General features: G+C 59.8%; 51 protein-coding genes and 1 pseudogene (2 of these 52 only partly in view). 30 read left to right on the top strand and 22 right to left on the bottom strand.

The window, feature by feature from the left end; translation table 11 throughout:
• Positions 1–207 carry the beginning of an aldehyde dehydrogenase (NADP(+)) gene (locus BT119_RS14785; protein WP_003371818.1) on the bottom strand. 1,377 nt of this gene lie to the left of the window's left edge, so only the first 207 of its 1,584 coding nucleotides appear in the window; the start codon lies at positions 205–207; the stop codon falls past the left edge of the window.
• A 262-nt stretch (positions 208–469) separates the two neighbouring features.
• Entirely contained in the window at positions 470–1,360 is an 891-nt protein-coding gene (locus BT119_RS14780) for a LysR family transcriptional regulator (RefSeq protein WP_003435988.1), read from the bottom strand.
• Between the two features lie 103 nt (positions 1,361–1,463).
• Here BT119_RS14780 and BT119_RS14775 point away from each other — a divergent pair, with 103 nt between their 5' ends.
• Entirely contained in the window at positions 1,464–2,003 is a 540-nt protein-coding gene (locus BT119_RS14775; RefSeq protein WP_044308807.1) for a GNAT family N-acetyltransferase, read from the top strand.
• A 113-nt stretch (positions 2,004–2,116) separates the two neighbouring features.
• Positions 2,117–2,761, top strand: a complete 645-nt coding sequence (locus BT119_RS14770; protein WP_046719247.1) for a TetR/AcrR family transcriptional regulator — start codon at positions 2,117–2,119, stop codon at positions 2,759–2,761.
• 38 nt (positions 2,762–2,799) lie between these two features.
• Here the strand turns inward: BT119_RS14770 and BT119_RS14765 are convergent, their stop codons facing one another.
• Positions 2,800–5,541 (bottom strand): beta-glucosidase, encoded by a 2,742-nt coding sequence (locus tag BT119_RS14765; RefSeq protein ID WP_042931063.1) that lies wholly within the window; start codon positions 5,539–5,541, stop codon positions 2,800–2,802.
• A 496-nt stretch (positions 5,542–6,037) separates the two neighbouring features.
• On the opposite strand from BT119_RS14765, the gene BT119_RS14760 reads away from it, so the two are divergent.
• From BT119_RS14760 to BT119_RS14700, 13 genes are all read left to right on the top strand, one after another.
• The gene (locus BT119_RS14760) at positions 6,038–6,265 is read left to right on the top strand and encodes a hypothetical protein (protein ID WP_003435985.1); all 228 of its coding nucleotides are present in this window, start codon (positions 6,038–6,040) and stop codon (positions 6,263–6,265) included.
• An 83-nt stretch (positions 6,266–6,348) separates the two neighbouring features.
• Positions 6,349–8,073, top strand: coding sequence for a type II secretion system ATPase GspE (gene gspE, locus BT119_RS14755; protein ID WP_046719248.1), 1,725 nt, complete (start codon positions 6,349–6,351; stop codon positions 8,071–8,073).
• Entirely contained in the window at positions 8,070–9,272 is a 1,203-nt protein-coding gene (gspF, locus tag BT119_RS14750) for a type II secretion system inner membrane protein GspF (protein ID WP_003371834.1), read from the top strand. The genes gspE and gspF overlap by 4 nt, the downstream gene beginning before the upstream one ends.
• A gap of 25 nt (positions 9,273–9,297) precedes the next feature.
• Positions 9,298–9,729: a type II secretion system major pseudopilin GspG gene (gene gspG, locus BT119_RS14745; RefSeq protein ID WP_003317918.1), complete on the top strand. Its 432-nt coding sequence runs from the start codon at positions 9,298–9,300 to the stop codon at positions 9,727–9,729.
• A gap of 8 nt (positions 9,730–9,737) precedes the next feature.
• Positions 9,738–10,172: a prepilin-type N-terminal cleavage/methylation domain-containing protein gene (locus BT119_RS14740; protein ID WP_072366198.1), complete on the top strand. Its 435-nt coding sequence runs from the start codon at positions 9,738–9,740 to the stop codon at positions 10,170–10,172.
• A complete protein-coding gene (locus BT119_RS14735; protein WP_003343408.1) occupies positions 10,172–10,543 on the top strand; it encodes a type II secretion system protein in 372 nt (123 codons plus the stop codon). The genes BT119_RS14740 and BT119_RS14735 overlap by 1 nt, the downstream gene beginning before the upstream one ends.
• Positions 10,540–11,172, top strand: coding sequence for a prepilin-type N-terminal cleavage/methylation domain-containing protein (locus tag BT119_RS14730; RefSeq protein ID WP_072366195.1), 633 nt, complete (start codon positions 10,540–10,542; stop codon positions 11,170–11,172). The genes BT119_RS14735 and BT119_RS14730 overlap by 4 nt, the downstream gene beginning before the upstream one ends.
• Entirely contained in the window at positions 11,169–11,903 is a 735-nt protein-coding gene (locus BT119_RS14725) for a general secretion pathway protein GspK (protein ID WP_003435982.1), read from the top strand. The genes BT119_RS14730 and BT119_RS14725 overlap by 4 nt, the downstream gene beginning before the upstream one ends.
• Positions 11,900–12,994: a type II secretion system protein GspL gene (locus tag BT119_RS14720; protein WP_054081078.1), complete on the top strand. Its 1,095-nt coding sequence runs from the start codon at positions 11,900–11,902 to the stop codon at positions 12,992–12,994. The genes BT119_RS14725 and BT119_RS14720 overlap by 4 nt, the downstream gene beginning before the upstream one ends.
• Entirely contained in the window at positions 12,969–13,580 is a 612-nt protein-coding gene (gspM, locus tag BT119_RS14715; protein ID WP_003435978.1) for a type II secretion system protein GspM, read from the top strand. The genes BT119_RS14720 and gspM overlap by 26 nt, the downstream gene beginning before the upstream one ends.
• Positions 13,577–14,107 carry a general secretion pathway protein GspN gene (locus BT119_RS14710; protein ID WP_003371856.1) on the top strand — a complete coding sequence of 177 codons (531 nt, stop codon included), beginning with the start codon at positions 13,577–13,579 and terminating at the stop codon, positions 14,105–14,107. The genes gspM and BT119_RS14710 overlap by 4 nt, the downstream gene beginning before the upstream one ends.
• Positions 14,107–16,434, top strand: coding sequence for a type II secretion system secretin GspD (gspD, locus tag BT119_RS14705; protein ID WP_072366192.1), 2,328 nt, complete (start codon positions 14,107–14,109; stop codon positions 16,432–16,434). Before BT119_RS14710 ends, gspD begins: the two co-directional genes overlap by 1 nt.
• 73 nt (positions 16,435–16,507) lie before the next feature.
• Positions 16,508–17,227, top strand: coding sequence for an alpha/beta hydrolase (locus BT119_RS14700; RefSeq protein WP_072366246.1), 720 nt, complete (start codon positions 16,508–16,510; stop codon positions 17,225–17,227).
• 6 nt (positions 17,228–17,233) lie between these two features.
• On the opposite strand, the gene BT119_RS14695 is transcribed toward BT119_RS14700, so the two are convergent.
• Positions 17,234–18,433 carry an MFS transporter gene (locus BT119_RS14695; protein ID WP_072366190.1) on the bottom strand — a complete coding sequence of 400 codons (1,200 nt, stop codon included), beginning with the start codon at positions 18,431–18,433 and terminating at the stop codon, positions 17,234–17,236.
• Between the two features lie 262 nt (positions 18,434–18,695).
• Between BT119_RS14695 and BT119_RS14690 the strand changes: the two genes are divergently transcribed.
• From BT119_RS14690 to BT119_RS14680, 3 genes are read left to right on the top strand one after another with little or no spacing between them, the layout of a single operon-like run.
• Positions 18,696–19,427, top strand: a complete 732-nt coding sequence (locus tag BT119_RS14690) for a GntR family transcriptional regulator (protein ID WP_003435951.1) — start codon at positions 18,696–18,698, stop codon at positions 19,425–19,427.
• Between the two features lie 49 nt (positions 19,428–19,476).
• Positions 19,477–20,763, top strand: a complete 1,287-nt coding sequence (locus BT119_RS14685; RefSeq protein WP_003435949.1) for an MFS transporter — start codon at positions 19,477–19,479, stop codon at positions 20,761–20,763.
• A gap of 55 nt (positions 20,764–20,818) precedes the next feature.
• The gene (locus tag BT119_RS14680; RefSeq protein WP_003371878.1) at positions 20,819–21,664 is read left to right on the top strand and encodes an amidohydrolase family protein; all 846 of its coding nucleotides are present in this window, start codon (positions 20,819–20,821) and stop codon (positions 21,662–21,664) included.
• A gap of 4 nt (positions 21,665–21,668) precedes the next feature.
• On the opposite strand, the gene BT119_RS14675 is transcribed toward BT119_RS14680, so the two are convergent.
• The 8 genes from BT119_RS14675 to pncA form a co-directional block, all read right to left on the bottom strand.
• Positions 21,669–24,707: an efflux RND transporter permease subunit gene (locus BT119_RS14675; RefSeq protein WP_072366185.1), complete on the bottom strand. Its 3,039-nt coding sequence runs from the start codon at positions 24,705–24,707 to the stop codon at positions 21,669–21,671.
• Positions 24,704–25,795 (bottom strand): efflux RND transporter periplasmic adaptor subunit, encoded by a 1,092-nt coding sequence (locus BT119_RS14670; RefSeq protein ID WP_072366183.1) that lies wholly within the window; start codon positions 25,793–25,795, stop codon positions 24,704–24,706. Before BT119_RS14670 ends, BT119_RS14675 begins: the two co-directional genes overlap by 4 nt.
• Positions 25,792–27,015: an efflux RND transporter periplasmic adaptor subunit gene (locus BT119_RS14665; RefSeq protein ID WP_032609870.1), complete on the bottom strand. Its 1,224-nt coding sequence runs from the start codon at positions 27,013–27,015 to the stop codon at positions 25,792–25,794. Before BT119_RS14665 ends, BT119_RS14670 begins: the two co-directional genes overlap by 4 nt.
• A gap of 65 nt (positions 27,016–27,080) precedes the next feature.
• Positions 27,081–28,007 carry an alpha/beta fold hydrolase gene (locus tag BT119_RS14660; protein ID WP_052810440.1) on the bottom strand — a complete coding sequence of 309 codons (927 nt, stop codon included), beginning with the start codon at positions 28,005–28,007 and terminating at the stop codon, positions 27,081–27,083.
• A gap of 435 nt (positions 28,008–28,442) precedes the next feature.
• Positions 28,443–29,840 carry a sensor histidine kinase gene (locus BT119_RS14655; RefSeq protein WP_042931051.1) on the bottom strand — a complete coding sequence of 466 codons (1,398 nt, stop codon included), beginning with the start codon at positions 29,838–29,840 and terminating at the stop codon, positions 28,443–28,445.
• On the bottom strand, positions 29,818–30,501 hold the full coding sequence (locus tag BT119_RS14650) for a response regulator transcription factor (RefSeq protein WP_003371891.1): 684 nt from the start codon (positions 30,499–30,501) through the stop codon (positions 29,818–29,820). The genes BT119_RS14655 and BT119_RS14650 overlap by 23 nt, the downstream gene beginning before the upstream one ends.
• An 86-nt stretch (positions 30,502–30,587) precedes the next feature.
• Positions 30,588–31,523 carry a formate/nitrite transporter family protein gene (locus tag BT119_RS14645; protein ID WP_003371893.1) on the bottom strand — a complete coding sequence of 312 codons (936 nt, stop codon included), beginning with the start codon at positions 31,521–31,523 and terminating at the stop codon, positions 30,588–30,590.
• Positions 31,524–31,664: 141 nt separating this feature from the next.
• Positions 31,665–32,309, bottom strand: coding sequence for a bifunctional nicotinamidase/pyrazinamidase (gene pncA, locus BT119_RS14640; protein WP_072366181.1), 645 nt, complete (start codon positions 32,307–32,309; stop codon positions 31,665–31,667).
• 191 nt (positions 32,310–32,500) lie between these two features.
• On the opposite strand from pncA, the gene BT119_RS14635 reads away from it, so the two are divergent.
• Positions 32,501–34,627 (top strand): TonB-dependent siderophore receptor, encoded by a 2,127-nt coding sequence (locus BT119_RS14635; RefSeq protein ID WP_003435933.1) that lies wholly within the window; start codon positions 32,501–32,503, stop codon positions 34,625–34,627.
• A 110-nt stretch (positions 34,628–34,737) separates the two neighbouring features.
• On the opposite strand, the gene BT119_RS14630 is transcribed toward BT119_RS14635, so the two are convergent.
• The 5 genes from BT119_RS14630 to BT119_RS14610 form a co-directional block, all read right to left on the bottom strand.
• Positions 34,738–35,985: a cellulase family glycosylhydrolase gene (locus tag BT119_RS14630; protein WP_032609867.1), complete on the bottom strand. Its 1,248-nt coding sequence runs from the start codon at positions 35,983–35,985 to the stop codon at positions 34,738–34,740.
• A gap of 418 nt (positions 35,986–36,403) precedes the next feature.
• Positions 36,404–37,360: a D-2-hydroxyacid dehydrogenase family protein gene (locus BT119_RS14625; protein ID WP_003435930.1), complete on the bottom strand. Its 957-nt coding sequence runs from the start codon at positions 37,358–37,360 to the stop codon at positions 36,404–36,406.
• Positions 37,361–37,402: 42 nt separating this feature from the next.
• A complete protein-coding gene (locus tag BT119_RS14620; protein ID WP_003396441.1) occupies positions 37,403–38,056 on the bottom strand; it encodes a DUF1345 domain-containing protein in 654 nt (217 codons plus the stop codon).
• 152 nt (positions 38,057–38,208) lie between these two features.
• Positions 38,209–39,561, bottom strand: a complete 1,353-nt coding sequence (gene gudD / locus BT119_RS14615; RefSeq protein ID WP_003435928.1) for a glucarate dehydratase — start codon at positions 39,559–39,561, stop codon at positions 38,209–38,211.
• A 64-nt stretch (positions 39,562–39,625) separates the two neighbouring features.
• Positions 39,626–40,951, bottom strand: a complete 1,326-nt coding sequence (locus tag BT119_RS14610) for an MFS transporter (protein WP_072366179.1) — start codon at positions 40,949–40,951, stop codon at positions 39,626–39,628.
• A 461-nt stretch (positions 40,952–41,412) separates the two neighbouring features.
• On the opposite strand from BT119_RS14610, the gene BT119_RS14605 reads away from it, so the two are divergent.
• The gene (locus BT119_RS14605; RefSeq protein WP_003350184.1) at positions 41,413–42,126 is read left to right on the top strand and encodes a FadR/GntR family transcriptional regulator; all 714 of its coding nucleotides are present in this window, start codon (positions 41,413–41,415) and stop codon (positions 42,124–42,126) included.
• 332 nt (positions 42,127–42,458) lie between these two features.
• Here BT119_RS14605 and BT119_RS14600 read toward each other — a convergent pair whose 3' ends face one another.
• Entirely contained in the window at positions 42,459–43,550 is a 1,092-nt protein-coding gene (locus BT119_RS14600) for an alpha/beta hydrolase (protein ID WP_054081111.1), read from the bottom strand.
• A 230-nt stretch (positions 43,551–43,780) separates the two neighbouring features.
• On the opposite strand from BT119_RS14600, the gene BT119_RS14595 reads away from it, so the two are divergent.
• The 5 genes and pseudogenes from BT119_RS14595 to BT119_RS14580 all read left to right on the top strand — a co-directional run bounded on the left by BT119_RS14595 (position 43,781) and on the right by BT119_RS14580 (position 49,293).
• Positions 43,781–44,872, top strand: coding sequence for a sugar diacid recognition domain-containing protein (locus BT119_RS14595; RefSeq protein ID WP_003371915.1), 1,092 nt, complete (start codon positions 43,781–43,783; stop codon positions 44,870–44,872).
• A 112-nt stretch (positions 44,873–44,984) separates the two neighbouring features.
• Entirely contained in the window at positions 44,985–46,124 is a 1,140-nt protein-coding gene (locus tag BT119_RS14590; RefSeq protein WP_072366175.1) for a glycerate kinase, read from the top strand.
• Between the two features lie 173 nt (positions 46,125–46,297).
• Positions 46,298–47,068 (top strand): annotated as a pseudogene (locus BT119_RS27880) (HAMP domain-containing protein); the annotation flags it as partial.
• Positions 47,060–47,923, top strand: coding sequence for a methyl-accepting chemotaxis protein (locus BT119_RS27875; RefSeq protein WP_371857177.1), 864 nt, complete (start codon positions 47,060–47,062; stop codon positions 47,921–47,923). The pseudogene BT119_RS27880 and the gene BT119_RS27875, both read left to right, overlap by 9 nt.
• Before the next feature lie 125 nt (positions 47,924–48,048).
• The gene (locus BT119_RS14580) at positions 48,049–49,293 is read left to right on the top strand and encodes a D-mannose isomerase (RefSeq protein ID WP_003371923.1); all 1,245 of its coding nucleotides are present in this window, start codon (positions 48,049–48,051) and stop codon (positions 49,291–49,293) included.
• Between the two features lie 33 nt (positions 49,294–49,326).
• Here BT119_RS14580 and BT119_RS14575 read toward each other — a convergent pair whose 3' ends face one another.
• Positions 49,327–50,415 carry an AbrB family transcriptional regulator gene (locus tag BT119_RS14575; RefSeq protein WP_072366173.1) on the bottom strand — a complete coding sequence of 363 codons (1,089 nt, stop codon included), beginning with the start codon at positions 50,413–50,415 and terminating at the stop codon, positions 49,327–49,329.
• A gap of 106 nt (positions 50,416–50,521) precedes the next feature.
• Here BT119_RS14575 and BT119_RS14570 point away from each other — a divergent pair, with 106 nt between their 5' ends.
• On the top strand, positions 50,522–51,424 hold the full coding sequence (locus BT119_RS14570; protein ID WP_003371927.1) for a LysR family transcriptional regulator: 903 nt from the start codon (positions 50,522–50,524) through the stop codon (positions 51,422–51,424).
• 9 nt (positions 51,425–51,433) lie between these two features.
• On the opposite strand, the gene BT119_RS14565 is transcribed toward BT119_RS14570, so the two are convergent.
• Positions 51,434–51,952 (bottom strand): nucleoside 2-deoxyribosyltransferase, encoded by a 519-nt coding sequence (locus BT119_RS14565; RefSeq protein WP_003371929.1) that lies wholly within the window; start codon positions 51,950–51,952, stop codon positions 51,434–51,436.
• 168 nt (positions 51,953–52,120) lie between these two features.
• Here BT119_RS14565 and BT119_RS14560 point away from each other — a divergent pair, with 168 nt between their 5' ends.
• Complete coding sequence (locus BT119_RS14560; RefSeq protein WP_072366172.1) at positions 52,121–53,824, top strand: VRR-NUC domain-containing protein; 1,704 nt, start codon at positions 52,121–52,123, stop codon at positions 53,822–53,824.
• On the opposite strand, the gene BT119_RS14555 is transcribed toward BT119_RS14560, so the two are convergent.
• Positions 53,800–54,102, bottom strand: a complete 303-nt coding sequence (locus tag BT119_RS14555) for a hypothetical protein (protein ID WP_072366171.1) — start codon at positions 54,100–54,102, stop codon at positions 53,800–53,802. The two genes, BT119_RS14560 and BT119_RS14555, sit on opposite strands and share 25 nt — an antisense overlap.
• Before the next feature lie 110 nt (positions 54,103–54,212).
• Positions 54,213–54,500 (bottom strand): hypothetical protein, encoded by a 288-nt coding sequence (locus tag BT119_RS14550; protein ID WP_003371935.1) that lies wholly within the window; start codon positions 54,498–54,500, stop codon positions 54,213–54,215.
• Between the two features lie 518 nt (positions 54,501–55,018).
• On the opposite strand from BT119_RS14550, the gene pstS reads away from it, so the two are divergent.
• From pstS to pstA, 3 genes are all read left to right on the top strand, one after another.
• Positions 55,019–56,038, top strand: coding sequence for a phosphate ABC transporter substrate-binding protein PstS (gene pstS, locus BT119_RS14545; RefSeq protein ID WP_003371938.1), 1,020 nt, complete (start codon positions 55,019–55,021; stop codon positions 56,036–56,038).
• Between the two features lie 81 nt (positions 56,039–56,119).
• Positions 56,120–57,115, top strand: a complete 996-nt coding sequence (pstC, locus tag BT119_RS14540) for a phosphate ABC transporter permease subunit PstC (RefSeq protein WP_003371940.1) — start codon at positions 56,120–56,122, stop codon at positions 57,113–57,115.
• Positions 57,112–57,671, top strand: the 5' portion of a protein-coding gene (pstA, locus tag BT119_RS14535; RefSeq protein WP_003435912.1) for a phosphate ABC transporter permease PstA. 325 nt of this gene lie beyond the right edge of the window; the window shows 560 of its 885 coding nt (coding positions 1–560); its start codon is at positions 57,112–57,114; its stop codon lies beyond the right edge, outside the window. The genes pstC and pstA overlap by 4 nt, the downstream gene beginning before the upstream one ends.

The raw sequence follows: 57,671 nt of genomic DNA, 5'->3' as shown, positions 1-57,671 counted from the left end.
GTCGGCGCGACGGGCCGGGCTCAGTTGACGATATTCCGGGAATGCAGCCTTGGCAGCCAGTGCCGCGGCGTCGATTTCGCCGTCGGTGGCCTGATGAAAGCTGTAAGGCAGCTCTTCACCGGTGGTGGCATCCAGGCTTTTTTGCAGGCTCTGGCCCAAAGCGCTGCGGCCGCCAGCGATGAAGTTCTGGCCGAGAATGTTAGGCATCGGTATCTCCTGTTGTTTTGAGGTTGGAGGTCGGCAGGGAAGGTATCCGGACCGGCGCTCCTTATGGGTTGCCGAGTTGCTTTACAGATTGTCAGTGATGGGGCGTCTAAAAGCAGGCCAGCCATCATTTTTTCAGTTATCAGTGGGCAGTCATCGTACAACCTGATTCGCTGCCTGTGCAACTGTCGACCTTATTTGCCAGGCCGAGTGCCTTTACCTTTTACAGTGCATGAGCGCAGTCAGGTCCTATCGTGGCGCGCGTTCATGACCTTTTAAGGTCTTGCAATGCATCCAGCACCTGACGCAGGGCCTTGCTGACCGGTTTGTCCTGGCGCAAGGCAATTCCCAATGTGCGACTCAGCGCTGTGGCCAGGGGCAGCATTTGCAAGCCGCGGCGATGGTGCAGCGCAGCAACGGCCATCCGCGGCACGATGCTGTAGCCCAGGCCTGCAGCGACCATTTCCTTGATCGCTTCGATGCTGCCCAGTTCCATGACCGGTTTTACCCGGATCCCGGCGTGCAGGAACCATTCATCGATCAGCAGGCGCGTGCTGCTGCCTGCTTCGAATACGACCAGTGGCTGTGCGCTGAGGCGCTCCGGGGTCATGTGTGCCGGCATCGGTCGCTGGCTGCTGGCGAAAATCGCCACGAACTCATCTTCGAGCAGCGGTGTGATGTGCAGGCTGCGGCCGGAGGCGGGTAGGGTGACCAGTGCCAGGTCCAGAAGGTTTTCTTCGACCGCCTTGAGGATGCCGTCGGTGTTGCCGGTGCTGACGCGCACATCCAGTTCGGGGAAGCGCCGACGCAGCGCCTGCAACATGGGCGGCAGCAGATGGATGCAGGCTGTTGCGCCGGTGCCGATGGCGACTTTCCCGGCAATGCCGCTGGCATGGCTGGACAACTCCTGCAGGGCGTCTTCGACCACGGCATCGATGCGCGCGATATGCTCCAGCAGTACATTGCCAGCGGAGGTGGGTTTGAGGCGTTTGCCGACCCGTTCGATCAGTTGCAGCTTCAGTTGTTCTTCCAGCTGTCGCACGTGCAGGCTGACGGCTGGCTGGGTCAGGTGCAAACGCTCTGCCGCCGCGGAAAAACTGCCATGGGCGATGACCAGCGAAAACGTGTGCAGGTGATTGAGGTTCAGCCGACGCATGACAAAGTATTTCTTATACTGTGGATGACAAATCATAGCTTTTTTAATGCTGTGACGGGCTGCATCATTACGGCCTTCACAGACATTCGTACAGAGCCTGGACATGACTTCAACCTTTGACCTGCGTGACGCCCGCGACGATGACATGCCCGCCGTGCAGGCGATTTACGCTGACCATGTGCTGCACGGGATTTCCAGCTTCGAGCTGGAGCCGCCCGATCTGGCCGAATTGCTGCAGCGTCGTCGCATGGTCCTCGCCAAAGGCTTGCCGTATCTGGTCGCCGAGCGCGCCGGAGAAATTGTCGGCTATGGCTATGTCACGCCGTATCGACCTCGCCCAGGCTACCGCTTTACCGTGGAGGATTCGGTGTACGTGCGCGACGGACTCGGCGGTCAGGGGATCGGCCAGGCGCTGTTGAGCGCCCTGGTGCAGCACTGTGAAGCGGGCGGCTGGCGGCAGATGATTGCGGTTATCGGCAATAGCCAGAATATCGCTTCGTTGCGCCTGCATGAGCGTCTTGGCTTTCGCCGGGTCGGCGTGTTCGAATCGGTCGGTTTCAAGCATGGCCGCTGGGTAGACACGGTACTGATGCAGCGCATGCTGGGCGAGGGCTGGGCCAGTGTTCCAGTGGAGCGCACCTGACCCTGCCATGGCTCTGCTGTACAAAATTAAATTGTCGAACAATCTGGCTCAATAGCGTTGCCAGCGCTTGCCTGAATCGTTAGGGTACGCGGCTGTTCAAGAAGGAGCCTGATATGACTCGGCATGACCCCACGGAAAAGGGCACGGCAGTCACTCGACAGCGACGCGCGCCAAAGGGCGAGAAGCGCCGGGAAGAACTGCTCGATGCGGCCCTGCAAGTGTTTTCCCTTGAAGGCTACACCGGCGCTTCAGTGGCCAAGGTGGCAGCCATCGTCGGTATTTCCGTCGCCGGACTGCTGCACCATTTTCCGAGCAAGATCTCGCTGCTGATGGGCGTGCTGGAGCGACGCGATGAGGTCAACGGCCGAATTGCTGCTGAAGTCCGCACCGATAACACCCTGACCGGTCTGCTCGGCGGCTTGCGCGCGATCAACCGCTCCAACGCTACGGCGCCCGGCGTGGTACGTGCGTTTTCGATCCTCAATGCGGAAAGTCTGCTGGAAAACCAGCCTGCCTTTGAATGGTTCCAGACGCGCTACAAGCGCATTCACGCGCACTTGCTGGGACAGTTTTCGGCCTTGGTGGAACGCGGGGAGGTACGTGCGGATGTGGATCTGGACAAGATCATCCGGCAGATTCTGGCGATGATGGATGGTTTGCAGATTCAGTGGTTACGCTTTCCCGATCAGGTGGACCTGGTCGAGTGTTTCGATACCTACATTGCGCAGGTCGATGCAGCGGTAAGGGCTCGTCCCTGAGCCTTTATTTGTCCGTTTACCCTTCAGTCAGCTAACGCTTACTCGACGGTCTGCTTGAATACACCGCCGGTCTTGACCGGTGGTTTCTCGACCAGAACCGAGTTCAGAGCGGAGCGTGGCAGCGGGTTGCTGGTGGTGGTCGACAGTTCCTGACGGAACGAGTTGACCAGCTTGGCGTTCAGGCGGATGTCCTGCGACGACGAACCGAGCGAGATGTTGAAGGTGTCGGCATCGACCACCCACTGCTTGCTCTTCTCGTCAAAGTAGGCCAGCGAGCGGTCATTCAACTCGATGGTCACACGCTTGCTTTCACCCGGCTTGAGGAACACCTTCTTGTAGCCTTTGAGTTCCTTGATCGGACGCTCGACTTTCGGGTTCTGCTGGCCAACGTACAGCTGAGCGACTTCCGAACCACCGACCTTGCCGGTGTTGCTCAGGTCGAAGGACACCTTGATCGGCGTATTGCCGACCGCGACACCTGGCGTGACCTTGATGTTGCTGTAGCCGAACGTGGTGTACGACAGACCGTAGCCGAACGGGTAGAGCGGCTTGATGCCTTTCTTCTCGTATCCGCGATAACCCAGCAGCAGGTCATCCTTGTAATCCATTTCGGTCAGAGTGTTCTGATTGTCGAATTTCGGGAAGGAAGCGTAAGCCGGGTTGTCTTCGATGTTGCGTTCGATACTGATCGGCAGCTTGCCCGACGGGTTGACCTTGCCGAACAGGATCTCGGCCAGGGCCTGACCACCGTTCTGACCTGGGTAGAAAGCGTGCAGCGCTGCTGGAACCTGTTCGATCCAGTCGCTCATCTTCAGACCCGTACCGCCATACATGGTCACCACGGTATTGGGGTTGACCTTGGCGATGTTCTGGATCAGCTCGTTCTGGAACTCAGGCAGATCGAAGCTGTGGTCGAAACCTTCACCTTCGTATTCGTTGCTGTTACCCACGGCAACCACGACGGCGTCATAACCGGACAGGTCCTGAGGAGCGTTCAGCGAAGCGGAGCTCAACTGCACACCTACCAGGCCGCCCATGGTCGACAGGTAGCCGGCACGACGCGAGTACTCGAGCTTCACGTCGTAAGACTTGCCTGCTTCCAGATTGATCTTGGCGAACTCTGGAATGGTTGGCGGAATGCTGTTGCCCGGAAGCGGCTTGCCGTCACCGTTGTCGATGATTTTCTTGCCGTTGACCCACAGACGCACGGCGCCGTCGGCACGCACCTTGAACACCTGCTCGCCGCTCTGGGTCGGGGTGACCTTGCCGGTGTAGCGAATCGATGTCGACGATGTATCGCCGTTCAGTTCGCCAGCAGTCGAACCTTTGCTGGTGTACGGATCGGACGTCGACGTGTTGCTTTCGAACGGCAGGTTTTTGTCGTTGGCCCAGTCCAGGTCAACATGCTTCTCGGTACGGGTGACCGCTGCATCACCAGACCAGTTGGTGTTGCTGAAGTACTCGACCTTCATGCCCTGAACTTCATTGCCCGTTGCGTCGGTGGTGGTCCAGGCACTGGTGCTTGGGTCCAGCGACAGGCCTTCGATGAAGTCGACCTTGGCGTTAGGCGCGATTTGTTGCAGGCCGCTCAATTCGCTGACGTAATGGCTGGCCATAACGTTGGCGCTGCCGAAACCGGTCGGTGGCGAGTACTTGGCCAGGGTGCCGACTACGGCGATTTTCTTGACTTTCTGCTTGTCCAGCGGCAGCAGATTGTCCTGGTTTTTCAGCAGGACGATACCTTCACGCGCAGCGTTCAGAGCAACCTTGTTGCTGGTCGAGCTGTTCATGTTGTGCGTGGTCAGCGGCGTCTTGCTGTCGAACTTGTACAGGTAGATCTGCTTGAGGATGCGGCGGACCTTGTCGTCGATGGTCGCAGCGCTCAGGTCGCCGGCGTCCAGATGCGGCTTCAGCACGGAGCTGTTCATCTGGTAGCCCATCATGTCCAGATCGGTACCGGCGCGGGCAGCGTTGAAACCGTGAACGACAGCGTTGTAGTCGCTCTGTACGAAGCCTTTGAAGCCCCATTCCTTCTTCAGGATCTGGGCGATCAGGTGGTCGCTTTCGCAGGCGAAATCACCGTTCACCTTCTGGAAGGCACACATCATCATCGCCACATTGCCGTTTTTCGACGACGATTCGAACGCAGGCAGCGACATTTCGCGCAGAACGCGCTCTGGCATTGTCTGGTTCAGATTGAAGCGGTTGCTTTCCTGATCGTTGGCCGCGTAGTGCTTGGCGTTGGCCCATACACCACGAGACTGGATACCGTTGATGACGCCTGGTGCCAGGCTGGCGCCGAGGAACGGGTCTTCACCGGAGAGGTATTCGAACGCACGGCCGCCGTACGGCATGCGATACAAATTGACGCCGGGACCAGTGATGAACTGGTAGCCGCCGACGGCAGTGTCATAACCCAGCGCGCGGCCGAGGTCGATGGCACGACGCGGGTTGAAGGTGGCGGCCAGGTTAGGACCGGACGGGTAAACAACACCCTGATCGTTACCTTCGCTGGTGTAGCGCACGCCGACACCGCCGTCAGCGCCGTGGATCTGCGGAATGCCGTAGTTGGTCAGCGGCTTGACGTCCCAGCCGCCGGTGCCGCCGATGTAGGCCAGCTTTTCTTCCATGGTCATTTTGGCCAGGGTTTTCTGTGCGGCTTTTTCGGCGCGATCTTCACGCCCTTGTTGCACGGTAGGGTCAGCGGCGTGCACCTGGGATACTGCCAATGCCAGCAAGGCCAGCGCCGAGTGCGCGCCTATCATCTTTCGCTTGTTCATATTGCTCTCCAACTGCGTTTCAAATAACTGTCTGCCTGCGCACGTGCGCAGGATCATTGCGTTCTTATTTACCGCTTTCCGCCAACTTTTTCTTTCGGCAACAGTTTCCCGTCGTCGCGTTTATTCCCTGTTGTCAGGGCGCGAGTTAGGACTCCTTAGTTGCCGTATTAGTTTTGTTTGGCGTTTCTTTTTTTACTTGTGGTGCGCCACTAAAGTGACATCACGCAGTGGCGTTTTGAATCTACAAAACGGTACAATTAAGTCTAAAACAAGGCATAAATGTCAAATAAAAGCGTATTTTTCTTCGATTTCGTATTTTTTCTTTACAAATGAGGAACTCTTGTTAAACCTACTGGTCGATGGGTTTAAGATTTTTCAGGACGAAGAAAGACAGCTCGCAAGTTGCGACGTTTGCTGTGCGCTAGTTCTTGCCCGGTTTCTACAACTGCCCCGCTTTTTTTGCGGGGCTCTTTTTGTTTTTCGAGGAGTTAATACGATGAAGTTTTCCATGATGAGTGCCGGTGTGGTGTTGGGTCTTGCCCTGAGTGGTGCGGTCTTTGCTGACGACGCGACAGACGCAGACGCGACTTCCGGTGCCAGCGACGAGACCGTGATGACCCAGACCCAGGACGCCAAGGCAGCGCAGAAGGCGCAAAACCAGAAGACCGAAACGACAAAAGGTGGTCGCCCGCAGAACGCAACCACTCAAAAGCAGTCAAACTGATCGTTTGAAGCCTTTGAGCGCAGCACTCTCCAGTCGGAGAGTGCTGTAATATGTCCCTCCGAAGTAGCAAAATGCCCTCATTCATGCCGTCAGCTCCCGTCGATGTTTCCAGTCTGCTCATTCCGGATGCCCAGCAGGTCTGTGCCTGGCTGATAGAAAATGCTGGTCTGAAAACGGCCGATCTGGAGCGCGCGCAACGTTTGCAGCAGGAGTCGGAAGGCACTGAGTTGCTCGGGCTGCTGACGCGTCTGGGCCTGGTTTCCGAATTCGAACTGGCCCGCGCATGGGCGGCATTGCTGCAGGCGCCGTTGTTGCTCGCCGATGCCGTGCCGCCACTGTTGGATCCTCTGCCGCCGCTGACCGAACGCTTCATGCGCCACTATCAAGTCGTGCCAGTAGGCTGGAGCGATCAAGGCCTGCAAGTGCTCAGTGCCAACCCTGGCACGCTGTACCCGTTTCAGGCCATCGCCTATGCCTGCGAGGTGCCCGTGCGACTTTCCATCGGCCCGCGCAACGAGGTCGAGACCCTTATCGAACGCTACTACGGCCAGGGCCGCTCGGCGATGGGCACCTTGATCGAAAACCTGGATGAAGAGGGCGGCTCGCTGGAAGACATTGAGCACCTCAAGGACCTGGCTTCCGAAGCGCCGGTCATTCGTCTGGTCAATCTGATCTTGCAACGCGCGGTCGAACAGCGTGCGTCCGACATCCATATCGAGCCCTTCGAGAGCCAGTTGAAGGTGCGCTATCGCATCGACGGTGTCTTGCACGAAGCCGAAGCACCGCCGTCCAGTTCTTCGGCCGCGGTGATTTCCCGGGTGAAGATCATGGCGCGGCTGGACATCGCCGAGCGTCGTCTGCCGCAGGATGGCCGGATCATGCTGCGTATCCAGGGCAAGGAGCTGGACCTGCGGGTATCGACAGTGCCCACCAGCTTTGGCGAATCGGTGGTCATGCGTCTGCTGGACCGGCAGACCATCAACTTCGATTTCCCGAGCCTGGGTTTCGATGGCGAACGGCTGGACGAATTTCTCGACGTGCTGGAGCGTCCGCACGGCATTCTGCTGGTCACCGGGCCGACCGGTTCTGGCAAGACCACCACGCTGTACACCGCGCTGTCACGGCTCAATACGGCCGAGCGCAAGATCATCACCGTTGAGGATCCGGTCGAGTATCAGCTCGAAGGTATCAACCAGATTCAGGTCAAGCCATCCATCGGGCTGGATTTCGCCGGAGCGCTGCGCTCCATTGTGCGTCAGGACCCGGATGTCATCATGATCGGTGAGATGCGCGACCTGGAAACCTGCCGTATTGCCATCCAGTCCTCACTGACCGGTCACCTGGTGCTCTCGACCCTGCACACCAACAGCGCGGCGGCGAGTATTACCCGCCTGCTGGACATGGGCGTCGAAAGCTACCTGATCGCGTCGACGGTCAACGGGATTCTGGCTCAGCGCCTGGTCCGTCGCCTCGATCCTGCAACCCGGGAAGCCTTTGATGCGCCACCGGAGTTGATCGCTGAACACGGGCTGGAGCGCTTCACTGACGAGCGCCCCATCCGTCTGTATCGCCCGCGTGCCGATGCGCCCGGCGGTGGCTATCGCGGGCGCAGTGCAATCACTGAACTGCTGGTGATGAACGAAGAACTGCGCAGTCTTTTGATGCGCCATGCCGACGCTTCGACGCTCGAAGAGGCTGCCCGACGTGGCGGCTTGCGCACATTGCATGAAGAAGGTCTGCGTCAGGCCGTGGCCGGGGTGACTTCGCTGGAAGAAGTGCTGCGCGTCACCCGTGGTGAAGGCACATGAGTCTGTTCAAGTACCGAGCGCTGGATGCTCAGGGCGCGCCGCAGAATGGCACTCTGGAAGCCCGCGATCAGGATGCCGCCATTGCCGCGTTGCAGAAGCGTGGCCTGATGGTCTTGCAGGTCGATGCCGCCGGTATGGGCGGTTTGCGCCGTGCGCTGGGCAGCGGCTTGCTCAATGGCGCGGCGCTGGTCAGCTTCACCCAGCAGCTCGCAACGCTGCTCGGCGCGGGGCAGCCGTTGGAACGATCGCTTGGAATTTTGCTCAAACAGCCTGGACAACCGCAGACCAAGGCGTTGATCGAGCGCATTCGCGAACAGGTCAAGGCTGGCAAGCCGCTGTCCGTGGCGCTTGAGGAAGAGGGTAGCCAGTTTTCGCCCCTCTATATAAGCATGGTTCGCGCCGGTGAAGCCGGTGGCGCACTGGAAAGCACGCTGCGCCAGTTGAGCGATTACCTGGAGCGTAGCCAGTTGCTGCGTGGCGAAGTGATTAACGCGCTGATCTATCCGGCCTTTCTGGTGGTAGGCGTATTGGGTTCTCTGGCCCTGTTGCTGGCCTATGTCGTGCCGCAATTCGTACCGATCTTCAAGGATCTGGGCGTGCCGATTCCATTGATCACCGAGGTCATTCTCAACCTCGGACAGTTTTTGAGCGACTACGGGCTGGCTGTGCTGGCGGGCCTGATCGCATTGATCTGGGGCATGGCCATTCGCATGCGCGACCCGCAGCGTCGCGAGCGCCGTGACCGCCGATTGCTGGGCATTCGGGTGATCGGTCCTTTATTGCAACGCATCGAGGCAGCACGCCTGACTCGAACCCTCGGTACGCTTTTGACCAATGGCGTGGCGTTGTTGCAGGCGCTGGTGATCGCTCGCCAGGTCTGCACCAATCGTGCCCTGCAAGCGCAGGTCGAGCAGGCGGCCGAATCGGTCAAGGGTGGCGGCACGCTGGCCAGCGCGTTTGGCGCGCAGCCGTTGTTGCCGGATCTGGCGCTGCAAATGATCGAGGTCGGCGAACAGGCGGGCGAACTGGACACCATGCTGATGAAGGTCGCCGATGTGTTCGACGTCGAGGCCAAGCGCGGTATCGACCGCATGCTGGCCGCGCTCGTCCCGGCGCTGACGGTGGTGATGGCGGGCATGGTCGCGGTGATCATGCTGGCCATCATGCTGCCGCTGATGAGTCTGACCAGCAATATCTGAATTCATGAAAGAGGAAACCATTCCGATGACTTTTAGCCGTACACGTTTCAAACCCGCACGTCGACAGGGCGGTTTCACGTTGCTGGAAATGCTCGCCGTTATCGTATTGCTGGGCATCGTTGCGACCATCGTCGTACGTCAGGTGGGCGGCAACGTCGACAAGGGCAAATACGGCGCAGGCAAGGCTCAGTTGGCCAGCCTGGGCATGAAGATCGAAAGCTACGCGCTGGACGTTGGTTCGCCGCCCAAAACCTTGCAGCAATTGACTGAGAAACCGGGCAATGCGTCGAACTGGAACGGCCCTTATGCCAAGCCTTCGGACCTCAAGGACCCGTTCGGTCATGCATTCGGCTACCGCTTCCCGGGCCAGCACGGCAGCTTCGACCTGATCTTCTACGGCCAGGACGGTCAGCCGGGCGGCGAAGGCTACAGCGCCGACCTGGGCAACTGGGAGTAAAGCTCGGCATGAGAACGCCTGTCGCAAGCCGGGGTTTTACCCTCATGGAAATGCTGGTGGTGCTGGTGTTGATGAGCATCGCTGTCGGTCTGGTGGGTTTCGGTCTGCAACAGGGTTTGAGTACCGCCAGTGAACGGCGCGCGGTCGGTGACATGGTCGAAGCGCTGCGGGCAACCAGAGTGCGTGCAATTGTGACCGGTCAGCCGGCGCGCACCGAGTTCAACCTGCGCAAGGCGACCTTCAAGGCGCCGGGCAAGCGCGAGATGCACTGGCCGGAAAACCTGCGCGTGACCATGCAGACTGCGTCCGATCTTGGCTCCGCCGTGGAGTTCTATCCGGACGGCGGCTCCAGCGGTGGCAACGTGGTGGTCGCTGACGGCGACCGGCGCTGGCGTATTGATATTGGCTGGCTGACCGGCAGCGTCCAGGTCCGGACGCTTTAATGAAAACATCGCAGTCGGGGTTCACCCTGCTGGAAATGCTTGCTGCACTGACCGTCATGGCGGTGTGCAGCGGTGTTCTGCTGGTGGCGTTCGGGCAAAGCGCGCGCTCCTTGCAGCAGGTGTCGCGCAGTGACCGGCTGAGCCATGCGGCACGCACGATAATGGATCAGGAAAGCGCCGGTCCGCTGGAAAACGGTACGCGAAAGGGCGAACTCGCAGGCATCGACTGGACACTGGATATCCGTCAGTTGCCGGGCGCCAATGGTCAGGCGAGGATGTTTCGCCTCGACCTGATGCTCAGTGAACATCAGCGCAAGGCGCAGTTCAGCACGTTTAAATTACGCGGCGCTGTCAGCGGTGCGGGGTCATGATGCGTACCCAGCGTGGCTTCACGCTGCTGGAAGTGCTGCTGGTGATAAGCCTGCTCGGCGTGTTGCTGGTACTGGTTGCCGGGGCGTTGCTGGGCGCCAATCGTGCCGTGCTCAAGGCTGAGCGCTACACCGTTAACCTGGACGAGATCCGCGCCGCGCAAGCGTTTCTGCGTAGCTCGATCGCTCAGGCGCTGCCGTTGGACACGTCTGGTGAAGATGACGTCAACAGCGGTTTTTTTGAAGGCTCGGCGCAGCAGTTGCGGTTTGTCGCAACGCTGCCGGGCGAGCTAGGCGGCGGTATCCAGGTTCACAGTCTGGAGCTCAAGGGGCAGCAAGACCATCGGTCTTTGCAAGTGTCGTTCGCTCAGGTTCTGTCCAGTGCGAATGGCATTGCCCTCAAACCCTGGGGTGAGCCTCAGGTATTGCTGCAAAACGTCGAGTCGTTGACGTTCAGTTATCGCGGGCTGACGCCCAAGGGCAAGCCGACCGGCTGGATGGCCGAATGGCCCTGGCCGAATCGCTTGCCGGGCGCGGTGCGCATCGATATGCAGACCCATGGCGCGGTGAAATGGGTCTCTGAAGTGGTGGCCTTGCGTCTGGACCTGTCCGGCGGGGCGGGCGGCGAATGAATGTGACCGGCCAATCGCAGCGCGGTGTTGCGCTGCTGGTGGTGCTCTGGGTGCTGGCACTGCTGAGCCTGTTGCTCGGCGGGCTGGCCGGGTGGGTGCAATTGGAGAGCCGGCAGTCGCTCTGGTTACGGCAAAATACCCAGGCGCTGATGGCTGCCGAAGCTGGCATGAATATGGCTGTACAGGGCTTGCTCGATCCTGAACAGCGCAAACGCTGGATTGCCGACGGGCGTGTGGTCTCGTTACGGATGGATGACACGCAACTGTTGGTGAGCATCAGAAGCGAGCGGGGCAAGCTGGACCTCAACAGCGCACCGGTTGCTGATATATCGCGTCTGCTGCAGGCCTGTGGCGCGGCTAAGAATCAGGCCAGCGGTATCGCCCAGGTGCTGGAGTCGCAGCGCAATGGCGGTCAGTCACCGTTGCGGGTGGTAGAGGAAGTTCGCCAACTGCCGGGCATGAGCCAGGCGCTGTATGCCCGGTTGCTACCGGAAATAACATTATGGAGCGGTCTGGATCGGCCCGACCCGGCATTCGCTTCGGCGTTGCTGCGCCGGGCCTTGAACCTGCCGAACCAGAGCGCGGTCGGGGCCGATCCCGGTGAGGTACTGGCCATCGACACGCGCGCAGAACGACCGGGCGGTGTGACCGCCCTGTTACAGACCACTGTTTTATTGAGCCCATCGGAGGGAGGCGCACAGCCCTACAGGGTGTTGCGTTGGCAAGAATGAATTCATCAGTTTCTGCACGTCTGGCGCCTGTTTATGCGTTACGCGAACAGGTCGCCCGGCAGTGGCGTGGCAGTCCGGCGCAACACGCCTGGCAGTGGTGGGTGACGGAGCTTCGCGCCTGCCTGCCGCCGCGTGTGCGTCGATGGCTGGGCCGCGAGACCGTGGAGCAGACGCTTGTCTGGCCGTTGGTCGAGCCGCTGCCCGATGCATCGCCTCAGGTGCGGCGGGTGTTGCTGCTGCCGCCGTCGGCTGTGCTGTTGCAGACCTTGCAGCTTCCTGCGGCTGCGGCACGCAATCTGTCGACTGTGGTCGGCTACGAGCTTGACCGTTTCACGCCATTTGACGCTGGGCAGTTGTACTTCGTGGCCCGTCAGGACAGTCGCAGCGCCAGCTTTGTGCAGGTCACGCTGGTGGCAATACTGCGCGAGCGGCTGGACGCGATACTCCGTGAGTGCGCCGAGCGTGGGTTGCGTCCCGATGCTGTCGATGTGGGCACTGATGTGTGCGCTGACAACCTGACTACAGGGCAGCGCATGGGTGTCGATCTGCTGCCGATGCCGTTGCGCCCGCAACAGTCGCGCTCCGGCCATCGCTTGCAGCGCGGGCTGATCTGGCTATGTGCCGGCCTGCTGCTGAGCGCCATGTTGCTGTGGCTGAACGACCGCCAGAGCCTGCTCGATGACATGCAGGCCAGCGTCAAGGCGCAGAAGGCTCAGGTTGGCGAGGTCCAACAACTGCGCCAGCAATTGACCAACACTCTGGGCGCTGCCAACTACCTGTTGCGCCGCAAGGCTGCTCAACCGCCGCTTTCGGCGCTGCTCAGCGAGCTGACCGCCTGCCTGCCTTCGGACACCTGGATCGAGCACCTGGAAATCAGCGACAGTGCCGAGGTGGCCTTTTCAGGGCAGAGCGCCAAGGCCAGTGCGCTGATCGGCCGCGTCAAGGACTGCCGAAGTCTGGATAATGCGCAGTTTCAGGGGGTGATCCAGCCCGACACCAAAACCGGCAAGGATCAGTATTCCCTGCGCGCGCATTTGCACCAGAACCAGCAGCAGGAGAACGCCGATGCGCCGTCCACTGACAAGCCGTGAGCGGCGGGGCGCTGCCCTGATGATTCTGGCTCTGGTGTTGTGCCTGGCTTACTGGTTGCTGATAGACAGCTGGTTCGCCGGTCCACTGCGTGACATCAACGAACAGACCGACCAGCTGCGCGAACAGCAGCAGCGTTACGCTGGCCTTCTGCAGCAGGGTGGCTCGTTGCGCGAGCAACTGGAGCAGGCGCGTCGTGATCCGGCCAGCAGCACCAGCCTCCTGCCGGGCGAAGATCCCAGTGCCGTGGCCGCTGATCTGATGCAACGCATTGCCGACCTGATCAGCAGCCAGGCCAGCACCGGCGGTGGCTGCGAGTTGACCCAGCGCATGCCGATCACCCCGGAGCAGGACAGCGCCGAGCCGTATCGGCAGGTCAAGGTCAGCCTGACCCTGAACTGCGCCATCGAACCATTGACTGCGATCCTGCATGCGCTGGAGTATCAGCGCCCGTTTTTGTTTATTGATGAGATGAGTATGCGTCGCGACGCCAACGCTCCGGCCAGCGGTGCTGCCGGCAAACTGGTGGTGCACCTGCTGGTGCGTGGCTACCTGCAACCGGCCAGTGCCGGTGAGGGCGAGCAATGATCGGTTCACTGCGTCCGCTGGAGTGGGCACTGCTGGCTTTCGCCGCAGTCCTGGCAGCCTTGATCGCATTGGTTGTCAGCGGCGCCGCGCACTCACCGGACTGGCTGCCCGAGCAGGCACCGCGCGACCCGGTCGATCAGAGGGCGCAGGTCCACAGCGCGCCTTCGGCGACACTCGACAGCCTCGCCAATACCTGGAAAACCCCGCTGTTCAGTCCTGATCGCAGCCCTGACGTGGCCGTTCGCAAAGCCGATGCGCAGGCCACCAATCTGGCTGGCCTGACCCTGACCGGGGTAATCATGGACGGCTCGTTGCGCGTGGCATTGCTCAAGCAGGCCAGCGGCCCGGCATTGAAAGTCCGTCAGGGCGATCGCTTGCCCAACGGCTGGACGCTGGACCGTCTGGAGCCCACCCAGGCCACGTTCAAACTCGATGACCGCTCGCAAGTCCTGCGCCTGCCCGCGCTGCGTCTGCCGCCGCCGTCGAATACACCGCCGATTACCTTAACCAACGATTCCACCCTGTGATGGGTACCTTTTCTGGAGTTCCTGCCATCGCTACCTTGCGCACACCCTTGCTTTGCCTGGCCACCGCCGTCGCCCTTGGCGGCTGCGCGTCACAGTCAGACACACTCGATCCCGACAATGGCATGCTGCAGGAAGCGCTCCAGGGAACCGGTTCACAACGCCCGCCGGTAGACCCGCGCAGCGAAAGACCGCCCGTCGAGCCACCTTCCCAGCAGGCGACCAGCTCGCCGCAGCGGCAGATCATCAAAGGCAACCAGCGTTTCATCCGGCAGCCCGGCGCAGCTCCGGCAGCGCGTCAGGCCGAGACCGGTGACATCGTCTTCAACTTCACCAACCAGCCGATTCAGGCGGTGATCAACAGCATCATGGGCGATCTGCTGCACGAGAACTACAGCATTGCCCAAGGTGTTAAAGGCGATGTGAGCTTCTCGACGTCCAAGCCGGTCAACAAACAGCAGGCGCTGTCGATTCTCGAGACACTGCTGTCCTGGACCGACAACGCGATGATCAAGCAGGGCAACCGCTATGTGATTCTGCCGTCCAATCAGGCGGTGGCGGGCAAGCTGGTCCCGGAAATGCGCGTCGCGCAACCTTCGGCAGGCATGTCGGCGCGGCTGTTTCCGCTGCGCTACATCTCGGCGACGGAAATGCAGAAGCTGCTCAAGCCGTTCGCCCGGGAAAACGCCTTCCTGCTGGTCGATCCGGCGCGCAACGTACTCAGCCTGGCGGGTACGCCGGAAGAGCTGGCCAACTATCAGGACACCATCGACACCTTCGATGTGGACTGGCTCAAAGGCATGTCGGTCGGTGTTTTCGGCCTGCAACGCGCCTCGGTCGGCGAGCTGATGCCCGAGCTGCAGAAAATGTTCGGCCCGGAAAGCGGCATGCCGCTGGCGGGCATGGTGCGTTTCCTGCCGATCGAGCGGACCAACTCGGTGGTGGCGATTTCCTCGCAGCCTGAATACCTGCACGAGGTCGGCGAGTGGATTCACACCATCGATGAAGGTGGTGGCAACGAGCCGCAGATGTACGTGTATGACGTGCGCAACATGAAGGCCACTGATCTGGCCAGATACCTGCGGCAGATCTACGGTACGGGTGCCATCAAGGAAGACGCTGCGGCCAAGGTTGCACCGGGCCTGCGCACCACCACCTTGTCATCGCTCAACTCCAGTGGCGGCAGCGGTGTCGGCGGCATGAGCAGCTCCAACGGCCTGGGCAGCACTGGCAGCGGCCTGAGCAATGGCGGAGGTTTTGGCAACAGTCAGGGCATGAACAACAGCCAGACCAATAGCGACAGCGAATCGGAAGGCGACGATCAGAGCGGCGGCGATTCGGATTCGGCCAGTCAGGACGGCAGCGGGTCTGGCGGCAACAACAAGTCTCTGGACGCCAGCACGCGCATCACTGCGCAGAAGAGCAGCAACCAGTTGCTGGTGCGCACCCGTCCGGCGCAGTGGAAGGAGATCGAGTCGGCCATCAAACGCCTCGATAATCCGCCGCTGCAAGTGCAGATCGAAACGCGCATTCTGGAAGTTCAGCTCACGGGCGAGCTGGACATGGGTGTGCAGTGGTACCTGGGGCGTCTGGCGGGCAACTCGGGTACGACCGGCAACGTGACCAACACTTCAGGCAGTCAGGGGGCGATTGGTACTGGCGGGGCTGCGCTGGCCTCCACTGACGCGTTCTTCTATTCCTTCGTAAGCAACAACCTGCAAGTCGCCTTGCGGGCGCTGGAAACCAATGGCCGCACCCAGGTTCTGTCGGCACCTTCGCTGGTGGTGATGAACAACCAGCAGGCGCAGATTCAGGTCGGCGACAACATCCCGATCAGCCAGACCTCGATCAACACCAACACCTCCACCGACACCACATTGAGCAGCGTCGAATATGTGCAGACCGGTGTGATTCTCGATGTCGTGCCACGTATCAATCCGGGCGGCCTGGTGTACATGGACATTCAGCAGCAGGTCAGCAGTGCCGACACCAATGCCAACAACAACGATGCCAACGGCAATCCGCGTATTTCCACCCGTTCGGTGGCCACGCAAGTGGCCGCGCAGAGTGGTCAGACCGTGCTGCTGGGCGGTTTGATCAAGCAGGATAACGCCGAGTCGGTCAGCGCCGTACCTTATCTGGGACGCATCCCGGGTTTGAGATGGCTGTTCGGCAACACCAGCAAGTCCAAGGACCGTACCGAACTGATCGTGCTGATCACGCCGCGAGTCATCACCAGCAGCAGCCAGGCACGTCAGGTGACGGATGATTACCGTCAGCAGATGCAGTTGATCAAGCCGGAAGTTTCGCGGACCAGCATGCAGAACTGACGCTGTGCTGGCTTCCGCCACCACGCCCACTCACGACGCTGCCCGTTGGCAGCGTCAAACAGAGGTCATGAACATGCTGAAATTCTTCGCTGCCTTGCTGTTCGCCTTTACCGCAATGGCACAGGCGCAGGACACCTTGCACACCGATCTGCCACTGGATTACCTGGCGCAGACCAATGTCGACAAGCCCGACCAGCCGCTGGTGATTTTCATCCACGGTTACGGCAGCAATGCGGCCGACCTGTTCGGGCTCAAGGAAGAGCTTCCGGCCGACTACAACTACGTGTCGGTACAGGCGCCGATGGAGTTGCGCGCTGACAGCTACAAATGGTTCATCCAGAAGCCCGGCGTCGCGGATTACGACGGTGTGACTGAAGACTTGAAAAGCAGCGGTACCCGGTTGGCTGCGTTCATCGGCAAAGCCACTGAGAAGTTTCATACCCAGCCAGGCAAGGTCTTCCTGATCGGTTTCAGCCAGGGCGCCATGATGAGTTACGAAGTCGCGCTGCGACAGCCAAAACTGGTCGGCGGTTTTGCAGCATTGAGCGGGCGGCTGCTGCCGGTCGTGAAGTCCGAGGTCAAAGCCTCCGACGACCTCAAGGTTCTGAGCGTATTCATCGGCCACGGCACGCAGGATCGCCAGGTGGCCTATGCCAGCGCACCGCAAGCCGAAGCGACGTTGAAATCGCTCGGTCTGACGCCGCAGTTGCATGCCTATGACGGCATGGGGCACAGCATCAACGAGGCTGAAGTGATGGACCTGGCGGCTTGGTTGAAACAGTCAAACCGTTAAGGATCATTAGCCGTTAGCTTGCTTCGAGCGGTCCCTTAGAAACGCCAGCAGCGCAATCAGTGGCAGTGCCGTGCCGGCGATCAGCACCCAGGTCCAGCCACCGTGATCAAACAGCGGGCTGGCGACTGCCGAGCCAATGGCGCCACCGATGAAAATACTGGTCATGTACAGCGCGTTGAGCCGGCTGCGGCTGGCGGCATCCAGCGCGTAGACCGTGCGCTGACCCAGGACCATGCTGGTCTGCACGCAGAAATCCAGCACCACGCCGGTTATGGCCAGGCCAATCACGCTGTAAGCAGGGTGGACCAGGCCTGGAAGAAAGCTGAGTGCGCCGAACAGCAGTGCGCCCAGTGAGGCGATGCGGGTGTAGCCGGCGTCTGCCAGACGGCCGCTGATCGGTGCCGCAATGGCGCCGATCGCGCCGATCAGGGCAAAAATCGCGATCTGGCTTTGTGACAGCCCGTGATTGCGCGACAGCTCCAGCGGCACGGCGGTCCAGAACAGGCTGAAAGTCGCGAACATGCAGGCCTGATAAAAGGCACGCTGGCGCAGCACCGGCTGGGTACGAAGAAGAGTCCATAGCGAGAACAGCAATTGTCCGTAGGACGCACGATGATCCGGAACACGTTTTGGCATGGTGGTCGCCAGTACCACGCTGATGCCGATCATCACCACGGCCGCCGAGCCGAACACCGCTCGCCAGCCGAAATGGTCGGCCACCAGACTGGCAATCGGCCGCGCCAACAGAATCCCCAACAGCAGTCCGCCCATGATCCCGCCAACGACCCGCCCACGCGACTCCTCCGGAGCCAGATGCGCCGCCAGCGGAATGAGCATCTGCACCGACACCGAACTGAAGCCCACCAGCAGCGAAACCAGCAAAAACACATTCGGCTGCTCGGCGAAAGCGGCACCCAGCAGGCTGAGAATCGCGATGACAGTCGTTACCAGCATCAGCCTGCGGTTCTCCAGCAAATCACCCAGCGGCACCAGAAAAAACAGCCCCAGTGCGTAACCGATCTGCGTCAACGAAACGATCAGACTGGCCGCCGTGCTCGACAGCCCGATGTCCGGGGCAATCAGCTCGATGATCGGCTGGGCGTAGTAGATGTTGGCAACAATTGCGCCGCAGCAGAAGGCAAACAGCATGACCATGGCCGGTGTCATGGTCACAGCGTTATGCGCGGATTGGGACGAGTGGGGCATGAAAATCTCGCTTGAGCAGGGACTGTCAGACACTGGAAACGTGTCTGTCAGACGGTTTTTGATCGATGCAGCGCAGGCTAACGGTTTTGTCGGCGATTAAGTAGGTGCGGCGAGTTGATACAGGATATTTCCGGGAATGATGATCGACGAAGCACTGCGATGTGTCGGTATAGTCACGCACGCTCGCGAACTATTGACCTTCGCTTGCCACGGATGAATACTCTTTTCAAAAATTCATATAGATGACTGGATGAATAAAATAATGAACAAGCTTTCCAGCGACGAACGTCTACCACTTTACCAACGCCTGCGCGACAGCCTGGCGGAGCAGATTGCCAATAATCGCTGGCGTCCGGGTGAGGCGATTCCTACCGAAGCGGCGTTGTCTGCAGAGTATGGCCTGTCCACCGGTACGGTACGCAAGGCCATTGATCTGCTGGTCAGCGACAACATTCTGGAGCGCCAGCAGGGGCGTGGCACGTTCATTCGTCGTGCGCAGTTTCAGTCTTCGCTGTTTCGTTTTTTCCGTTTTCAAACCGAAGCGGGTGAACGCCGGGTGCCGGAAAGCCGGATTTTGTCCGTCGAGCCTGTGGACGCGCCTTCGTCGGTCGCTCAGGCGCTGGGGATGGGCGCAGGTGCGCCGGTGATTCGTATGGTCCGCTTGCGGTTGCTGGATGGCCAGCCGGTGCTGGCCGAGGAGATCTGGCTGCCACGTGCGCGGTTTCAGGCATTGCTGGAGCTTGACCTCGATACGCAGGGGCCATTGCTTTATCCGATCTACGAAGACGTCTGCGGTCAGGTGGTCGCCTGTGCGCAAGAAAGCCTGACGGCCGAGACGGTCAACGACGTATACGGCCGGTTGCTGCAGATTCCGGTCGGCAGTGCGGTGGTGGTCATCGAACGCCTGGCGCGCAACTACGCCGGTGAGCCTCTGGAGTGGCGCCGCTCGCGAGGGCACGCCAGTCATTTCCGCTACAGCGTGGAAATTCGCTGACAGCGCTGCAGTCTGCCCGAGCGGTTCAACGTCTTTAAGGATAAAAGCCATGTTCAACTGGTATCGCGACGTCACCCCCAAAGAACGCAAGACTTTCTGGGCCTGTTTTGGCGGCTGGTCGCTGGACGCGCTGGAAGTGCAGATGTTCGGTCTGGCCATTCCGGCCCTGATTGCTGCGTTTGCCCTGACCAAGGGCGATGCAGGGCTGATCAGCGCGGTAACACTGGTGACGTCAGCGTTGGGAGGTTGGGTGGGCGGGACGCTGTCCGACCGCTATGGCCGGGTGCGCACGCTGCAGTGGATGATCCTGTGGTTTTCGTTCTTTACCTTTTTGTCTGCGTTCGTGACCGGTTTCAACCAGTTGCTGATCGTCAAGGCACTGCAGGGCTTTGGCATCGGTGGTGAGTGGGCGGCAGGCGCGGTGCTGATGGCCGAGACCATCCAGTCCCGCTACCGCGGCAAGGTCATGGCCACCGTGCAAAGTGCGTGGGCCGTAGGCTGGGGCCTGGCGGTGGTGCTGTTCACCCTGATTTATTCGTTTGTACCGGAGGATATTGCCTGGCGGGTGATGTTCTTCGTCGGCCTGCTGCCGGCCCTGATGATCATCTGGGTGCGACGCAACGTCGAAGAACCGGACAGCTTCCAGCGCATGCAGAAAAGCGCAGCGCCGAAGGGCAATTTCTTCAAGTCGATGGCCGGGATTTTTCGCCCCGAGCTGCTGCGCGTTACCTTGCTCGGCGGTTTGTTGGGGCTTGGTGCGCATGGCGGTTATCACGCGGTCATGACCTGGTTGCCGACCTTTCTCAAAACCGAGCGCAACCTCTCTGTGCTCAGTTCCGGCGGCTATCTGGCGGTCATTATCGTTGCGTTCTGGTGCGGTTGCGTGTGCAGCGGTCTGTTGATCGACCGGATTGGTCGACGCAAGAACATCATACTATTCGCCTTGTGTTGCGTAGTCACCGTGCAGTGCTACCTGATGCTGCCGTTGAGCAACACGCAGATGCTGTTTCTCGGCTTTCCGCTGGGTTTCTTCGCCGCAGGCATTCCGGCCAGCCTCGGTTCGTTTTTCAACGAGCTGTACCCGGCAGAGGTGCGGGGTGCCGGGGTGGGCTTCTGCTACAACTTCGGGCGCGTGCTGTCGGCGGTGTTTCCGTTTCTGGTGGGGCATATGAGCCAGTCAATGTCGCTCGGCAGCGCCATCGGAATCGACGCTGGCATTGCTTACGGCGTGGCAATGATCGCCGCTTTCTGTCTGCCGGAAACTCGTGGGCGCAACCTTGAGGCCATGCCGCCGATTGCCGAGCCACTGGACAAGGACGCAGCGCAGCAGGCTTGAAAATCCTTTCATTCGCGGTGTTGCGGCGCCGCATTGACTTTTTGTAGACGATCCCATGACTGATTCCTGTACCACGCCCATACTGGGCATTGATGCCCACGCGCATGTCTTCAGCAAGGATTTGAGCCTGGCGTCAGGACGACGTTACAGCCCGGATTATGACGCAACGGTGCACGCCTATCTGGCCAACCTGAGCGAACACGGCCTGAGCCACGGCGTATTGGTCCAGCCCAGTTTTCTGGGCACTGACAACCGGTTTCTGCTCGACGCCCTGGCGCAGGCTCCTGACCGGTTGCGCGGCGTGGCGGTGGTCGACACGGACATCAGTCGCGGTGCGTTACAGCGTATGGCCGGGCTGGGCATTGTCGGCATCCGTCTGAACCTGATCGGCAAGCCGCTGCCAGACTTCGCCGCGCCGGAATGGAAGACGCTGTTCAAGCACATCTGGACGCTCGGCTGGCATGTCGAACTGCACCGCGAGGTCGCTGACCTGCCGGCGCTGATCCGGCAGTTGCTGCCGTTTGGCTGCAAGCTGGTGATTGATCATTTCGGGCGGCCCGATGCGCGTCTTGGCGTTGACGATCCGGCGTTCCAGGCCTTGCTGGAATTGGGCCTGAGCGGGCAGCTGTGGATGAAGATTTCGGCAATCTATCGTTTGGGCGGCAGTGTCGAGCAGAACGCGACGTTTGCTCGCGCTGCATGGCCTTTGCTGCTGCAAAGCTTTGGGCCGCGCCGACTGGTATGGGGCAGCGACTGGCCGCACACCCAGCATGAGCACGCGGTCAGCTACACCGGTGTGGTCGAGCAGTTCCGCGCGCTCGAATGCCCTGACCCGCTCAAGCGCATTATGTTGGTCGAGGCCCCGCAGGCACTGTTCGATTTCCTGCCGGTGGAAATCTGACCTGCTAAACGACATGTGGCCTGATCCGATAGCTGACCATATACAGCGCCGGGAGGAAAAACAGGGTCAGCAGGGTGGCGATGGCGATGCCGCCGATCATGGCGATGGCCATCGGCCCCCAGAACACTTCGCGGGCAATCGGGATCATGCCCAGGCTCGCGGCCGCTGCGGTCAGCATAATCGGTCGGCAGCGATGTTCGGTGGCCTTGACCACCGATGTCCAGGCGCTTTCCCCTGCGGCGATGAATTCATCGATCTGCGTGACCAGAATCACCGAGTTGCGGATGATGATGCCGATCAGCGCCAGCACGCCCAGAATTGCCACGAACCCCAGCGGATAGCCGGAAATCAACAAGGCTGCGACCACGCCGATCAGGCCCAGCGGCACTACGCTAACCACCAGCAGCAGTTTTTTCACGCTGTGCAACTGGATCATCAAAAAGCTGACCACCAACAGCAGCATCAACGGTACGACCTTCAGGATCGGACCCTGTGAGCGCGCGCTGGCCTCGACTGCGCCGCCGGTGGCGACCGAGTAACGCAACGGCAGGCCGGCGCTGAAGGCATCGACGTCGGGCTTCAATTGCCTGACCAGCGCTGCCGGCTGCAGCTTGCCGAGCACGTTGGCCTTCAGGGTGATGGTCGGCAGCCTGTCACGGCGCCAGACCAGCGGCTGTTCCTGCTCGTAACTGAGCGTGGCGAACGCCAGCAGCGGCACGCTCGCACCGCCAGGTATCGGGATCTGCAGGTTGGCGAGGGTCTGCACCGAGCTGCGTTCGTCGCTGTCTGCACGTCCGACCAGGTCGATCAGATAGGTGCTGTCACGCACCTGAGTGATGGTGGTGCCACTGACCAGACTGTTGAGGATTTGCGCCACGTCCTCCGAGGACAGGCCGAACTGGCGTACCTTGTCCTGCGCGATGTCGATCTTCAGCACCTTGCCCGGCTCGTTCCAGTCATAGATGACCTGACCGATATGCGGGTTGGCATCGAGAATCGCCGCCAGCGCCATGGCCTGGCTGCGCACCTGTTCGATGTCCGGTCCGCTGACCCGGTATTGCACCGGCCAGCCCACCGGTGGCCCCATGTTCAGTGGCTGAACGTAGCCACCCACACCGACGTAATCGTCACGAAAGCGCTGACGCAAGCGCTCGATCAGCCGGTCACGCGCTTCGCCACCCTGACTGACGATCACCAGTTGCCCGTAGAACGGATTGCTCAATTGTTGATCCAGCGGCAGGTAAAAACGCACCGCGCCCTTGCCCACGTAAGAGCTCCAGCGCAGCACATCGGCATCCCCTTTGAGCGCTGCTTCAAAGCGGTCCATGGTCTGGCGGGTACCTTCGATGGAGCCGTTTTGCGGCATGTAGATATCCACGAGGATTTCCGGTCGGTCGGAGTCCGGGAAGAACTGGTTCTGCAGCAACCTGCCTGCAAACAGCGACCCGATGAACATCAGCAACGTGATGCCGATCACCCACCCGCGGTGCTCGAGTGCCTTGACCAGCAGGCGGCTGAAACCACGCATCCAGCGCCCTGGCGCGGCATGTTGCGCCGAGGCTTTGAGGATGTGCACGCCAATCAGGGGCGCGAACAGTACCGCCACCAGCCAGGACAGCAGCAACGCCACGGCAATGACGGCAAACATGGTGAACACGTATTCGCCTGCCGAACTGGAGTTAAGGCCGATGGGCACGAAACCGGCGACCGTGACCAATGTGCCGGTCAGCATCGGGAACGCGGTCGAGGTGTAAGCGAAGGTAGCGGCCTGCGGTAATGAATCGCCGCTTTCAAGGCGGGTGACCATCATCTCGACGGTGATCATCGCGTCATCCACCAACAGCCCCAGAGCGATGATCAATGCGCCCAGCGAGATACGTTGCATGGTGATGCCGCTGTACTCCATGAACACGAAGACCAGCGCCAGCACCAGCGGGATCGAACAGGCCACTACCAGACCGGCACGAATGCCGAGGCTGATGAAGCTGACGACCAGCACAATCAGGATCGCTTCAAAGAGTGCATGGGTGAAGCCGCCGATGGCTTTTTCGACCACATCGGCCTGGCTGGAGACCAGGTGTACGCCGATGCCCAGCGGCAATTCAGTGGTCAGATCGTCGATGCGCTGCTGCAACTGGGTGCCGAATGCCTGGATGTTGCCACCTTGCTTCATGGCCACCGCAAGGCCAATGGCTGGCTGGCCATTGAAGCGGAACAGTGAGGAGGGCGGATCGGCATAACGGCGCTCGATAGTCGCCAGATCGCTGAGGCGAAAGAACCGGTCGCCGAAGCGCAGATTGACGGCCTCGAGGTCCTGTTCATTGCTGAACTGCCCGCTGGCCCGCACGGCAATGCGTTCAGGACCGGCCTCCATCACGCCAGCAGGCGTAACCGAGTTTTGCGCTTGCAGGCTTTGCAGCACCTGGCGTTGATCGATGCCCAGCGCCGCGAGCTTGCGGATCGAAAAATTCAGATAAATGACTTCGCGCTGGGCGCCGAGCAACTCGATCTTGCCCAGGTTGGGTACGCTGCGGATGTCGGCGCGCACTTGCTCGACGTAATCACGCAGTTGGCGGAAAGACAGGCCATCGGCGGTGAACGCGTAGATGCTGCCGAACACGTCGCCAAATTCGTCGTTGAACGCAGGGCCTTGAATGCCGCTGGGCAGCTCACTGCGCACGTCGCTGATCTTCTTGCGCACCTGATACCACGCCGCAGGGATGTCGGCGCTTCGGGTTTCACTCTTGAGGAAGACGAAAAGCGTCGATTCGCCAGCCAGCGTGTAGCTTTTCACGTAATCCAGCGCGTCGATTTCTTCGAGCTTCTTTTCCAGCCGATCAGTCACCTGCTGCAGGGTATCGGGCAGCGTCGCGCCCGGCCAGCGCGCCTGTATGACCATAGTCTTGATGGCGAATGAAGGGTCTTCCTCGCGCCCCAGATTCAGGAATGACCAGCTGCCCATCAGCAATGAAACGAACATCATGTACCAGACCAGCGTGCGATGCCTGAGCCCCCAGGCCGACAGATTGAAGCGCTCCTTCACAAACTGACCTCTCGCTGCAGGCGGATCTTTTGTCCGGACTGCATGCCGTTGACGCCGGCAGTCACTACCTTTTCGCCCTCGTGCAGCTCGCCGCTGACCTTTACCATCGAGCCCGATCGCGCCAATACCTGCACCGCTCGCGGGATCAGTGTCGATGTCGTTGGGTCGATCACCCACACCTGAGAGGAGCCGTTACGCCGCAGCACTGCGCTGCCGGGCAGCTCATGAAATGCCGGCGCGTCGCCACTGATCTCTATCGTGACGGTCGAGCCCAGGCGAAAGCTGTCCGAAGGGTTCTGCAAGGCCAGGCGGACGCGCTGAGTGCGGGTCTCGGCATTGATTTGCGGTGCAAGCTGGCGGACGTTCGCAGCCACTGAAAGCTGATCGTTCAGTTGCGAAACCACTCTGATGCGGTGGCGTTCATCCAGCGAACCGAGTGGCAAGTCGACGACCGCTTCACGGCTGTCGGGGCGCGCTAGGCTGACGACTGCCTGACCGGTCGCCATGACCTGGCCGACCTCCGCTTGCCATCCAGTAATCAGGCCATCGAACTCGGCTGACAAGCGGGTGTAGGACACATGATCACGGGCTTGCTGCACCGCCACGCGGGCCTGATTGCACAACGCTTCCTGAGTGCTCAGGTCGTTGTCCAACTGATCCATTCGCGCCCGCGAGCCGATACCGCGCTCATAGAGCTGCTGGTAGCGCGTCAACTCGTCGCGCGCCTGTTGCCAGGCGGACTGGGCCTTGCCGAGTTCCGCCTGGCGGGCGCGTAAACGGTGTTGCTGGTCGCCGGGTTCCAGTGTGGCGAGCAGATCGCCCTTGCGCACTTGATCGCCGATCTCCGCGTGCCGGGTTGCCAGTCGGCCAGCGACGCGAAACCCCAACGCCACTTCATACTGCGGCTGGATGACGCCAGCAAAGCGGCCATAAGAGGCGCTGCGCTGGTCGACTATTTCGGTGAACAGTACCGGGCGTTCGACAACCTCGCGAAGCGGTTTTTCGCGGCAGCCCGGCAGTGCCACAATCAGAATGCAGATCAGCCAGCAGCGGGATCTCGTTCGTGGTTCTGCGCACGAGGTGCTCATTGCGCAGCTCCCGACGAGGCCAGCGAGACGGGGTTTTCGGCCGGTGCTCGCTCTGCGACCTCTACCCGTTGCCCCGGGTAGAGAAACTGCAGCCCTCGGGAAACTATTCGATCACCTTCGGACAACCCCTCTGAAACGATGACCTGACCCTGCTCGTAACGCAGCACTTTCACAGGCGTCAGCCTGACCCTGGCCTCAGCGTCCACCCGCCAGACTGCCGGTTGTCCTTGTGTGCGGCTCAAGACGGACCAAGGCAGGGCGAACGCTATTTGCGACTGCGTCTGCAAGCGAGCGCTGACCACGGAGCCCAGCGCAAGCGGTGCAGCAGCTCCCTGCAGTGCAACGCGCACCCGCAACGTGCCGTTCGCGGCGGAGACGATGGGGGTGATTTCCCTGATGATGCCGGTCAGCTGAATCTCTGGCTGGCCGAGGGGGCTGACAATCACTGCAGCACCGGTCTGATCGGCGCGCAGCAGGGACTCGTACGCGGAAAATACCGCTTCGCGCTCGCCATCGTGAGCGACGCTGAAAATCGTAGTGGCGGCCTGAACCACCTGACCTTCTTCCGCATAGCGCGCCGTCACGACGCCATCGGCTGCGGCGAACAGCTCGGTGTACCCGACCTGTTCACGCGCGTTCGCCTGCTGCGCCTGCAGTGCGGCGAGATCCGCCCGCGCACTGTCGAGGCCAGAGCGGGCCTTCTGGTATTCACTGAGGTTGGTATAGCCCTTGGGCAGCAGCACTTGTTGACGCTGGTAGTTTTGTTCGGCGAGGTACAGTCGCGACTGTCGCACGGCCACTTCGGCACTGGCTGACGCCAGCTCGGTCTTTTGCTCGCGCGCGTCGAGCCTGGCAAGAACCTGTCCGACCCGCACTCGATCCCCGACATCCGCATATCGCTTGATCAGCTTGCCGGAGACGCGAAACGATTGCTCAGTCACCTTGCGGGCCTGGATATCGCCCGTCAGCGTCACACTGCTGGCGACGTTCAGTAGGGCAACCGGTTGCGCGACGACTCGCACCAGCGCCTTTTCTGCGGGTTTTCCTGCAGAGCAAGCGCTGAGCGAGAGTAGCGAGATGAACCCCAGCACCACGCCGCGCTGAGTGTACAGAAAGTGCAACGGCCGGATATTTCCGGAAACACGGCAGCACGAACGCAGGAGCGTTGCAAAGGGAAAAGTCATCAACGAATAGCACTGCCCGATCAAAGAAGCCAACATCATCCATGAGTCACAGCGTCAGGCCGGAAAAGCGCAAGGGCTTCCCGGGCTCAGGCGAGCGAGCTTCAGGCCATCGCGGTGACGCTGGGCCAAACCTCCTGGGTAGCTTCAGTGCCCAGAAATGTAAGTGCGGTTCTTTGCGAGTGGTGCCACGCCGCCTTGCTTTCCAGGTCCAGAAAGTGCCCGGTGTCCGGAACGACATTGAAACTGCTTTTGGCGATGTAGTTGGAAAACATCCGCGCATCGTCAACGGTGGTGTATTCATCTTTTTCACCGTTGATGAACAGCACCGGAATGTTGATCGAGGAAAAACGCTCGACGTAGTTACTGGCGCTTAGTTGGCGAATCTGGCTGATGTGAAAGTCGATCTGGCGATATTCGTGCTCGGCAAGGCTGATCAGGTGCTTGTAGTTATAAAGTTTGAACAGGCGCGGCAGGTACTTGCCCACGGTGTCGTTGAGCAGTGAGCCGATCTTGCGCTTTTCGCGTGCGGCGAGGTAGATCTGGGCGTTGTCGATATAGTCGAGCATGGCCTCGTTGAGCACCGGCGAGAACGAACTGATGATGGCCTTTTCCACGGAAGGAGGGCATTCGGAGAGGGCCAGCAGGGCCGATACACCGCCCCAGGAGACTGACAGCAGGTGGTTTACCTGATAGAGATCAATCAGTTGCAGGAGAATGTTTACTTCATCTTCCTTGCTGACAATCATGTCGTCCGGGTTGTGCGCTCGGGATTGCCCCGAAAATGGCAGGTCGAACAGCACCAGATTGTAGTGCGGTTGCAAGTATTTGACCGTCTGCCCGAAAGAGCCAGTAGTCGACAGTGCGCCGTTGACCAGCAGAATGGTCTTGGCGTCGCTGCCTTTCCAGTAAGTCTCGGCGTACACCTTGTACTTACCGATGGTTAGAATCTTCGATTGTGCGCCCATAACAGCCTCCCAGCTAAAATTTGATCCAGCAATTAGTACAGTGTTCTCTGCTTCGGCAGCCATGCCAAAGCCTCGCCTGGTAAGTGGCGAAATCCGGTGAGTTATTATTAGGGGTGCAGCGAAAACGTTACCGCAGGAACTGTGCTTGCCCTGACATAGATAACGCAGTGCCAGCATTGCGACAAGTCACTGACGTCATAAAAATGTCTAGCTGTTCACATTGCACCTTGGCGTTTGGCCATCATCTTTTGACCAATAGACGGATTTAATCGGGGAAAAACGCCATATCGAACCTGAAAAGCGTATTTATTGGGGTGAACTTGCTGGTGCTGAAACGGTCAAGCTTGATATGGATTTGTAACATTCAGTTACATTTTTGTGCTTGGCATAATGCGCCAGATTAATATCGAAATCGCTGAAACCCTCGAGCCAGACGCTTTAATCTCGTCAAAAAGCAGGCACGATCGTGCAATCAAGGGTTTGGGAAGTGCCTGAATCTCAGGCCAGCGTATTCACTGTGCGGCATTCCAGCAGCAAGCTTGCGCCGCCGTATTCGCTGGTGCCTATCTGCAGGGTAAAACCATGCAGATTGACGATGGCGGCCACTACCGAGAGACCGAGGCCAAAACCGCTTTGCTCGGTGCCGGCTTCGCTGCGATAGAAGCGCTGGAAGACAGCGGCGCGCTCGGCGACGGGGATGCCAGGCCCGGAATCCTGTACTTCGATGCACGGCGTGGTGCCGCCTGGGGCAGGGTAGGCGCTGACTTTGACGATTCCGCCGCCGGGGGTGAACTTGATTGCGTTGCCCAGCAGGTTGGTCAGTGCTTCGAACAGCAGGGCGCGGTCGCCTACCAGCGTGGGTAACGTTTCATGCAGGTCGAGTATCAGGGTGATCTGGTCTTCCTCAGCCAGCGGCAGGTAAAAATCATGCAGCTCCTGCAGCAGCGGGCGCAGTTCCAGTTCAACGAATGCCGAGCGCCGCTGACGGTCTTCCAGCTCGGAAATGCGCAGCAGCCCGCGGAAACGTGCCATCAGTGTGTCAGCTTCGCTGATGACCTGGGCAATCTGCGTGGCGTGGGTCGAATCGTGGGCCGACTGCTGTTGAATACGGTAAAGCTGCGCACGCAAGCGGGTCAGCGGTGTGCGCAGGTCATGGGCGATGTTGTCGCAGACGCCCTTGACCTCGTTCATGAGCTTTTCGATCCGGTCGAGCATGGCGTTGACGATTACCGCCAGCATGTCCAGTTCATCGCGCCTGTTGGAGACCGGCAGACGGCCGGCCATGTCGCCGGCGATGATCGATTCGGCGCTGGCCTGGATCGCACGGATGCGTCGCAACGGTCGACGGCGCAACAGATGCCAGCCGGCAACACCGGGAATGATGGTCAACGAGATGCCCCACAGCAAGGCATGCAGGATCAGCGTGCTCACCGCAAACAGCGAACCGTTCTCGCGAACCAGCACCAGCCAGCGGCCGTCCGACGTGCGATTGACGATCGCATCGCAACTGCCTTGCGGCATGCCTGGATCATCCGATTCGATGCAATCGTTCAGTACATGAATCTGGCCGTCGATAGGCAGGTTTTTCGGGACGCTGGTGATAGGCCCGGCAACCGGGCGGAAGTTCTCGTCGAACAGACCGTAGGCATCCACCGAGCGGGTATCGAAGGTCATGCTGGTGGCCAGAGCGTCCACCAGGCCCTGGCCTTCGAAGCGTGAAAACAGTTGCTGGCGATGGGTAAGCGACTGGCGGGCGAGGGTGTCCAGATAGGACGTCACCTCCCAATACAGGACGCCAAGCAGAATCACACTCCAGGCTACGAACAGCGAGCTGTACAGCGCCAGTAATCGACTTGTGGATGATCGCCAGCCGTCAGACGGGTTCGGCAATGACATAGCCGGATCCTCGCACGGTCTGAATGAGCTGTGCGGTACCGGGTTGGTCGATCTTCTTGCGCAGACGGCCGATGTGTACGTCGATCAGGTTGGTGCCCGGATCGAAGTGGTAGCCCCAGACTTCCTGAAAAATCATCATTCGCGTGATGATCTGTCCGCTGTTGCGCATCAGGAACTCAAGTAGCTTGAATTCGGTGGGCAGCAGCGTCAGCGGTTCGCCGCCGCGACATGCTTCCCGGGTGATCAGGTTCAGTTCCAGGTCGGCAACCTGCAAGACCGTCTTGGCGGCACTGACCGGGTTGCTGCGTCGCAACAACACCTCGACGCGTGCGGCCATCTCATCCGACGCAAAGGGTTTTGGCAGATAGTCGTCCCCTCCGGCACGTAGGCCGCGGACGCGCTCGTCAACGTCAGAGAGTGCGCTGATCATCAGGATCGGCGTGGAAATGCCCTGGGCACGCAAGTGGGTGACGATGGTCAGACCATCCATCTCCGGCAACATGCGGTCCAGGGTAATAAGGTCATAATCGCCACTCACTGCACGCGCCAGACCATCACGGCCATTGTCGACCCAGTCCACTTCCAGCCCGTGGCTGCTGAGTTCGGTCACGATTTCCTTTGCAGTGATGGCATCGTCTTCGATTGCCAGAATTCGGGTCATGGTCCCTGCCTGAATAGGTGCGTTCAAAGAGTCATTCTGCCTTTAAAATCCGCCGCGTTTCCTGAAAGAAAGTTTAATGATAGGGATCATATTTCTCGCTTTGCCGTGGAATCCTCTTCCTTGAGCTTCTGCGCTTTCTCCAGGCGACGTTTTTCTTCCTTGTTTTTGCGATCGCGCTCCATTTTCTCGGTGGTGTCTTTTTCACTGCGGATCTGCGCATGGCTGATCAACGCGAAAATAAAACTGCCACCGATAATGTTGCCCGCCAGCGTGGGGCCTGCGAACGCAAACCAGAAATCCTTCCAGCCCAGCTCACCCGCGAATACAAGATAGGATACTTCAGCCGAACCCACCACGATGTGCGTAAAGTCGCCGAGCGCCATCAGGTAAGTGATAAGCACGATGATCGCTATCTTGGCGTTTTCCATCGACGCGATCATCCAGACCATGGTCGCAATCATCCAGCCCGACACAATGCCCTTGGAAAACATCTGGCCCAGGTCGTTTTCCATGACCTTGTGGCCAATTTCCAGAAACGCCTTGTCGGTGCTGGTATCGAAAATCGGCAGGTTGAGCATGACGTAGGCCACCGTCAGCGTGCCGACCAGATTGCCGGCCAGAACCACACCCCACAGGCGCAGCAGCCGCCAGATGTTGGCCAGGTTCAGCTTGCTCATGACCGGCAGTACAGCCGTGATGGTGTTTTCCGTGAACAGTTGCTGGCGCGCCAGGATTACCGCCAGAAACCCTGCCGAATAGCCGAGGCTGCTGATCACATGACTACCGGGGATGCCTTCGAGGCGCGAGTTCAACAAACCCATCGCCATCAGCGACAGGCCCATGGTCAGCCCCGCAGCCAGTGCCGACCACCACAGCGCGGCTACGCTGCGCTCCAGTTCGTGGTCGCCCTGCATGCGAATGGTTTCGTGCAACACTGCCGCGCGGGGCGGCTGATTCTCATCGATCTCGCGCTCTTCCTCGGCGGAAAGGCCGGGGGTCTTGCCATCTACTTCGTGATCCATACAACGTCCTCAGCGCCAGTGATGAAATGGCCCGACCGGGGCAATGTCGGGCCGATGGTTCAGACAGGCGCCGCGCGCTGTCGTTCGCCAGCGGCGGGGCGTATCGAGAAATGTTTGAGCCAGTCGGCAGAATGTGTCGGTCTAGCCCAGCAGATCGGCGCTCTGCACGCGTTCTATACCCATGCCGAGCATGGTCTTCCAGGCCTGCTCCAGCGAGCCGTTCATGTCGATGGCGCGACAGGCATCTTCGACCACAAAAGTATTGAAACCGGCACTCCGTGCGTCCTGCGCCGACCAGGCGACACAGAAGTCCAGCGCCAGACCGACCACGAACAGCGTATCGATACCGCGCTCTGTCAGGTACCCGGCCAGCCCTGTACGGGTCGTGCGGTCTGCCTCCAGAAATGCCGAGTAACTGTCGATGTGCTCATTGCAGCCCTTACGCAGGACCAGTTGCGCGTGAGGCAGATCGAGGTCGGCATGCAACTGAGCACCGTGGCTGCCTTGTACGCAATGATCCGGCCACAGCGTCTGAGGACCGTAGGGCAGGGTAATGCTATCGAACGGCAGGCGCTGCGCATGGCTGGAAGCAAAGGAAATGTGCCCGGCAGGGTGCCAGTCCTGCGTGATGACCACTTGGGAAAAGCGCGCACCCAGGCGATTGATCAGCGGCAGCAGCGCATCGCCGTCAGCCACAGCCAGTTGCCCGCCGGGCATGAAGTCGTATTGCATGTCGATCACCAGCAAGGCGCAACGAGGATCGGCAGGCTTGTGGGAAAGGGGCATCGTGGGTTCTCTGGTAAGGAGCAATGAGCGCAGTTTGCCTGTTTATCGCCACATTGGCTAAGCGTCATGTCTGGCCTGTGCAAGAGTATTTTTTGGGAATTTGTATCAGGCGTTAATACGAATCTGTACTATTCGCAAAAAATCCTGCCGGGTCCCAAGAGGCCTGGTTTCTTGCCAAGGGCTGCACGTCGATGCGTCGTACTCTCGTTTCACTTTGCGTTATCCAGGCGATCTCTCAAGCGGCCTGGGCCGATCAGGTGGCTGGCGTCCAGCCTGCCATGGAGTTGCAGAACATCGATATCCAGGGCGCCGCCAATGCCGAAACGGCACAAGGACCGGTCGATGGTTATCGGGCCACACGGTCTGCCAGTGCAACGCGTACCGATACCTCGCTGCACGAAACCCCGCAATCGGTCAGCGTCGTGACCCGTGAAGCCGTCGAGGACATCGGTTCCACACGTTTGCAGGATGCTCTCGACTACGCGGGTGGCGTCGGGCGAGCCAACAACTTCGGCGGCCAGGGGCTGACCACCTTTACGGTGCGCGGCTTCACCACCGGCGAGTTCTATCGCAACGGCTTCCCGATCAATCGTGGTTATCCGAACATGCCGGACGCCAACACCATCGAGCGCCTTGAGGTGCTGCGCGGTCCGGCCACCACGCTCTATGGCCGTGGCGATCCGGGCGGCACCTTCAATGTGGTTTCCAAGCAGCCGTTGGCCGAGCCCTCCGTCACGCTGGGCGGTCAGCTCAATGATCAGGGCATGAAGCGCGGAACGCTGGATGCCTCGGGACCCGTGGATGACGAAGGGCGTTTTGCCTACCGCCTGAATGTCGTGGGCGAGGGCGGCGATACGTTCCGTGACCACGTCGAGACCGAGCGCTATGGCGTGGCGCCGGTATTGAGCTGGCAGGTCAACGACGTTACGCGGATCACCTTCGAAGGCGACTTCATGCGCAATAACGCGCCACTGGATCGTGGTCTGACTCGCTATGCCAACCAGACGGGCACGGCTTCTCGCGACACGTTCTTCGGCGAGAAGAGTGTGGGCAAGCTGCATAACGACAACAACATGGCACAACTGCGCTTCGAGCATGACCTCAACCCGGACTGGACGCTGGGCGGCGGTGTGCAGATCCTTGACGGCTCCCTGCAAGGCGATGCCATCGAGGCCAACGGGCTGGCGGCGGACGGCCGCACCCTGGGGCGCAACTTCAACTATCGCAAGCTGGAATGGACCGATCGCGATGTGCAACTGAACCTGACCGGGCATTTTTCTGCGGGCGGTTTCGAGCACACGCTGCTGACCGGTGTCGAGTACGAAGATTATGACTACAAGTCGATCATTCAACGCTCCAGCGGTGCAGTCAGTGCCTACCCGATCGACATCTTCAATCCGGTCTACGGCCAGGCTCGTCCGGCACTGACCCGAACGACAACCCACGACAAGGAAAACCTCAAGACCTGGGCTGCCTTCGTGCAGGACCAGGTGGCCCTGACCGAGCGCCTGAAGCTGCTGGGCGGTGTGCGTCTGGAGCGTTTCGAACATGATTATGATTCTTTTCTGCCCGGCACCAGCAGTTGGACTGCCAGCGATAACGCGGTCACACCGCGCCTCGGCCTGAGCTACGACCTGACCGACGACCTTGCCGTCTACGCCACGACTGCTCGCTCGTTCAAGCCCAACAGCGGTGCCAGCCGACTGGGTGGGGGGTTCAAGCCGGAGGAGGGCAAATCCTATGAGATCGGAACCAAGTGGGAGGGGCTGGACGGGCAGTTGAGTGTCGACACGGCCGTCTACCAGATCGAAAAGCGTAACGTGCTGACCACCGACCCGGTCGATTCAACGTTCAGTGTGGCGGCGGGCGAGGTGCGCAGTCGCGGCCTGGACCTTAACGTGGTCGGCAACCTGACGCCGGAGTGGCGGGTAATGGGCAGTTACGCCTACGTGGACGCCGAAGTCACCAAGGACAACACGCTACGGTCCGGTACACGGCTGATGAACATTCCCGAGCAAACCTTCAGCCTGCTCAACGTCTACGAGTTTCAGGAAGGCGCCCTGCGTGGCCTGGGCCTGGGCGGCGGCGGTCGCTATGTCGACCAGCGCGCCGGACGTACAGCCAACACTTCTTTCTCGATGGACAGCTATACGGTGTTTGACCTGCTGGCCTATTACAAGGTCAACCCGCACGTGAAACTCAATCTGGACCTGAAGAATCTGTTTAACACCGACTATGAGGAAGGCTCGTTCGGCAACGTCTATGCCTATCCGGGGGCACCACGGACGGTGCAGGTGGGGATTGCCTATACGTTGTGATGCCATGTGCCGATATCGGGTTCTGATAGCGCAAGCCTGATCCTTTCAGGGGCAGGTTCAGCAGCGTGTGTCATGGGCACTGGCCCTTGTGCACACGCAGCCGTGCATCATCAGTACTGATCAGCCGTTGAAAAGCCGGCACGGTGGCGAAGTTTGCCCCCCTGGAACTGTTCCTTGCCGGGTAAAATGTCCGCTCCGGCTGCTTTGAGAGCGCTCATATTATCCCGCAGGGCATTAGTGGCGGCGTCCTTTTGCTGGAAGGTATTGGCTGCTGTCAGGTTGGCATTACCCACTTCGCCAATCTGGAATTTGTAGCCAGCCTCTTTCATTGCCTTGATCTGGTTGGCGAGTCGCGAAGAGGCTTCGCTTTCCCTGGCATACACATGAAAACTGCCAATCAGTGCAGGGTTGTCGTCGCCATTGGCAGCCTTTAATTGAACCGCAAACTTGACCAGGCCGCTTTGCGGACCTGCGGTCAGGCCACCCCCCCAATTGCTGTCCTCGACAACAATACTTCCTTTATAACCGGCATCGCGCGCCGATTTAATTAACGTGGTCTGCATGTCAGCCCATTCCTGACTTGCGCTTTTACCGCCCTGATGGAAGGTATCCAGCACAAAGCCTGTGCGACTGCCAAACCTTTTGACAATGGTACTGATGTCGGCCGAGGCCTGCTTCAATTTGTCTCCCGTCAGCACGTTTCCGCTACCCTGGTTTGCATTGTCGCGGAACGTGAACTGAACCTTTACACCCTGTTTGCCCCCTTCATTGAGCAACGCCCTGAGCTTGTCCAACTGCCTGCTATCCTGAATCTGGTCGTGCGTCATCTGAAAGCGCAAGGTTCCGCCTCCAATCGCTTTCAGGTCCTGAATCATCTTCGTGGCTGCGGCAGGTGTGGCGATATCATCAGGATTGACGTTGGCTCCCCCGCGCAAGACGGGCTCGGCAGTTTTGACCGGCTCTGAAGCGGAAATCTTGTCTTTGTCTTTGACTTTGTTATCTGGCTCGGCAGGGGCCGTATTGTCTTTGACAGTGGCGACGTCATTGAGCACGGCCTTGGTATCATCCTGACTGACACGCGTTTTTTGACTAGTAAGTAACGCCGTATCCGACGGGGATGCTTCGCTCGCCAGTGCTTGAGCATTTCGCTTGAACAGTGCTCTGGTATAGACCGGAGAGGTTTCCGCTGCTTCAGCGGAGTGCCTGTCGGAGGGCGTGTAAGTATCGAGTTTCGCCTGCGCATCCGAAGTTGTGTCAGTCGCGCCAGCGCTCGCCGGCTGTACGGTCCTGTCGGCCATGACAGGTTTCTCGTTAGCGGCCATGAGACTGTCATATAGCCTGGCTGAGCGGATATTCATCGGGTGTCTCAGTGATCGGTGCGAAAAGTGATTGCGCCTGGTGAAACAGGAGAATAAATCTCAAGGCAAGCGATAACGGATGGAATGACAGTATTCATATAAATACGTCGGAAACTTGATGGAGCGATTGAGCGACTGTTTCTATTTTTCTGTTGTTTATTGATACTCGGGCTCAGGGTGCAATTATATTCCGGGCATTGTCCATCGGAAGAGCAGGTTCGCCTAGATATAATTTTCAATGTTGGCAAAAACCGGAGGATTAATCCTGTGCTGACCTTTTTTGTCCGAAGCGCTAATCGTTACTGATATGCAAGCGGGGGCCTGCGGCGGGCCCCGTGACCACTCTTTACAGAGGCTGAAATCCGACGCCAGACGCAGCCTGGCATCCATAGGTTACAGCCTGATGTTGCAGGACTCGTCAGCCAAACACCCGAATCGGCGATCCCGCATGCCACGCCTGAATGTCTTCGATCATCTGCCCGTAGAAGGTCCGGTAGTTATTTTCGGTGACATAACCGATGTGCGGAGTTGCCAGCACGTTGTCCAGCGTGCGGAACGGGTGGTCGGCCGGCAGTGGTTCGATGTCGAAGACGTCCAGCGCTGCACCGGCGATTCTGCGCTGTTGCAGTGTGTCGATCAGCGCGGCCTGATCGATGATCGGGCCGCGTGACGAGTTGATCAGATAAGCCTCGGGCTTCATCCAGCTCAGCGCCTCTGCGTCGACCAGACCGCGGCTGCGATCGCTGAGCACCAGGTGCACCGACAGCACATCGGCCTGCTCGAACAGTTGCTGTTTGCTGACATGGGTGACGCCTGACTCGGCAGCCGCCTCTGGCGTCAGGTTCTGGCTCCAGGCAATGACCTTCATGCCGAATGCCTGTCCGTAGCGGGCGATCCACTTACCGATACTGCCCAGGCCGAGAATGCCCAGGGTTTTGCCATGCAGGTCGCTGCCCAGTCCGACCTGCCAATTGCCGGCACGCAACGAGTTGGCCTCGGCTACCAGGTTGCGGGTGATGCCCATGATCAGCGCCCAGGTCAGCTCCGGTGCCGCATGCTTATAGCTTTCGGTTCCGCACACGACAATGCCCTGACGCTTCGCCGCAGCGGTATCGATCGCCGCATTGCGCATTCCGCCGGTGACCAGCAGTTTCAGCGCCGGCAGCCGGCTGAGCAACGTCGCATCGAACAGGGTTCGCTCGCGCATCACGCAAATGATGTCGAAGCCTTGCAGGCGCTGCGCCATGGTCGATGTATCGGCAGGGTAGTCATGCAGAAAGCTGACCGTGCCCACTGAGTCGAGTACGGACCAGTCCACGACATCGCTGGCGACGTTTTGCCAGTCATCGAGTACCGCTATTTTCAATAGGGTCATTGTCTGAAGGCCTCTTGATGGGATTGTTTTTCAAGGCAAACGCTAGTTGAACAGGCTGGCGGCGATGTTGATCGAAAAACCCAGAATCGCGGTGTTGAACACAAAACAGATCAACGACTGGCCGAGCACGACCTTGCGCATTTCGCGCGTCGCTACGCCAACGTCGGAGGTTTGCACCGCGACGCTGAGGGTGAACGAAAAGTACAGGAAGTCCCAGTAATCGGGGTTCTTTTCACCGCCCACAAATGCCAGTGCGGGTTCTTTGCCTTTCCAGGTGTAGAACATGCGTGCGTAATGCAGGCTGAAGATCACGCCGATCATCAGCCAGGAGCCGATGACCGTCAGGCCGGTGAAGGCGTGGTGAAGCATCTTGGCGTCGTTGGAAAGGCCTTTGCTGTTGGCGATTTCAAAAATGATTGCGGCCAGGCTGGCCAGCGCCGCGACGCAGACTGTAACCAGAATGACGCCCGCGTTTTCGTCTTCCCTCATCGCAACTCGCCGAACATCGTCAGCGTCGCTGCGCAGCGTGCGGATGAAAATCATGATCAGATAAAGCCATACCCCCGTGTCCCAGCCAGTCAGCAGGCTCTGGGTCAGTGTCGAGTGAGGTATGAGCCAGGACCAGGCGATGCCTGCGGTCAGGCCGACCAGAGCGGCAAGGGTGAGGCGAGGGCGGGTGCGGGCGAGATGGCGCATGCGGTCTAATCGTTACTGGACATTACCAGACAGTAGCATGCCGCTTCGGCAAGCCAAATTCGATTAAAAAAAACGGCGCGCAAGGGGGTTGCGCGCCGTGTGCCAGCCAGAGAGTGAACAGGCGGCGAGTCAACTGCGAGTGTCAGACCGATTCAACGCACCAGGCAAGGCTGCTTGTTATTGAATTTCCAGTCCGGGATCAGAAACTGCATGGCCACGGCGTCGTTACGCGCGCCCAGGCCCATGCCTTTATAGAGTTCGTGAGCCTTGGCCAACTGGTCCATGTCCAGCTCGACACCAAGCCCCGGTTTCTTCGGGACCTCGACCTTGCCACCGACGATTTGCAGTGGCGCCTTGGTCAGACGCTGGCCGTCCTGCCAGATCCAGTGCGTATCGATTGCGGTGATAGTGCCCGGTGCTGCAGCGGCGACGTGGGTGAACATCGCCAGGGAAATATCGAAATGGTTGTTGGAGTGCGAGCCCCAGGTCAGGCCCCACTCGTTGCACATCTGCGCCACGCGTACCGAGCCCTGCATGGTCCAGAAGTGCGGGTCGGCCAGTGGGATATCCACTGACTGCAACTGAATGGCGTGGCCCATTTCCCGCCAGTCGGTAGCGATCATGTTGGTAGCTGTCTTGAGGCCGGTAGCACGGCGGAACTCGGCCATCACTTCACGCCCGGAATAACCGTTTTCCGCGCCACACGGGTCTTCGGCGTAGGCCAGCACATGATGCTGATCGCGGCACAGGCGGATCGCTTCCTTGAGCGACCAGGCACCGTTTGGGTCCAGCGTAATGCGCGCCTCGGGGAAGCGTTCGGCGAGTGCGGTCACCGCTTCGATTTCCCGGTCACCGCTCAGCACGCCGCCCTTGAGCTTGAAGTCCTGAAAGCCGTAACGCTGATGCGCGGCCTCGGCCAGGCGTACTACGGCCTCCGGTGTCAGTGCTTCTTCATGGCGGATACGGAACCAGTCATTATCGGCCTCGGGTTCGCTGCGGTAGGCCAGATCGGTTTTGCGCTGGTCGCCGACATAAAACAGGTAACCGAGCATTTCGACCTGATCGCGTTGCTGACCTTCGCCCAGCAATGCGGCAACCGGTACTTCCAGATGCTGGCCGAGCAGGTCGAGGAGCGCCGCTTCCAGTGCGGTGACCGCATGAATGGCAATGCGCAGGTCGAATGTCTGCAAGCCGCGGCCACCGGCGTCCCGATCGGCAAACGCCTTGCGTGCCTCGTTGAGGATCTTCTGGTAGGTGCCGATGCTGCTGCCGACGACCAGCGATCGCGCGTCCTCCAGCGTCTGGCGAATCAGCTCGCCGCCAGGTACTTCGCCCACGCCGACATGCCCGGCATTGTCCTTGAGAATGACCACATTGCGAGTGAAGTAGGGGCCATGTGCGCCACTCAGATTGAGCAGCATGTCGTCATGGCCCGCCACGGGCACGACCTGCATCTCGGTAATGACGGGGGTCTTGCTGGTGATATTGGATTGCTGAATATTCATGACGGGTCCTTTAAACGTAAGGCCTTGAAAATATGACTGATGAAAAAGTGGCTGCGCATGTGTGTCAGTGGGTCGCCGGCGCCTGAATGGCGGCGACCGGTGTCGCGCCAGGCTTGGGGGTGTTGCGCGCGGCGAAAACAATGATCGCGGCAATGATCGACGTGGCTGTCAGGCCATACAGCCCGCCCTGGATCGAGCCGGTGTGTTCTTCCAGCAGGCCGAAGGTGGTCGGTGCTACGAAGCCGCCGAGGTTGCCCACCGAATTGATCAGCGCGATGACCGCTGCGGCGATCCGTGCGTCCAGATAGGCCTGCGGGATCGGCCAGAACAGCGAAGAAGCCGACTTGAAACCCAGCGCTGCAAAGCAGATGGCAACGAAAGCGAAGATCGGGCTGCCGGTGGTCGACATGAACATCCCGGCAGCGGCAATCAGCAGGGCAATGGCTACCCAGGCCTGCTGGCGTTTCCATTTGGCGGACAGCGTGGCGAACACGTACATGCCGATGATCGACAGCAGCCACGGAATGGAGTTGAACATGCCGACTTCGAAGTCAGTCAGGCTGCCCATTTTGCGGATGATGCTCGGCAGCCAGAACGTCGCTGCGTAAATCGTCAGCTGGATGAAGAAGTAGATCAGGCAGAACAGAATGATCTGACCGTCCTTGAGCAGCTTGCCGATGGAGGCCTTGACCGGCGTCGCGGCTTCGCGGGCAGCTTGTTCGGCATCGATGGCGTTGACCAGCGCATCCTGTTCTTCGCGGGTCAGCCACTTGGCATCGTGCGGTTTGGAGTCCAGCCAGAACCAGACGAAGAAGCACAGACCGACCGAGAACATGCCTTCGATGAAGTACATCCACTGCCAGCCTTTAAGGCCGAAACCGGTGATTTGCAGCAGCAGGCCGGACAACGGGCCCGAGATCAGCGAGGCAATGGCCGAGCCGCTGAGGAAGATGGCAATCGCCTTGCCACGCTCGACGCCAGGCAGCCAGCGGGTGAAGTAGTAGATCACGCCTGGAAAGAAGCCGGCCTCGGCCACACCGAGCAGAAAGCGCAGGATGTAGAAGTGGGTTTCGTTCTGGATGAAGGCCATGCAGGCGGCGACGATGCCCCAGGTGAGCATGATTCGCGTCAGCCAGATACGCGCACCGACTTTCTGCAGCAGGATGTTGGAAGGGACTTCGAAGAGGGCGTAGCCGATGAAGAACAGTCCGGCACCCAGGCCGTAGGCTGCTGCGCCGATGCCCAGATCGTGCTCCATGTGCGAGCGCACAAAGCCGATGTTGACCCGGTCGATGTAGTTGACGATGAACATAATGACGAAAAGCGGCAGGACGTGACGTTTGACCTTCGATACGGCTGAATTCAGAGCCGAACCTGTGCCGTCGGCCATCCTGGAATTGGATGTGCTCACAGTTGAATCTCCCACTCGTTGTTTTTATGCGGGTATGTGCGAAGTGTGTCCTTCGCATTGTCGGTCATCATACAAGTAAATGGTGGTTGTGCAATCCCCTTGCGGTGACGATCTGCAAGATTATTAAACTCTGATCGGCTGCCGATGTGCAGGTGTGCGGGGGCTGTATGATGGTGTTAATTTAAAGTTTATGACCAGTAAATAATGGGGTTTTAGATCGTGCGTATCCGTTGATGCCTGTTCGGGACCTTGAACTTAGTGGCTGATGGTAGGCGGTTTGGATGGACACAGGAACTTTGACAGTCGGGAATGACTTGTAATACAAGTAAGACAACTGTGCAGGGCGATTAAATCCGGCTTTCAAACGCCCTCAGCCCGGCATTTGCGCTGCCACGGCCGTGATACGGCAGCTTAACCAGACAAGTCAGGATTCACTCACCATGCAAGAGCCCGCCGGTACTGCGCCCAAACGCCGTCAGCACAGCCTGGCCACTGATCTGGTCACCGAACTGAGCCAGCGCATCCTGCTCGGCAAGATCGCACCGGGTCAGAAGCTGCCGTCCGAGAACCAGATCGTCCGTGAGCACGGCGTCAGCCGCACGGTGGTGCGTGAAGCGATTTCCAAATTGCAGGCGTCCGGGTTGGTGGTGACCCATCACGGCATCGGCACGTTCGTGCTCGAGCGCAGTGACCAGACGGGACTGCGCCTCAAAGTCGAAACGGTATCCAGAGTGCGCGATATCATCGAACTGCGTATCGGCCTGGAAACCCAGGCCGTGGCGCTGGCGGCTGTACGCCGCACCGATGAGCAACTGGCGGCCATGCGTCAGGCGCTGGACGACTATCAGGACCTGCTGGCCAACGACGACAGCTGCGTCGAGGCTGACAAACGCTTTCACATGCTGATCGCCGAAGCCACTGGCAATCCGTATTTTCTGGAGATCATGCAACACCTGGGCAGCGCGATCATTCCGCGCAGCCGCATCGCATCGAGCGAGCGCGCAGGCAACAACCTCGCGCATCAGGGCTATCTGGCCAACCTCGAACACGAAGCACTGCTCAGCGCCATTCGCCGCAAGGACCCGGATGCAGCACGTGCGGCGATGTGGACACACCTGAGCAACAGCCGTGAGCGGCTGGTCCCGCTGGAGTAGGCGCGAACGTGTTTGCTCCCACAGAAGCCCCCATGCTCAAGCGAAAGGCAAAATATAGGAGCGAACGTGTTCGCGAAAAGGCCCGTACAGTCGCAGAAGATTCGGCGCTCAAAACACCGCCTTCGCGAACAAGTTCGCTCCCACAGAAGCCCTCCATGCTCGAGCGTACGGCAAAAATGCAGGAGCGAACGTGTTCGCTAAAGGGCCCGTACAGTCGCAGAAGATTCGGCGTTCAAAACACCGCCTTCGCGAACAAGCGAAGCGTCGCCCGGTTCGCTCCTATACAAGCCTGGCGCCCCCGGTATCGACGATACAAGGGAGGCAGTTGCGTACTACGGTGTTGCGTTCAGCACGCCGAGCATCACTTGGGTCTGCCACTCGAAATACGGGTTGAATGTCAGGCGCGCATGGATCTTGCCCGGTTCGGTGTAACCCCAGTCCGAATACCATACCGGCTCGCCTGCCATGCACTTGGCGGTGTCCGGCGTGCTCTGGCCGTTCCAGCAGATACGCTGGCTGCCGGATACGCCGTAAAGCGGATTGTCCGCTGAAAAAAGCAGGCCCATGTGTGAAAAGCGGCTGATGCGGTATTCCGGCAGGTAGTCCTTTCGCACCTCGACGCGCGGCGTATTGGCCGCGCGGGCGGGCAGGTCGCCGTACCAGATCAGGCGACTGGCGGGATTGCTGAAGCGCTGGCTGAAATTATCCAGCACGTAATCAGTGTCGAGTACTGAGTCGTGCTCGGCGATGGCGATGAATACCGGCTTGTCATAGCGACGCTGATGCAGGCGGTCCTGGGCCAGCGCGCTGCTGCGATAGAACTGGGCAAAACCATTGGTGGGCATGTTCATGTAGCGAACCGGCGTCTGCATTGGGCGCAGGCCTTGGTTCGGCGCGGCTAGCCAGGGGCGTGCCCAGCCGATCCACGGGGTCAGCCAGGCATAGCCGCTGTTGGAGCGAAATGCCGGCGAGAACAAGAGCAGCCCGGCGATTTCGTCATGCCCATAGGCGTAATCAAGGACCAGATTGGCACCGGTCGAAAAGCCTCCCAGATAGACCTTCGGCACTTCACGAGCGAGCAGTTGCGCCTGTTCGCGCACCACGCGCTGCCACTGTTCGAGGCGCACGTCGAGCATGTCTTCGGGCTTGGTGCCGTGCCCCGGCAATAAAACGGTTCGGACCAGATAACCCTGAGCGGCAAGCATCTGTGCAACGTCATGAAACGACCACGCCGAATCCCCCAGGCCATGCACCAGCAGCACGCCGCCCTTGGGTGTCCCGCTCGGGGTCCACTGGCGTGGCGCGTTCCAGTCCAGCTCGGCCTGGTGGTCGGCGGTCTGAAAGTTGCGCTGGTTGCGAATCAGCTCGAGGGTCTGCTGACGGTAGTCTTCAAAGCGTTGTTTCGGCTCATCGCTTTCCGCCATTGACGTGCAGGCTTGCAGGGTCAACAGCGACAGCAGGCTGGCGAGTCGGAATTTGATCAAAAGGGGGCCTGTGCGCACATATATGAGGGTTCAAAAGGTCGACGCGGGCACTCTGCCATGTACGTCGCGCCCGTGACTACTTTCAGGCACACTCGGGCGTTCTATAACTTCAACAAAATGTATCCATATGCCCAAGCATTGCAAGCCTCGCCACGCGCCTGGAGTCGTTCATGTTCGCCCTTGATCGAGCGCTGGCCCAGGACATCGTCGACCGGGCCATGGCCATCCTGCCGTACAACGTCAATGTCATGGACTACCTGGGCATCATCATCGGCAGCGGTGATGCCGAGCGATTGTGTACCCGTCATGAAGGTGCGCAGCGAGTGCTGGCCAACCGGCAGGTGGTGGAAATCGATTCTCTGGCAGCGTCACAGCTAGGGGGTGTCAAGCCGGGTGTCAACCTGCCGCTGATGCTTGATCATCAACTGGTAGGCGTGCTCGGCATCACCGGCGAGCCGGACGAAGTGCGGGTGTATGGCGAACTGGTCAAGATGACTGCCGAAATGCTCATGGAACAGCGCCGCCAGCAGGCTGACCTTCAATGGCGGGCGCAGCGCAGCGAAGACCTGCTGGCTCGCCTGCTGTTGCCGGATTGTCCCGATAGCCTGGTGGATGAAGCGCGACAGCTGGGTTTGCAGCCGCACATGGCGCGTCAGGTGGTACTGCTCCAGTTTGCCGAGCAGGGGCTGGCTGCCAGCCAGGTTGCCAAATGGCTCGGCACGCGCTACGCCGACAGCTGGTGCGTGCTGCGTGAGCCCACCTTGCTGTACTGGTGCCGCGCCACGGGCAAGGAGCGTGACGATGCGCTGCTGCTCAAGCAGTTCGATGAACACCACTGGCCAGTGCTGCGTATGGCCACTGTGGCGCAATCGACGGATCTGCCCACCCTGCGCCAGGCCTGCGCGGCAGCGCGGGATCTGCTCGACTACGCCAGCCAGGCAAGGCCGGCACAACGCCTGCTGCGTCTTGAAGCCTATCGGCTGCCGGTGCTGTTCTGGCGTTATCGTCATGACTGGCTGGCCGAGAACGTCGCCGAGCCGATGGAGCGTCTGCACACGCATGCACAACTGCTCGACACCTTATGCAAATGGTTCGAGTACAGCGGCGAAAGCCAGGCGTGCGCCGAAGCGCTGGGTATCCATCGCAACAGCCTGCGCTACCGGCTGGAGAAGATTGGCGAGCTGACGGGTTGCGATCCTTACAAAACCGATGACCTGCTGCGCCTGTACCTGGGGGCGCAGATGATCACCCGTCACACCTGAAGCCGGGTTTTGTTCAAACGCCCGATGACGACCGCAGATCATTGTGCGAACGGCAGGCGGAGAACACGGTTTTGAGTGAGAGCATGCGAGATACCGGATCTGGAGAACAACAATGAAAATCGTCATCGCCCCCGACTCGTTCAAGGACAGCCTCAGCGCCCAGGCAGTTGCCGACGCGATCGCCAGTGGTCTGGCCGAGGTCTGGCCGCACGCCGAACTGATCAAATGCCCGATGGCAGATGGCGGGGAGGGCACCATCGAGGCGCTGCTGGCTGCCTGCAATGGTGAACTGATGAGTGCCAGCGTCAGCGGTCCGCTTGGCGCCCCGGTCAATGCTCAGTGGGGCTGGCTGGCGGAGAGCAGGACCGCAATCATCGAAATGGCCATGGCCAGTGGCTTGCAACTGCTGACCCTGGCACAACGCGACGCCTGTGTGACCAGCACGGAAGGCACCGGTCAGCTGATCTCGGCGGCGCTGGATGCAGGAGCCCGTCGGGTGATCCTGGCCATCGGCGGCAGCGCAACCAATGACGGCGGCAGTGGCATGCTTTCAGCCTTGGGCGCGCGCTTTTTGGATGCCGACGATCAGACTCTGGCGCCGGGTGGGCTTGCGCTTGCCGATTTGGCACGTATCGATCTGAGCGGCTTCGATCCACGCTTGTCTGACGTGTGCGTCGAGATCGCCGCCGACGTCGATAATCCACTCTGCGGGCCGAATGGCGCCTCTTCCATCTTTGGCCCGCAAAAAGGCGCATCGCCTGAGCAGGTCATGGCGCTGGACGCTGCGCTCGGCTGTTTTGCCGACCATACGGCTCAGGTCCTCGGCCAGGACTTGCGCGACAGTCCTGGCAGCGGCGCGGCCGGAGGCATGGGCTTTGCCGCCAAGGCCTACCTGAAGGCCTCGTTTCGTGCCGGCGTGGAAGTGGTGGCCGACCTGACCGGGCTGGAACACGCGTTGATCGGTGCCGATCTGGTCATCACCGGCGAAGGCCGTTTCGACGCGCAAACCCTGCGCGGCAAGACGCCGCTTGGCGTTGCGCGAGTCGCCCGGCGTCGGCAAGTGCCGGTGATTGTGCTGGCGGGAATCCTGGGCGAAGGCTACGAGCAGCTGTATGCGCAAGGCATCGGCGCCGCCTTTGCTCTGGTCAGCGGACCGATGAGCCTTGAGCAGGCCTGCCGTGATACCCGCCGCCTGTTGCACGAGCGTGCGCGTGACGTGGCGCGTCTCTGGCAGATGGCTTCGGGCAGTTGATGATCGCGCTGTGATCAACGGCAGCAGCCTGGCAATCGGCTGTTATTTTGACTAAGCCTGCGAATGTTCACTGGACGTGCTAAAGAATTGCCTGATCAGGGCGATATGCTATCGGTTGTCTGACAACTTCGAGTCGGACAACGTCCTCCAAAAAAATATAAAGAGCTCTGGTCATGAATCTACGCAAACTCACTATCGCTCGTCGTGCCGGTCTGGGTTTTACTCTCATTTCCCTGTTGGTGGCATTGCTGGGGTGGTTTGCGCTGGCGCAGATGTCGACCATTCGCCAGAGTGAAGTGGCGGTGGAGACCAACTGGCTGCCCAGCATGCGAGTGGTCAACGATATCCGCGAGATCATGCTGCGCATTCGGACCATTTCCCTGCGCATGGCGCTGGACACCGATCCTGCGAGCATTCCGACCTACCGTGGTCAGCTGGACGTACGTCTGGGCGATCTGGACAAGAAGCTGACCATTCTCAAGACCTTTGTCGACACCCCGGAAGAGAAGTCGCTGACCGACCAGTTCATGGTGACCATGGGCCAATACCGCAGTGCGCTGGACCGCTCATTTGTACTGGCTGGCCAGGGCGATAGCGTCGGACTGAACAAGCTGCTGCTGGTCGACATGAAGCAGATCGTCGACGGTTCCGGCAAGCAACTCGGTGATCTGGCCGACTTTTATGTCACCAGGGTCGATGCGGAAGGCAAGTCCGCCGAAGCCCAGTACGGTAAGTCGCGCGACATCGTCATTATCTTCGTGGTGATTGCCGCGCTGTGCACCATCGGCCTGGCACTCTGGCTGACCCGCAGCATCGTCGGTCCTCTGCAGCGCGCGGTCACCGCCGCCGAGCAGGTTGCCAACGGCGACCTGACCCACACCATCGAGGTCGATGGCGAAGACGAAGTCACCCGGCTGTTGCGTGCCCTGGCGACGATGCAGATCAATCTGCGTGAAGCGATGCGCCACATCGGCAGTTCGGCCACGCAACTGGCATCGGCCGCCACCGAGCTCAACTCGGTCACCGAAGACAGCTACCGCGGGCTGAACCAACAGAATGCGGAGATCGATCAGGCCGCCACGGCGATCAACGAAATGACCTCGGCAGTAGAAGAAGTTGCGCGTAATGCCGTGTCCACATCGGACGCCTCAAACCAGTCCAGCACCTCGGCGCTGGCGGGCCAGACGCGGGTGATCGAGACGGTACAGTCGATCCAGACGCTGACCGACAACGTGCAGGCCACCTCGACGCTGGTGCAAAACCTTGCCAATCAGTCGCAGGACATCGGCAAAGTGCTGGACGTGATCCGCTCGATTGCCGAGCAGACTAACCTGTTGGCACTCAACGCCGCCATCGAGGCGGCACGGGCAGGCGAGTCGGGCCGCGGTTTCGCGGTGGTGGCGGACGAAGTCCGGGCATTGGCGCATCGCACCCAGCAGTCGACCCTGGAAATCGATTCGATGGTCAGCGCCATGCGCAGCGGTTCGGCGCAGGCACTCGACTCGATGAACACCAGCCGTGATCGGGCCGACTCGACGTTGGCACTGGCCAAGGGCGCGGGTGAGTCCTTGAGTGAAATCACCTCGTCGATCAACCAGATCTCCGAGCGCAATCTGGTGATTGCCAGCGCGGCTGAAGAGCAGGCGCAAGTGTCGCGTGAAGTTGATCGAAACATCGTCAACATTCGCGATCTGTCCATGCAGTCGACTCAGGGCGCCAACCAGATCAGTGCGTCGAGCCATGAATTGTCGCGTCTGGCCGCTGACCTGAATCAGGTGGTCTCACGCTTCAAGGTGTAAAACCCTACATTGATACAGGTTGTGTCCGCTTGCCGACGATCGACCGGACGCGCATTATGCCCTCGGTCGAAATGACCTCCGGTACAGTCTGGGCACAACCTTATCGAAGGGGGCGGCATCGCTTCATGAATAACAATAATCAAACCTTCAGCAGTTGGCTGCGCTCGCCAGCCCATCACCAGTGGCTGGCCCTGGAAGGCAATCGTCTGTTGACCTTCGCCAAGGCCTCCAGACTGGACAACGGCTTTGGCAGTCTTGATGACTACGGTCGGCTGATGGTCGGTGCCACCGCAGGAACCATGAACACTGCGCGCATGACCCACTGTTTTGCCATGGCCCATGCGCAGGGCATTCCCGGTTGTGCTGCGCTGGTCGATCACGGTATCGCCGCGTTGCAAGGCCCGTTGCACGATGCCGAACATGGCGGCTGGTTCAGCGCCGCGCTCGAAGACGGCGGCAAGACCGACAAACAGGCTTATCTGCATGCGTTCGTTGCCCTGGCGGCCAGTTCCGCCGTGGTGGCGGGGCGGCCTGGGGCGCAGGCATTGCTGTCCGACGTCATCCAGATCATCCAGACGCATTTCTGGAGCGAGCAGGAGGGCGCCATGCGTGAGTCGTTCGCGCGGGACTGGAGCAATGAAGAGACCTACCGCGGTGCCAACAGCAACATGCACAGCACCGAAGCTTTTCTCGCGCTCGCTGATGTGACCGGCGACGCGCAGTGGCTCGACCGGGCGCTGAGCATCGTCGAGCGGGTTATCCACGAGCATGCCGGTGCCAACAATTTTCAGGTCGTCGAGCATTTCACCCAGGACTGGCAGCCGCTGGCCGATTACAACCGGGAAAATCCGGCGGACGGTTTCCGGCCCTTCGGCACCACGCCGGGGCATGCTTTCGAGTGGGCTCGGCTGGTGTTGCATCTGGAGGCTGCACGCCGTCAGGCCGGACGCGCCAACCCTGAATGGTTGCTGGACGACGCCCGCCAACTGTTTGCCAATGCCTGCCGGTACGGTTGGGATGTCGACGGTGCCCCGGGCATCGTTTACACCCTCGACTGGCAGAACCAGCCGGTAGTCCGTCATCGTCTGCACTGGACTCACTGCGAAGCGGCCGCTGCTGCTGCGGCATTGCTGCAACGTACCGGCGAGCAGCAGTATGAAGACTGGTATCGCTGTTTCTGGGAGTTCAACGAGACACTGTTCATCGATCACGAACATGGCAGTTGGCGCCATGAGCTGAACGAGCGCAACGAGCCCAGCGCAGACATATGGCCCGGCAAGCCGGACCTTTATCACGCCTATCAGGCCACGTTATTGCCGGTGTTGCCGCTGGCACCTAGCCTGGCCAGCGCCCTGGCGGGGCTGGAATGAACGGCTAGCGTCCGTTGAGCTTGAGATCGGAAGTCAAAGCGCAGGGATGCGTTTGTCGGTCAGGCGGATGATCTGCCTGGCCAGGAAGCTTCCGGTCAGGATCACGCCGAACAGGCGCAAGGTCTGCATCGCCAGCACGAAGCCGACGTCGGCATGCGTATCGATGGCAATAATGGCCATGGTGTCCAGGCCGCCCGGGCTGGTCGCCAGGTATACCGAGAGAAAATCCTTGCCCATCATCACCGCAATCAGCCAGGCCGACACAGCACAGAGCACGATCAACAGCAGTGAGGCCAGAATCATCATCGGCAGTCGTCTCCAGACGTATTGCACCGTTGGCCGGTCGAAACGCAGGCCGACGTAGCAGCCGATGGCACCGTAAGCGATGGGCAGCAACCAGGCTGGAACGCTGATCTGCATCACGCCACTCAGTTGCAGCGCGCCGCCGAGCATCAGCGGCACCAGCAGGGCACCTGCCGGGAGACGCGAGCCGAGTGCCACGCCTGCGGCAATCACCGCCAGGCTCAGCGCCAGATCGACAAGGTCAAGGCTGGGCAAGACCGCCGCACTGCTGTGCAGGGCCGCAGCGGAATCCGGGGTGCCGATGAAATGGCTGACCAGCGCGCCGATGGTGACCACGCAGACCACGCGCACATATTGCATGGTGGCGACAATGCGTGAGTCGGCACCGTAATCTTCGGACATCGCGACCATCGCCGAGGCCGCGCCCGGTGACGTGCCCCAGGCTGCCGTGTTGCTCGGAATGCCGGCAAAGCGCACCAGCACCAGTCCAACTGCCGCGCTCAGCACCACCGTGAGGATGGTCGCCAGGAGCATGACATGCCATGAATGAAGGGCGGTGAGCAGCACACTGACCGACATGGCATGCGCGATCAGCACGCCGACCGTGCCCTGACCGAGTTGAAAGGCCCGCTTGGGCATGCGGATGCTGGCACCTGATACGCCAAAGCCTATGGCGACCAGCATCGGCCCGAGGAACATCGCAGCAGGCATATCGAACAGTTTGAGCAGTTGCCCGGCAATGCCGGCCATCAGGATCAGACCCGCCCATTGAGTCAGCGGGGAAAGGGAGGAAAGCGAAAAGCGTGAAGCGTTTGACAAGGACGTTCTCCTTGATTGGGGTGAATCACATGCACACAGTATCGACTTCCCAACCCATCAAGTCTATTTTCTAATAATCATGAATTGATAACTTTAGTTGATAGATATGGACCTGCGCGATCTCACCTATTTCGAAACCATTGCCGAGCTGGGGCATCTCGGACGTGCTGCGGAGAAGCTAAATCGCAGCCAGCCAGCGCTGACCAAGAGCATTCAGCGCCTCGAGGAGTCATTCGGAACGCGACTGTTTCAACGTGACGGCCGAAGGATCAAGCTGACGCCCGTGGGCGAGTTGCTGCAGGCGCGCGGCAAGGAGTTGCAGCAAAGCATTGCCCAGACCCAGCGCGAGGTGCGGGATTTCGCCAGTGGCATGGTGGGCAACATTCGGGTCGGCTGCGCCGCGACGATGGCGGAATATTTGATGCCGAAACTGACGTCCGCCTTGTTGCAGCGCACCCCGGACGTCACCTTGAAACTGGTGATAGGTCAGGATGACCTGCTGCGCGAATCATTGCGCTCCGGTCAACTGGACATGATCATTTGCGCGCTGGCGCCCGACAGTGAAGACGTCACCAGCTTTGCCATACTCAGGGACGAAGCCGTGGTGGTCGCCAGCAAAAATCATCCGATCTTCAAGCCGTCGTTGAAAATGAGTGACCTGTGCGCGTATCGCTGGGTACTGCCGCCTGTGAGTGTTTCATCGCGCAAATGGCTGGACGCAACCTTCGCTGCTCATGGCCTGCCGCTGCCGACGGTGCAGATCGAAGCGAACTCGATCTCGCTGTTGCCGGGGCTGATTGCCCGCAGCAACCTGTTGAGCTTCATTGCCCGCGAGTCGCTGGAGTTCGGCAAGACCATGCAGCACCTGCGTGAAGTGCCGCTGGAGCAAACCACCCTCAAACGCACCATTGGTGTGACGTTGCGCAAGGGCGGTTACCTGTCACCCGCAGCAGAAGGCATGTTGCAGATGCTGCGCGATAACGGCGGGGACTTTCTGGGGTGGAGCTGACCGCCCCGGTCAGCCGCTTGTGGGCAGGGCCTGAAAGCCACTCAGGTACTTTGCCAGCGCCTCTGCACCCAGCTCCACGGTTGAGCTGGTGCCCGCCCAGCTGCAGGCGAGCATCAGGTTGCGCGGCAGGTCGAAGTCTTCAACCGTAAACCCATTGGCGTCGAGACCGTTTTCATCGTGGGGAACCAGTTCGCGCAGCGACGCCACCGGTTCAAAGTACGCCCACACTGGCTTGTTCAGTGCGACCGCCATACCGACTTCGAAGGCCGTGCCCGAATCCGGCTCCAGGCCACGGAACACGTTGAGGTTGACCAGCATCGCTGAGCAGCGGTGGATCATCGCGACATTCATCGAGTAAATCTGCTGTGCGGTTTCATGCGCTGTTCGTCCGTGCGTGACCTCATTGTCAAACGGGTACAGACCCTCAAGTCCGTGTGCGGCGCACAGAGCCTTCAGATAGCGTCCATGTTCCACGGCATCGGTCCTGAACACGTCGAAGCCTGCGAGATAAACCAGTGGCGCGTGCATATTCGTCTCTCGGCTGCAGATGTTGTCGCGCCGATTCTAAGGCCGACCGTCTGCCCGCGATACATGCCATTGATCGGTCGAACACGATCAGCAGGCGTTTGCACTGGAATCTGTACGGATAACCAGTATCCTTGTTCAGTCTGCTCATTTGTCATGTGAACGCTGGCCTTGAATACTTCGCCCCTCGACAATCCGTTTTACTACCTGGAAAACTTCCGTCAGGTCCTTGACTGGATTGCCCGGCGCTACGATGACCTGCTCGATGCAACCGAGCGCCGCTTCATCAGCGAGTTTGCCGAGCTGCCGGTGCCCGCCCAGGGGTTGCTGGTGCGCATGGTGATGCGCAAGGGTGTGTTGTTTCGGGCCAGCAAACTCGGTTATGTCGAGATTGGCGACCCTCACGACGCCGTATTGCCGCTGCTGGCGCGGGAGTGGGTCGACACCGCTCCGCCACTGGGCCTGAGCGAGTTGTTCCAGCTGCTACGTCGGGATGAGTTGAGCCACTGCTTCAAGGACCACGCGGTCAAGGGCCCTGAGCGCAAGCAGGATTGGTTCGAGCGCCTGCAGCCCATGTACCTGTCGCCGCAGTCCCTCGAACAATGGCATCCGACGTTGCCCGACGCCGTGTTCGGCCTGAAGATCATGCCGCTGTGTGATCGCCTGCGCTTGCTGTACTTCGGCAATCTGTACCAGGAATGGTCTGAATTCGTGCTGGCTGACCTGGGTATCTACCGCTACGAAAAAGTCGAGTTTTCGCTGGAGTCGCGTGGCATCAACGAGCGTGCGGATATCGATGTGTGTCTGCAATTGCATGCCTGTCGTGAAGCGCTGGAAACCTGCCTGGAACTGCATGCGCTGGCCGAGCGGGTCATTGCCATCGAATGCGGCAACCCATGGTTGCTCATGCGTCGTGGCAAACTGCTGTTTCGTATCGGGCAACAGGCCGAGCGCATGCAGGACTGGCCTCTGGCGATGGCGGTGTATCGTCAGTCGAGTTACCCCGGCGCGCGTTCAAGGCAGATCCGCGTGCTGGAGCGCAACGCTGAGTACGCAGCGGCGCTGGCGCTGGCGGAGCAGGCCCGTCTCGCTCCGGAAAGTGATGCTGAGGTCCAGCACCTGTCACGCGTCTTGCCACGCCTGCAACGCAAGCTCGGTCTGACTGCCGCGCGCAAGCGCACGGTGCGGGCCATTGCGCGGCTGGACGTGCAGGTCACGCCAGTGTCGGGCATGAGTGTCGAGCGTTTGATACGCCTGCACCTCGAAGAAGAGCAGGGCGGGGAGGTGCATTACGTCGAGAATGCGCTGATCAATTCACTGTTCGGGCTGCTGTGCTGGCGAGCCATTTTCGCCCCGTTGCCGGGTGCATTCTTTCATCCGTTTCACAGTGCGCCGAGTGACCTGTACAGCCCTGACTTTTATCAGCGCAGAGCATCGTTGTTCGATGCCTGTCTGACGCAACTGGAGTCTGATGAATACCTGACGACCATTCGTGAGCATTTTGAGAGCAAATACGGTCTGCAATCACCCTTTGTATTCTGGGGAGCGCTGACGCCGGAGCTTCTGGAACAGGCGCTTCATTGCCTGCCGGCAGAGCACTTGCTTCGCTGGTTTCGTCGGCTGTTGCAGGACATAAAAGCCAACCGGACCGGGATGCCCGACCTGATCCAGTTTTTTCCGGAGCAGCGTCGTTATCGAATGATCGAGGTCAAGGGGCCGGGTGACCGCCTCCAGGACAACCAACTGCGCTGGCTGGACTTCTGTGCCGAGCATGGCATGCCGGTGGAGGTGTGTTACGTGCAATGGGCGACTGACGACAGTGCCTGCGTCAGTAGCGACCTGTCAGGTCATCAAGGGGCCTTGTGCCCGTCCTGAGTGTCCTGATGATCCGCATCATGGGGCTGTTTCGAATCATGAGGCTTGTCGTCCGCGCTGCCGTTCTTTCCCGGCAAGGGGTCCATGCCTTTGGTGCCGGGGCTTGTGCCTGGCGCGCCGGGGCTGGTGCCGTCGACGTTCTTTTCCGTTCCGGTGCCCGGGACTTTCGGACCGTCGCTGACCGGGTTGGTCGGTCCGGTCGAACCTGCAAGCGCACTGGTCGCCGACAGGGCCAAAAATGTCGCCAGGCTTATCGCCCCCAATCTATTCCTGATCATGGTGCAAACTCCGTGAGTACTTTGATCGAAACAGTACGTTGACTGAAACTGTACCGCGAGAAGGGTAGACCCGCGGGCAGGGCATAGTCCTACCCGCGTAAGACGCCTGATTACTGAGTCTTGGTCTTTTCAGTGGTGGTGCTCTTGTCGTGCGTACCGTGTGTCGTCTTGTTGTCGTGCTTCATCGAACGCTCGGCTGCCGCTTCCTTGCTTTCAGCTTGCGCGCCTGGAGTCTCGGACGAGGTGCGGTCCATCGGCTGGGTATTGGTGCCCGGCAGTTTGGTCGCATTCTTGTTGATCGGGGTTTCAGGGGTGGTGGTCGACTCGGCAAAGGCGGCACCCGAAGCTACAGCCATCAGGCCAGCAAGAGTCAGGGCAGTCAGTTTGGTCTTGATCATGATGATTACTCCGTTGTTTTAAAGTACTCACGTTGGTCATTGGCCAGTGGCCATAGGTGCCGTCGAACCCGACGAACGGTAGATGTGTTCGATGCATCAAGGCTTACGCCGTTGCTATCCGCCGTGAGAGTCATCACGCGCTCTTTTCGGTCATTCACGCCCCTCTTAACGCCGTCGACAGCGAAGTTTTAAGTTGATTTAGCTATAACGTGACCGCTCGGTCATTTACAAAGCTTCTTAAAATCACACTTTCTTACATTTTTATAACGAAGCGGGCATTCCGCTACCTGATGAGTGGTGGCAGAAGGCTATTTGGGTTTGCGGGTCGAAAATGTCCCGTAAACATTGGGTTTGGAAGGGGTTTTCTTAGCTGGCGACGTAGGAAATCACTTACAAAAAAGTTCCCCTAACGACACGATTCGTTGGATTGTCATTAAACAGCAACATTTGAGGTTTTAAATCCGCCTCGGGCCTCCTTAAGTGGACCACCACACAATCTCCTGGACTGAGGTATTACCGTGATTCTGCTGACTAAAAAACGCTTGTCGCTTCTGATCGCATCGCTGTGCCTTAGCGGTGTGGCTCACGCGACTGATGTAACAGGCGCTGGTTCGAGTTTCGTCTACCCGGTTATTTCGGCGTGGTCCCAGGACTACAGCAAGAGCAAGGATAACCGTATCAACTATCAGTCCATCGGTTCGGGTGGTGGTATTGCCCAGATCAAGGCTGCGACCGTTGACTTCGGTGCATCCGACGCCCCGATGTCTGCAGAAGATCTGCAGGCCGGCGGCCTGGGTCAGTTCCCAAGCGTGATCGGCGGTATCGTGCCGATCGTCAACGTCGAAGGCGTCGAAAGCGGCGAGCTGAAGCTGGACGGTCCAACCATCGCCAAGATCTTCATGGGCGACATCAAGAAGTGGAACGACCCGGCAATCACTGCGCTGAACTCGGGCGTCAAACTGCCTGATACCGCAATCACCGTCGTTCACCGTTCGGACGGTTCGGGCACCACGTACAACTTCACCAACTACCTGAGCAAAGTCAGCCCGGAGTGGAACGAGAAGCTGAAGTTCGGTTCGACCGTGCAGTGGCCAGCAGGGGTGGGCGGCAAGGGTAACGAAGGTGTTTCGGCCTACGTGAAGCAGATCAAGGGTTCGATCGGCTACGTCGAGTACTCCTACGCAACCACCAACAAACTGTCCTACACCCAGTTGAAAAACGCTGCCGGCAAATTCATCAAGCCTGACGCCAAGGCATTTGCTGCCGCCGCCGACACTGCCGACTGGGCAAGCGCCAAAGACTTCAACCTGATCATGACCAACGCGCCGGGTGAGGCTGCATGGCCGATCACCGCGACCACCTGGATCATCATGTACAAGAAAGCCAAGAACGAAGAGAAAAGCACGGCTGCTTTCGACTTCTTCAAGTGGTCCCTGGAAAACGGCCAGAAGCAGGCCGAGAAACTGGAATATGTAGCGTTGCCGAAATCGCTGGTTGATCGCGTGGAAAGCTACTGGAAAACGGAATTCACCAAGTAAGTGATTCAACCCGTACCACCCCTGTCATCAGCCGCGATATCGGCTCGGTGACAGGGGCTTTTCCTTGCGAGTGGCCTCAACATGACTGAAAACACCCAATACCTGTCCGCTAACGTCTCCGCTGGTGAGTCCGAGGGCGAGAAGCGCGCCAAACGGGATCATCGTCATGACCTGTGGTTCAAGCGTTCATTGCAGGCTGCAGCGATGCTGGTGCTTGCTTTGCTGGGTTGTATTGCCTTGTCGACCCTGTGGGGCGGCAGTCTGGCATTCCAGACTTTCGGGTTTGGCTTTCTGACCAGTACCGAGTGGGACGTGAACGCCGGCAAGTTTGGCGCTCTGGTTCCGATCTACGGCACCCTGGTGACCTCTTTTCTGGCTTTGCTGATCGCCGTACCGGTGAGTTTCGGCATTGCAATCTTTCTTACCGAAGTGGCGCCGCCCTGGTTGCGCATGCCGATCGCCTCGGCCATCGAGCTGCTGGCCGGTATCCCTTCGATCATCTACGGCATGTGGGGGTTGTTCGTCTTCGGCCCGTTCATGGCTGAACACCTGTCGCCGTGGATCACCGAAAACCTTGGCGCACTGCCGCTGATCGGTCCGATGTTCCAAGGGCCGCCGTTGGGTATCGGCATGCTGACCGCCGGTATCGTACTGGCGATCATGATCACGCCGTTCATAACCTCGGTGATGCAGGAAGTCTTCCGCACCGTGCCCGTGGCCCTCAAAGAGTCGGCCTATGCACTGGGCGGTACAACCTGGGAAGTGGTCTGGGATATCGTGCTGCCGTACACCCGTTCGGCCGTGGTCGGCGGTGTGTTTCTGGGGCTGGGGCGCGCGCTCGGCGAAACCATGGCGGTAACCTTCGTACTGGGCAACGCGCATCAGTTCTCGGCTTCGCTGATGATGCCGAGCAGTTCGATCGCTTCGGTGATCGCCAACGAGTTCAACGAGGCCTACACCGACTTGCACCGTTCGGCACTGATCGCCCTTGGCTTCCTGTTGTTCGTCGTCACCTTCATCGTGCTGGCCCTTGCACGCCTGATGCTGTCGCGCCTTTCGCGTAAGGAGGGGTTATGAGTAAGGATGTGACCGGCAGCGAGCACCTGTATCGGGTTCGCAGCATCAAGAACAAGATTGCGATGGTGCTCAGCTGTGGTGCCACTGCCTTCGGCCTGCTGTGGCTGGTGTGGATTCTGCTGACCACTATCATCAAGGGCATCGACGCGCTCAACCTGCAACTGTTCACCGGCATGACTCCGCCGCCTGGTACCGAGGGTGGACTGGCCAACGCGTTCTACGGCAGCGTGCTGATGTCCGGCATCGGCCTGCTGATCGGTACGCCGATCGGCCTGATGGCCGGCATCTGGCTGGCCGAGTTTGCCCGCTACACCAAACTGGGCAACGCCGTGCGCTTCATCAACGACATCCTGCTGTCGGCACCTTCGATTGTGCTCGGTCTGTTCGTCTACACCGTCGTGGTACTGCCACTCAACGCGGTGACAGGCCATCAGGTGGGCTTTTCAGCGATTGCCGGTGCGCTGGCGCTGGCATTGCTGGTGATCCCTGTGGTGGTGCGTACCACTGACGAAATGATGCAACTGCAACCCTCGACCATGCGTGAAGCTGCGCTGGC

This window comes from Pseudomonas sp. NFACC10-1, from assembly GCF_900119195.1.
Classification (GTDB): Bacteria; Pseudomonadota; Gammaproteobacteria; order Pseudomonadales; family Pseudomonadaceae; genus Aquipseudomonas; species Aquipseudomonas cerasi.
The sequence above is the reverse complement of the archived record's forward strand: the minus strand, read 5'-3'. Positions and strand labels throughout refer to the sequence as shown.

Bases quoted from the DNA above. Each gene is read 5' to 3' on its own strand.
- BT119_RS14780 (WP_003435988.1), bottom strand. From the start codon at position 1,360: ATGCGTCGGCTGAACCTCAATCACCTGCACACGTTTTCGCTGGTCATC.
- BT119_RS14775 (WP_044308807.1), top strand. From the start codon at position 1,464: ATGACTTCAACCTTTGACCTGCGTGACGCCCGCGACGATGACATGCCC.
- BT119_RS14770 (WP_046719247.1), top strand. From the start codon at position 2,117: ATGACTCGGCATGACCCCACGGAAAAGGGCACGGCAGTCACTCGACAG.
- BT119_RS14765 (WP_042931063.1), bottom strand. From the start codon at position 5,541: ATGAACAAGCGAAAGATGATAGGCGCGCACTCGGCGCTGGCCTTGCTG.
- BT119_RS14760 (WP_003435985.1), top strand. From the start codon at position 6,038: ATGAAGTTTTCCATGATGAGTGCCGGTGTGGTGTTGGGTCTTGCCCTG.
- gspE (WP_046719248.1), top strand. From the start codon at position 6,349: ATGCCGTCAGCTCCCGTCGATGTTTCCAGTCTGCTCATTCCGGATGCC.
- gspF (WP_003371834.1), top strand. From the start codon at position 8,070: ATGAGTCTGTTCAAGTACCGAGCGCTGGATGCTCAGGGCGCGCCGCAG.
- gspG (WP_003317918.1), top strand. From the start codon at position 9,298: ATGACTTTTAGCCGTACACGTTTCAAACCCGCACGTCGACAGGGCGGT.
- BT119_RS14740 (WP_072366198.1), top strand. From the start codon at position 9,738: ATGAGAACGCCTGTCGCAAGCCGGGGTTTTACCCTCATGGAAATGCTG.
- BT119_RS14735 (WP_003343408.1), top strand. From the start codon at position 10,172: ATGAAAACATCGCAGTCGGGGTTCACCCTGCTGGAAATGCTTGCTGCA.
- BT119_RS14730 (WP_072366195.1), top strand. From the start codon at position 10,540: ATGATGCGTACCCAGCGTGGCTTCACGCTGCTGGAAGTGCTGCTGGTG.
- BT119_RS14725 (WP_003435982.1), top strand. From the start codon at position 11,169: ATGAATGTGACCGGCCAATCGCAGCGCGGTGTTGCGCTGCTGGTGGTG.
- BT119_RS14720 (WP_054081078.1), top strand. From the start codon at position 11,900: ATGAATTCATCAGTTTCTGCACGTCTGGCGCCTGTTTATGCGTTACGC.
- gspM (WP_003435978.1), top strand. From the start codon at position 12,969: ATGCGCCGTCCACTGACAAGCCGTGAGCGGCGGGGCGCTGCCCTGATG.
- BT119_RS14710 (WP_003371856.1), top strand. From the start codon at position 13,577: ATGATCGGTTCACTGCGTCCGCTGGAGTGGGCACTGCTGGCTTTCGCC.
- gspD (WP_072366192.1), top strand. From the start codon at position 14,107: ATGGGTACCTTTTCTGGAGTTCCTGCCATCGCTACCTTGCGCACACCC.
- BT119_RS14700 (WP_072366246.1), top strand. From the start codon at position 16,508: ATGCTGAAATTCTTCGCTGCCTTGCTGTTCGCCTTTACCGCAATGGCA.
- BT119_RS14695 (WP_072366190.1), bottom strand. From the start codon at position 18,433: ATGCCCCACTCGTCCCAATCCGCGCATAACGCTGTGACCATGACACCG.
- BT119_RS14690 (WP_003435951.1), top strand. From the start codon at position 18,696: ATGAACAAGCTTTCCAGCGACGAACGTCTACCACTTTACCAACGCCTG.
- BT119_RS14685 (WP_003435949.1), top strand. From the start codon at position 19,477: ATGTTCAACTGGTATCGCGACGTCACCCCCAAAGAACGCAAGACTTTC.
- BT119_RS14680 (WP_003371878.1), top strand. From the start codon at position 20,819: ATGACTGATTCCTGTACCACGCCCATACTGGGCATTGATGCCCACGCG.
- BT119_RS14670 (WP_072366183.1), bottom strand. From the start codon at position 25,795: ATGAGCACCTCGTGCGCAGAACCACGAACGAGATCCCGCTGCTGGCTG.
- BT119_RS14665 (WP_032609870.1), bottom strand. From the start codon at position 27,015: ATGTTGGCTTCTTTGATCGGGCAGTGCTATTCGTTGATGACTTTTCCC.
- BT119_RS14660 (WP_052810440.1), bottom strand. From the start codon at position 28,007: ATGGCTGCCGAAGCAGAGAACACTGTACTAATTGCTGGATCAAATTTT.
- BT119_RS14655 (WP_042931051.1), bottom strand. From the start codon at position 29,840: ATGTCATTGCCGAACCCGTCTGACGGCTGGCGATCATCCACAAGTCGA.
- BT119_RS14650 (WP_003371891.1), bottom strand. From the start codon at position 30,501: ATGACCCGAATTCTGGCAATCGAAGACGATGCCATCACTGCAAAGGAA.
- BT119_RS14645 (WP_003371893.1), bottom strand. From the start codon at position 31,523: ATGGATCACGAAGTAGATGGCAAGACCCCCGGCCTTTCCGCCGAGGAA.
- pncA (WP_072366181.1), bottom strand. From the start codon at position 32,309: ATGCCCCTTTCCCACAAGCCTGCCGATCCTCGTTGCGCCTTGCTGGTG.
- BT119_RS14635 (WP_003435933.1), top strand. From the start codon at position 32,501: ATGCGTCGTACTCTCGTTTCACTTTGCGTTATCCAGGCGATCTCTCAA.
- BT119_RS14630 (WP_032609867.1), bottom strand. From the start codon at position 35,985: ATGAATATCCGCTCAGCCAGGCTATATGACAGTCTCATGGCCGCTAAC.
- BT119_RS14625 (WP_003435930.1), bottom strand. From the start codon at position 37,360: ATGACCCTATTGAAAATAGCGGTACTCGATGACTGGCAAAACGTCGCC.
- BT119_RS14620 (WP_003396441.1), bottom strand. From the start codon at position 38,056: ATGCGCCATCTCGCCCGCACCCGCCCTCGCCTCACCCTTGCCGCTCTG.
- gudD (WP_003435928.1), bottom strand. From the start codon at position 39,561: ATGAATATTCAGCAATCCAATATCACCAGCAAGACCCCCGTCATTACC.
- BT119_RS14610 (WP_072366179.1), bottom strand. From the start codon at position 40,951: ATGGCCGACGGCACAGGTTCGGCTCTGAATTCAGCCGTATCGAAGGTC.
- BT119_RS14605 (WP_003350184.1), top strand. From the start codon at position 41,413: ATGCAAGAGCCCGCCGGTACTGCGCCCAAACGCCGTCAGCACAGCCTG.
- BT119_RS14600 (WP_054081111.1), bottom strand. From the start codon at position 43,550: ATGGCGGAAAGCGATGAGCCGAAACAACGCTTTGAAGACTACCGTCAG.
- BT119_RS14595 (WP_003371915.1), top strand. From the start codon at position 43,781: ATGTTCGCCCTTGATCGAGCGCTGGCCCAGGACATCGTCGACCGGGCC.
- BT119_RS14590 (WP_072366175.1), top strand. From the start codon at position 44,985: ATGAAAATCGTCATCGCCCCCGACTCGTTCAAGGACAGCCTCAGCGCC.
- BT119_RS27875 (WP_371857177.1), top strand. From the start codon at position 47,060: ATGCAGATCAATCTGCGTGAAGCGATGCGCCACATCGGCAGTTCGGCC.
- BT119_RS14580 (WP_003371923.1), top strand. From the start codon at position 48,049: ATGAATAACAATAATCAAACCTTCAGCAGTTGGCTGCGCTCGCCAGCC.
- BT119_RS14570 (WP_003371927.1), top strand. From the start codon at position 50,522: ATGGACCTGCGCGATCTCACCTATTTCGAAACCATTGCCGAGCTGGGG.
- BT119_RS14565 (WP_003371929.1), bottom strand. From the start codon at position 51,952: ATGCACGCGCCACTGGTTTATCTCGCAGGCTTCGACGTGTTCAGGACC.
- BT119_RS14555 (WP_072366171.1), bottom strand. From the start codon at position 54,102: ATGATCAGGAATAGATTGGGGGCGATAAGCCTGGCGACATTTTTGGCC.
- BT119_RS14550 (WP_003371935.1), bottom strand. From the start codon at position 54,500: ATGATCAAGACCAAACTGACTGCCCTGACTCTTGCTGGCCTGATGGCT.
- pstC (WP_003371940.1), top strand. From the start codon at position 56,120: ATGACTGAAAACACCCAATACCTGTCCGCTAACGTCTCCGCTGGTGAG.